The following is a 57,671-nucleotide window of genomic DNA, read 5'->3' as shown; positions in this document are numbered from 1 at the left end:
TCATCGATTCAGCTCCTGTTCAAGGGGGATGCTTCCGTTTAGGGAAGAAGTCTGCCGGCCGTCAGACGAGGCCACGCCTTCGCTTGTACGAACCCCTCGGCGAATCCTGCACCGCACTGCAGGCCTCGGAATTTGGAAACGGTCCGCACGAAATCCAGAAAATCGATGCCGTCATGCTCGTAGAGCCAGCGGATCTGACTTTCATGCGCGGCATTCATGGCGATCTTGGTTTCGATATGATCGGTAATGTCGACGTACTCCTCCGGCAGGAAGCCGACACCGGCCAAGGTGTCCATATAGAAGATAGGCGCGACCTTCGGATGAGCCGGAGCCGGCACCGAAGCCTCATAATAGGGAACGGTGGCGGAGAAGCTCGCATCGAAAACCGCTTTGGACACCTCCATGTGATCTTTCATGTAGTCCTCGGGAGGGTGGGTAATGATAAGGTCAGGCTCCGTTTGGCGGATCACGTTAACCAGCCGCCGGACCCATTCGTCGTTGTCGGATCGGACGGCAAGATCGGGGACATCGAGGCTGATGACCGTCGCTCCGATTAAGGCGCCTGCGTTCCGGGCTTCCTGCGCGCGGATCCGCTTCAATTCCTCGGATGGAATGACCTTGTGCCCCTTGTTGCCGTTCGCCACATGAACCATGGTGACGGCGTGGCCCTGCGCCGCATATTTCGATAACGTTCCCCCGCAGCCGATCTCCAGATCATCCGGATGGCAGCCGACGGCCAGTATGTTCATAGACTAGCTCCTCTCCATGGGATTACCCTAAGTTTACCATATATAAGCGGCCGATTACCTAAGAAATAAGCGGTCTGTTTCAGCGGGGACAGCGCTAAACAAGAACAACCTTGGTCCACAATCAAGGACCAAGGTTGGTTGGCTTGTTCTTATCTTAGCTCAGTTTTCCAGGATAACGGATGCCTGTTACTTCTCGCCGCCAGGAAGAACCGTAACCCCGAAGGCCGACGTCACGGTCAGGCCATCCTCGTCCCGCACCGTCAAGGTGATGGTGGTCTCTCCCGACTGCCCCTTCACAGGCTTCAGCTTGACGAATCGCTTCTCGCCGTTCCAGGACAGCTCGATTTGATCGTCCGGCACGAGAGCCGGGTTGCTGGAATGAGCCGTGACGACCAGCTTACCGGCCGGCGTACGGGTATCGGCTGCATTAAACACAAGCTGGCCTGTGCTGGCATTCGCATGGATCGTCCGATCCGGCAGGGTCGTGATCGTCGGGGCGACGGCCGGCTTTACCGTCACATTGAAGGAAGCGGTGGATTGGTAAGTCCCGTTCGTCACCGTCAGCTCGACCGACGTGCTGCCTGTTTGATCCGGCGCCGGCTTCAAACGGAGAACACGGCTGGAGCCCGTTCCGGTTATTTCGAGATTGGCCTGCGGAAGAAGAGCTTCGTCCTTCGTAACGGCCGTTACTTGTAACTGGCCCGCCTCCACATCGTTATCGCTTACCGTGAACGGAACCTCCACGGCAGCCGAGCTTTCCGGAACCGTCACGTCCCCGATTGGGCTGATAACCGGATAATAGCTGGCCTCATCGCGGGTAACGCGAAGGGTAAACGACTTCGATGAGGTGAGGACGCCATCGCTTACCGTTAAGGTAATCGTAGTTTCCCCTGTCTTACCGGCCGCGTGTACAATCGTTACCGTCCGGCTCGCTCCCGTTCCGTCCAAGCGGATGCCGGTATCGGGAACGAGCGTCGGGTTGCTGCTCGAAGCCGTCACGGCAAGCGCTCCGGCTTCGGTTTGCTGATCGCTCACGGTAAAAGGCAGGGCGTGCGGGGCGGCATGCCAATCCCACACTTGATCCTCCGGCCCGCCCAGGACAGGGGCCGTATTCTCGCCTACCGTCACGGTAAGGGCTTCCGACGCCGCCTGTTGGCCTTCAAAGCTTACCCGGGCCGTCAGGTTCGCCGTTCCCGGAGCTACGGCGGTAACCGTATTTCCGTTCACGCTCAGAATGTCCGGGTGATCGGATTCATACGTGATCACGGCTTTGCTGAAATCCCGGTCGGACTGATTGGCCATGCTGAGCTCGGTGGAAACGGTGGCAGATTCACCCGAGAGCAGACGAGGCTTTGCCAGAACAGGCTGGGAAGCCTTCAGCGCGATCGGCAGCTTGTACAGCTTCGTACCTTCCGTATAATACATATCCCCGTTGTCGGCCAGCGTCATGTTGTTAATCGTTTTGCCCGGCAGAACGGCTTTGGCTTCCAGGGTCTTCGGATCGATCGCATACACCTTGCGTCCGACTGTGGTGTACATAATACCATCCTTGGACCAGCGGATATAATAAGGCCGGAATTTGCTCGTGCTGTAAGGCGATTGGGTAATCTTCTTCGCTTTGACCACCTTGTAGGTAACCGGATCAATGGCAAAAACCGAGGCGTCATAGCCGGCGGTCGTGCTGACAAAAGCATCCTGAACCCCCCAGATCAGTCCGTCGGGACCGAGGGACAGGTCCCCAATAATCTTGACTTCTCCGGTAACGCCCGGAACCTTCGGAGTAAACGAATGCTCCACCGCCCCCGTCGAAGGGTTGAACACGAATACCTTTCCTTCCGTCGTGGGAGGGGTAGGGCTTACCGAGCCCAAATAGCCGTACACGGTCGTGCTGCCGAACAGCTTCCCGCTTGGCTCATAATACTGAAGGCCGATAATGGTTTGGTTCGGGATCAGGTTCGGATACGTCTTGTAGGTGACCCCGGTTACGGTGCCGCCGGCATCCTTCTGCTCCTCCAGAATCGTCAGCGCCCCTTCGAAGCCGCTTGCCGGGAACGTTCCGGTGAACAGCTTGCCGCCTCCGCTCTTGATGATATAAGGACGGTTCTGGTTATCCGCGATGTCGAGGGCAAGGCCCGGATTGCTCCAGCCGAATTCGTTATAGTTCAGCGGCTTGGACATATCGAGGCGGTACATTTTCGCACCCGGATAGGCTCCGAAATAGGCCGCATCCCCATAGAATCCGACTCCTTCGGATTGGTGGAACGCGGGTACGTTGTAAATCAGCTTATCCGTTGAGGTATCCATCACGCTCATGCCGCGTTGGAATCCGCTCATGTACAAGTGGCCCTTGTTGTACTCCAGGACATTGACGCTGGTCCCGATGGCCGCGAGCTCATCGAAGATCGTCTCGTATTCGCCGCTTTCCGGCTCATAGACGAAGGTTTCTCCGAACGCCGCCATGCTGTACAGCGCCCATTTGCCGGCAAACCGGCCGCTGTCCGCCTTCACCCATTGGGATACTTTAAACGCGGTATCCGGCAGGGGCTCCTGGATGCTTTCGACCTTGGCCACCGTGTTGGTGGACATGTTGTAAGAATATAGTTCATCGTTCAGCTTGTAATAGATCGTATCCGGATGGTCCGGATTCGGCGCAGAGATCTTAGCTTGGAAGGGAACCGATTGGATCAATTCAAGCGTATCTTCTTTCACGACATGGAATTTGTCACCGCCGTAAATAAACAGCAAGCCATTGTAGCTTTCCACCTCGCCGAGCTTCTTGTCTTTCTCGCCTGTTACGCCCGGAATGGTCAAATCTTCTTTAGCCAAGGTCTTTCGGTCATAACGAACCAAGCCGCTGTGACTGCCGGTGCCTACATACAGGTACTTCTCTGTCACCCCAAGGCCGATGGCATAAGCTTCGCCTTCCTTGGCGATTCCCAGATTCCGGAACTGCCCGGTGGCGATGTCGTATTCAAACACCCTTCCGTTATCGGTCGTATGGAAGGTGCCTCCGTAAATTTTGCCGTCCGGGCTGGCTTTCACATCGTACATCGTCGTGGTGCCCGTCGGGTTGGTTCCCAGGTTCTCAATCTTCTGCGTAGCGACCACATAACGGTACAGCTTGCCCGTCGAAGCAAAATAGATGTTCCCGTCCGATCCGCGGTCCATTCCCCAGATCGTGTCCGTGGCGCCCTCTACCCGCTGCGAGAATTTCTGCTTGCCCGTCAGCAGGTCCACCACGGTGAAGCCGGCCGGCGAACCGGTGGTCGTTATGTACTGCTCGTCTTTCCCATCGGCACCAACTCCGATCACCGCACGCTGGGAAATGCCGATCTGAACCGGCTCACCGAGATCAATACTTGTATCCGAATAAGGAAGGGTAAGCGAACTCGGTGCCGTCTTCTCCTCCAGCTTCACATCATCCAGGAAGGCGACCGTCCCCGTTCCCGAAGCCCCATAATAAAAGGAGACTTGGGCATATTCCGCTCCCGGAGGAGCTACTAACTCCTGCTCCACCTTAGTCCAGGAGCCCACCGTGTTGGCCAAATAATTGAACCCCTCGATCATGGTATTGCTGCCCTTGGTTTTAAAGTGCACATAAAGGCGCACGCTCTTCGCTTGAACATAAGCTTGGGTTTGAAACCGGTAGGTTTTGCCTTCCGTCACCGGAAGCATCGAGCTGAACACTTGAAGAGACGCTTTGGAGTCGTTATCGATCATTCGCAGGCTTTGGGCTCCGGAATAACTCCGTTCCTTCGAAACCTCCGCCTTCAAATTGTCGTTGAAGGTGCTTCCCGCCGGGGTAGTGGTCCAGCCCTGGATGCTGCCGTCTCCCGGAACGGCCGCTTCAAAATCCCCATTGGCGACAGGGACCGGCACATAGCCGGGATCCGAAGCCGCCTGGGCCTTTGGAGTAAAAGCAGGGAAAACCAGAGCGGCGCTGAGCGCAATCGCCAGCAGACGATTTCCGTTCAAATGAATTCCTCCTCTTGTTTTATCGCCTAGAACTTCGAAAAATGATAAATAAGCTTATCATCCATCAAGGACTTGGGCATATAATGGTATATTTATAGCCTACATCGCTTTGTATACGCTGTCAATGAGAAGGAATTGTCTCCTTTTCATGGCACCACAGATTTTTATCGCCTACGTCGTCTTTTTCTGCAACCCCATTTTTGTGATATAATGCTAGTAAATTTTATTAAGGAATCGAGGAATAACCATGCCGCGTCCCAACCGAAGCGAATATATGGCCCGGACCCAGCAGTTAATCGCCTACATAAGAGAAGAGATCCGGAGCGGCTCACGCAAAGAGGGGGATTATCTTCCTTCGGAGGTGGAACTGGGCGGGATTTTTTCCTTGAGCAAGGAATCGGTCCGCAAGGCGCTGGATGTACTGGTGGAGGAAGGGCTGATCGTCAAAATCCGGCGGGTGGGCAACAAAGTCCGGCTGTCGGCCCCATCGACCGGAAGTCCGGAGGCTGAATGTCTTCCTACCTCCACCGGTCCGGAGGAAGGCATGGTCCTGCGGCTCGCTTGCTACCCTCCCCTGATCAGGGAAGGAAGGCTGCAGCATGCCGTGTCCGAATACGAAAGGCAGCACCCGGGCACGACAATCGAGCTGCTCCCCGCCCCTTTCCCTCTCGATTACGCCGGTCTTGGACTGGCGGATGTCGTAACCGTAACGGGGTGGGATGCCCTTAAACAGAAAGAGAAGGATGCCTCGCTCTCGCTTTTGTCGGAAGCCCCGGAAACCGAATATGCCCATCCCCTTCTCGCCAAGCCCTACCTGGAGGAAGGCGGAGGTTTGAAAGCGGCCCCTTTTGTCTTTTCCCCCGTGGTGCTGTGCTACAACCGGAAGCATTTCGAGCAGTGCCGGATGGAAGCCCCGCATGCGGGCTGGACCTGGTATACGCTTCTCAAAACCGCCCGAACCCTTCACCGGAAGCTGGAAGTGCGCGGCTTCGCCGCTCATATTCAGTCCGTCAACCGCTGGCCGGTGTTTCTTCTGCAGAACAGCTTCCGCTTTCAGCACGGGGAAGGCCAGCGGGCAGCCGAAGATCCGGCCTTCTGGGACAGCCTGCGCATTTCCCGTGACTTGATTCACCAGCAGGGCGGGCCGGTTCTCTGGACGGAAAGCGATGAGGATGTGGAGCGCTGGTTTAAGGAAGGGAAAGCGGCCATGATCCTGACGACCTATTTCGGCTTGAACCGGTTTCTCGATACGGAGCTGGATTACGGCGTGGCTCCCCTTCCCGCTCTCCGTTCGGACGACACCCTTCTTCTGACGACAGGCTTGGCCGTCAACCGGCTGACGCCCCACCAGGAGGAAGCGCGGAAGCTGGTCCGCTACCTTTGCTCGGCGGAGGTCCAGGCCGATGTCCGTCGCCACACGCTTACCTTGCCTGCCCATCGGGAAGCGTTGAGCCTGAAGAACGGGTTAGCGGGAAACCGCCCTCAAGGGGAATCCGTCTATCGGGAGCTGTGGGACCGCTGCCGGCTGTATTCGGACTTGAATCTCAGCACCGGTGTTCTGGAGGCTGTCCGGGAGGAATTGAAGGCCTATTGGTCCCGGCTTGAGGATGAAGCCGAAGCCAGCGAACGGCTGGAAGCGCTGCTGAGCTAGTGCCTTACCCGGCAACTTTGTTGGCGTAACGGAACGGATAAGGCACGAGCAACTAAAACGGCCACAGGAGATCCTGACAGGATCTCCTGTGGCCGTTTTGGCATGCCGGGCGCCGCTTAAACGAAGGGACGACGCGGCCCTTTTCACCTATCGACATTTTCGATGAAATAAGCTAAAATCATGCTAGGTTTCATATTTGTGAAACTTTTTCCTCGAAAGGAGGACGATCATGACCCAGCACCCCCCCAAAGTCAAATCCGCGGATCGGGTATTGGATATCTTCGAGCTTTTCACCGGCGAGAAGGAATCCTACAGCCTGACCGAAATCGCCAAAAGCCTGAATATGCCTCCAAGCAGCACGTACCTGATTCTGCAAAACATGTTGAATCGGGGGTATTTGGAAACCGACCGGTCGGGCAAGCAGTTCCGCATCGGGTTCAAGCTGTTTACCATCCGCTCCGGCTACATGCGCAACACGAGCCTGACCGGTGAATTCAACCAGATCGCCGAGAGAATAATAGACGATTTGAACGAAACGGTATGCCTGGCTATCCGGACGGAGGATCAGCTGCTTTATATTGGAGAGAAAGTGAGCACGCATGCCCTTCGGTTCAATCCTAACCTTGGAGGAACCCTGCCCCTGCATGCGACAGCCTCCGGCAAAATCCTGCTCGCGGATCTGACTCCCGATGAGCTCCGCGCCATCTACCCGTCTGAACAGCTTGAGAAGGTGACGAACAATACCATCCCCACCTACTCGGATCTGCTTAAAGAATTGGAGAAGGTTAGGGAGCAGGAATTTGGTTACAACATGGGCGAGACCGTCGACGGCGTCCACTGTGTCGCCGGTGCCGTACGGGATGCGGACGGCCGGGCAGCGGCTTCCGTCAGCATCTCCATCCCCGTCGTACGCATAACCGATGAAGTGTGGGACAACGTCCATAACTGGATCCGCCGCTCCTGCGAGGAGCTGAGCTATAAGGTCTACCGTCAATACTAAGATTGCCGTTCGTAACATTCCCTTCGACCGTTTGTCGAAGGGACGCTAACGAAAAGAGATGGGCCTCTACCGGCTCCATCTCTTTTCGTTTATGGGAGGCCGTGCTACAGGTGGGATCAGGATCTTCCGCTCGAGGCGCAGAGCCAGTCTGCCGCATTACACTTCCGGAACTCCGGGTGACGGAAGGTCTGAGCATGATGGCCAGGCATGACTTAGACGAGCCGTCCCGGAGCCTTGCAAGCCGGCGCCGGATTAAAAGGGGGTTACCGCGTTACGTTTGTCCCTGCTCGAATGTAAACCGCTGGAGGCCAGCTTCGCATGTGCTCGGAATGAGCTCCATTCCGGATACAAAAGACCCGCAGCCGTTAAGGCTTGCGGGTACGTTCAGCACTCTGCCTATAAAGGCAGCTCCTCCACCTCATCCCTGCGGGACATCGAGAGCCCCCGCTTTAACGGGGACTAATCGACCCGGGGAAGCGTCTTGCCTCTTTATCCTGCTTCTCCTTGGAAGCCGGCGCCGTACACCTGATAAACAGGTTCCGTGGCATTCTCCTCCCATAGGATAAGCGAAAGCGTCTTGTAAGGCCCTTTCCCGTCCCCGTCATTCTGGAACATGAGGCGAATGACATACCGGGCTCCGTCCCTAGTTGCTTCCCCCTGCCAATACATGGAATTCCCGGAGACCAGGAACCAGTTGACGGTTTCGACGATGAACTCCTTCCCTTGCGGCTCCGCATGAAGCTTCGCCATCCCCGGCTCAAGGTTGAGATGGAGCTTCTTGGCTTTTTCCCCGAAGAAGCTGCCGCCCTCCAGCTCGATGAAGCCGGAAGCTTGAAGCGGGCTTATGGCAGGATCGAACACGGCCAGCTCAGAGACCGTTTGAACCGATTCGTAGTATGGATTGGGCAGAAGCTGGGCTTCCACCTGATAGAGTCCGCTAGGCAGTTTAACGGGAGCCTTAACTTTCCCTTCGCTGTCCGTCCGGTAGACCTGCTCCGTAACTGACGAATCGATCTCCGACAGGGTCCCGTCGGGACGGATGGCCGAAATCGTAAACTGAACCGGTAGTCCGGCTAGAGAACCTGCGCTTCCGTCCTGCTCTTGGACTACCTGCAACGAGAGGATCTGATCCCCGTCATTCCTTACCGAATCCGGTCCGGTATAGAGGAGGGAGGCTTTCTCCCGGGCAACGGTCAGGCTGCCGGATGCAACGCTGCCGCGATAATAATGGGTGTCGTTCTGATAAACCGAAGCGGTGACCGGATAAGTGGTGCTAGCCGTCTCGCCCGTTACCCCAAGGCCGATCGGATAAGCCAGCGCGGCATGACCGTCCGCATCCGTCATGGCCGTGCCTACGGGCGTTTCGCCCGCCATGAAATGGACCTCCGCCCCGGAGATCGCCGCCCCCCCTTCCTCTTTCAGCCAAGCCTCCAAAGAAACGATGTCGCTGTATTCTCCTTCCGCCCGGCCGGCAGTCAAGCTTGTGGTGCCATAAATGGTGAAGCGGCTCGTGTAAGCGGTGGTGTTCCCGGCGTTGTCCGCTGCCGTCACCAGCAAGACATGAGGTCCCTTGGCCGTGATCGGCAATCCGGCGGTCCAAGGGAGACCGTCTACTTGCACGACCGTTTCTTTAACCCCGCTCCCGGCATCTTCTACCGAAATGACCGGCGTGGTCTCCTTGTCATAGCTTTGTCCGTCTTCCGCTCCTGTCACGACGATCTCCGGCGGTGATGTATCGGCGGCTCCTCCCAGCGTGGCCATCCCCCAGTTCCCCCGGTTGCTGGCATTTCCGTCCAGTCCGTTCCACAGCCACTGCCGCAGCCGGCGGACCCCGTCCTCACTGTCGTCAAAGCCGAAGTCGAACCGCATAGTCTGCCCCACCGCCGGAGTTACGTTCAGATGATTCCAGGGAATGGCAGCTTCCAATGCATACCCATCCCCGGAAGCATGCCGCCGGACCATCATGTTGATAAGCGGCTGCTCTCCCGTGTTGAACCATCTCCAGTAAGGCTCACCGTTATCCTTTAAGCCGGCGCTCAAGATCAGCTGACGGTCGGATACGAGCAGCCCCTGCCGGACGTCCGTCTGCTCCGGGCCTACAAACAGCTCGACCCCGTCGCCCTTCCATAGGTTCCCGTCGCGGTAAGGATTCATCATCGGGGTAGGGTCCGTGATATCTGCGTAGAGGTACAGATGCTCCGAATCCCATGCCCAGTCATAGGCCGCCTTCATTCCGGAGCCGCCGGTTCCGACAATGCGGTCTCCCGACTTCAGGATCACCTGGCGGGCGGAATCATATCCGTCGTCCCGGATTCCGTCGATCTGCATAGGAGTGGAGGCGCGGCCAATCTCCAAGGTACGGTTGGCCGGACGGTCGATCTCGCCGAAATCATACCGGAACGGTTCCCGCTGTCCGAGCACAACGCTGTAGATATCGTCGTTGCTCTGTTTCACCCCTTGTAGGAAACCCTTGTAAGGACGGTCCGCCACGTTGACCAGACCGGTGTTGTATCTCTCCCCGGTGTAGCCTTCCCACCAGCGGCCGGTGGCGGGCTGGTCGAGATAATTAAACCAGTGTGTGCCGACGACGTAACCAAGTGATGCCGTCAGCTCGACGTAATTCCGGTAGCGGAGCTGCCTCTCTTCCTGCGTATCTACAGGGATCACGCCGGAATTCAAGCCCTGCTCCGCCGTGCCGAAGTTAAATTCCGTGATCATGATCGGCTTGCCGCCCGATTTGTCGTGAATCGCCTTCAGTTGGCTGATACTGGCATCCTTCGCGTAGTAATTGTAGCTGATCACGTCAAAAGAATTCCCGGAAGCCTCGGCGAGAATGTCGCGCAGTCTGGCATTCTGGGCCGTTTGATTCAGCCAGCGGTCGCCAAGCAGCAGGTGATTCGGGTCATACTTGCGGAAGACTTTGGCGATGGTCCCGTATAGCGTATCAGCGTACACCTTTATAAACTTATACATGTCTTCCTGCGCCGGCTCCGTCTTCACGGTTAACGCCGCCTCATCCAGCTCGTTAAAGCCGGTAAACGAAGTGTTCCAGGCGGTATTGAACGCCGCGATATCGCCGTTGTACCAGCTCTCGAGCAGGTCGACCAGCTTGCGCTTGGACGCCACCTGACTCGCTTTCGCCTGGGGAATGACCGAGGAAATTTTATGGAAGTGAATCTCATTTTCCATAAAATATCCGATAAGAGCCGGGTCCTCCCGGTAGGCGGGCAGGCTCTGGGCCAGAACCGAATCGATGTTCTGCTCAGCGTTATCGGCGAAAATATCCAAGTAATGCAGCCCGCTTACTTGTGCCCAGGCCATGTTCGCCGTCGGCAGCATTTTCACATGCGGAACGCCGGAAGCCGTGGCGTAATTTCCGGACCAGGCTCCTACGGTGTTGAAGCCCCATTTTTGAATGCGGTTCATGCCTTCCCGGACAAAGGACTCTTCTTCAAACGGAACCCCGAATTTACGGATCCGGTTCGCGATATAGTAGGAAAGATCCGAGCTGCCCCCGCGAAAGGCCGTAGCGAATTCTCCGGTTTTCCCGGGAATCCACTCGAAGCTTTTTTCCCTTCCGGCAGTCTGCGTGTACGTTTCATTGGACGAGATGACATTGACGCCGAGACTGAAGAACACATTCCCGTTAGGGGTTACCATCACCGTACGCCCGTCGGCTTGCTGAATGCTGAAATAACCGGTGGCCGAAAGCCCATACGGCTCCTCGCTGTCGGCCAATCCCCCGAACCGGTCACGTCCGGAAGGAACCGCCAGGCTGTCGTAATATTGCTGGTCCTCCGCCACATCTTGACGAAGCTGGGCATCCTCGGTCACCTTTTCCGGGAAGCTGGCCTTTACTGCTTGACCGTAGCGGTCCATAGCCCAATCGGACTTGGAGTAATACTGAAGCGTTTTCACCTCGCTGGGAGTCAAGCCGTCTTTCTGCGCATAAGTATCGAAGGAGGTTTGGGTCGATACGGGGATAGGCCCTTGGTAGAGCTGATACGCCGTCTCTCCCGATTTCTTGTAAAAGATTTGGGCACCGGGGGTTGCGCTTGTAAGGGTTATCTCCGCCGCCCCCTCCAACGCCGTACCGGACGGAATATTCGGCATAGGGGAACCGGTGTTTAGGTTCAGGATGACCCGGGACACTTGAGGGGTCCAGAACTTGTCATTGCCGCTGATGACAATCTTTAAATACCGAGTGCCGGCCGGCAGGCCAAAGGCTTCATAGGCATACATTTGCCAGCTGGAAGCGGCCGGCCCGGACATATACACATCCGGCACAACCGGCACATAGTCCGTGCCGTCGGCCGAGGTGAAGAACTTCAAATCGACCAGAGGCGTTCCCGTCCAGTAATAGGCGGGAACCGTGAACGATTCCATGTCATAGGACGTTTTATACACGAACGTGCCGTCCGCCGTACTGTTCCGGGTGACCCGCTTCGTATCCCCTCCCAAATATTGCGGGTTCGAGGTATCGAAGACAACGTTGGCGGAATGGCTGAACATTTTAGTATAATCATTCAATTCATCGATAAGCCCATCACTTGCAGCATTCGCTCTGCCGGCTATTGGCGAAAGCAGCGGCATGAAGATACACAGCACAATCAAGAGACGGATGATGCTTTTGGCAGATAACATGGGATCCTCCCTATTTTCCGGCTTAGGCCGAGCCTGCTTGCTCCTCTTCCTCCTTGGCCCATTCCCGTTCTCTGAATTCACTAGGCGTCAAGCCCGTTATTTTTTTGAAAATGCGCGTAAAGCTGTTTACATTGGTATAGCCTACCGCTTCGGCGATGTCCCGGATTTTCTCCTGGCTGCCCGCGAGCAGCTCCTTCGCTTTTTCTATTCGGATTTCCATCAGGTAGTCGATAAAATTGCTTCCCGTATACTCCTTGAACATTTTGCTCAGGTGCGACACGCTCACCCGAAAATGATCCGACAAATAATTCAGCGACAAGTCGCTGTGCCTATAATGGGACTGGATATACTTGATGATCTTGTCGACGGATTCGCTTTTCTCCCGGCTGTTCCGCTTGAGGCGGATGCCCTCGATGTAGCCCGACAGGATGCGTGCGGCAAACTCCCGGATCTGCTCGAGGCTTTCGTACTGCTCCAGCGTTTCGGACATGCTCTCGGCCGGGACGAGCTCCTCATGGGCCACGCCGATTTCCCCGGCTACCACCGCTGCTTTCATAAGCAGCTGCACGATCAGCTGCTTGATGGTATCGGGCGGGATTTTGGACGAGGCAAGCTTGTCGAACCAATCCTTAAGCTGCTGACTCATTCTCTCTTCGTCCAGCACCTTGACGGAATCGATCATACCCTCCGTCAGAGCAAACAACCGATGGAAGGCTCCGAAGCCGTAGTCCTGAATATCGTCCGCCGCGATGATGGTGTTATCCCCCATCACCAGCTTGTATTTGAGAGCCTCTATGGACTGCTTGTGGGACAAATGAATGTCCTGCATCCGATGAACCTCGCTGCCGATTCCGATGGAGATGGTTCTCCTGAACTGGTCCTGCAGGTAATTCTTCAGCATATCGGCAATGGCAACGGCGCGAAGAGCATGCTTCACGGGATCCTCATCATCGAAGCTGAGGATAATCGCGCACTGACCGTCTTCCCATTCGATGGCGGCCCCTTTGCTTTCGGCGTTGATGAGCTCTTCCGCCACGTTGCAAAGGGCATAGGCATACAAGTGAAGGTCACGTTTCGAGTTTACATCCGCTTTACGGTCGTACTCGGCGCTCATGACGATGAAGTGCTTCGAATGCAAATGCACGCCCACCACATCCATGTACTTCTCGATATTCCCATAGGGCCGGGGAAAGTTGGTGAGAAGGTCCATCAGGAGCCGCCACTTCATAATCGGCTTGCTTTCCTTGATTTGAGCCTGGAGCGATTCGCTGTCCGTCAGGATGTTCTGGACGGCATTCTCGAAGCGGGCAAATTCGTTCCCCTTTCCCCAGTCCGCCCCTTCATAAAGCGGATGAGCTTTCAGCTTCTTGCTCAGATTCATAAGGAAACGGTTAAGCGGATGGAACGTCCACAGCCCCAGGAGGACCGCGAGGACGCCCGCCGTAAGGAACAGAAGCAGGGCAATGATGATGAGGGCATTGCGGATTTTGATGAGCGGCTGGTTCAGTTGAATTTCCGGCACGATATTGACGATCTTCCAGCCCGTGTAGGGAGAGGTCACGTAAAAGACGGAGCTAGCCACATCTTGCGGTGATGCTTTGAAAAACCCTTCCTCCCCGCCTTTCATAACTTCAGAAAGGACAGGGACACGGCTCATGTCCTCCCCGAGCTTGCTTTTGTCCGCACCCGACATCAAGCTTCCGTTATGACCCAGAATGAAGATGTCGCCCATCATCCGGCTTTTGGCATCGCTCAGCAGCTGATACAAGGCCTCTTCCTTAATATTTACGGCAACGGCTCCCCGCCGGAAGCCCGGGGAGTGGATAAGCGGATAGGTTCGTACGAGCGTGACGACATTGCGGTAAATCGGAAAGTTCGAGGCGCTCAAGGGAACCCGGCGGGTCGGCAGCCAATTCGAATAGCCGTCGTACTTGGCAAATTGGCTGATCCAGCTCGAATCCTCCGGGGTCTGCTCTTCCTTGATCGCTCCACCGGAAAACAGCTGGCCTCTGTCGTAGGAATACAGATCCACGGAGTACACATACTCGCCGGCGTTGACGAAACGAGTGAAATAACCGCTTAGGCGGTAAGCGTTGTCCCTGCTCTCCGCTTCGGTCATGGTGTGATCGAAAAATTTATTGACCTCCTCGTTCGCCAGCATCTGGATCGTTTCTTTATCAATCGCCTGCAGCATCAGTTCGATCTTATGATCGATCTGGCTCAGCATGGCGATATGCGTATTCGTCGATTCATACTTCAACCGGCTTGTGGCCACCCAATAGGACAGGAAGGAAATGGCCGAAACGACAAGGAACAGAAGAATAAGCAGCACCGCAACCGTTCTCTTCGTTGACCGGTACTGAAAGATGCTCATCTCCTGTCCCCCCTTTCGCTCTGTCTTATTTAAAATTGGCCTTGTTCTTCTCGTACCATTCCTGCGCCTGCTGCTCCGCCTTATCTCCGCCCAAACGCTTCCACTCCTTGCGGATATCCTCGATCGCCTTCTCGGCCGAATAGTTCTTCCCTTGGGTAACCGACTTCGCCCGGATCTCATCGATTGTCTTCTGGAAGGAGGCTTTCAGCTCGTTGATTTCTATAATATTAGGCTGATAGGGAATGTCCCGCCTGAACTTGTTCTTGGTCGCGATCTTCAGCGAATCCGATTCCAGTTTGGCGAGCTTCTGGGACAGAGGATCCTGAGCCGCTTTAATCAGCAGATCCTCCGGCTTCTCCGTCATCGGCCGCAGCACCGCATATTCGTTCGCGTACTGAACTTCCTTCTTGAATTTATCGGCATCGGTTTTCTGCGGAATGCCATTCATAAGCTTATAATGAACCCCTTCGTTGCCGTTCGATAACGTAAACCAGCCTTTGTCCATCAGCCAATCCAAATATTGAACGGCGGCTTTCGGGTTTTTCATGTTCTTGTTAAACGTCACGTAAATATAAGCAGGGGTTTCCTGGTACAAACCGTACTTCCCGTATTTGGTTGCGACAGGCTCCAGCGGAACCGGCTCGGCATTCGGGTTGTTCGCGAGCAGATCCCGGTTCATCGTCGTAGTCGTCCCGCCCCATTGGCACAAACAGATGCCCGCCTTGCCTGTCGTCCACAGCTGCTTGGCTCTGGAATTGTCTTTGTCCGTGAAGTATTCTTTGTCCGCTAGTCCGAGATCATAGATGGTTTTCTCCGCCGCAAGGGCGTCGCCGTACCGGTCAAGCGTCGGGCCGTATTTCATCTTCCCGTCTTCCAGATACCAATCCACCCAGTCTACGCCGAACATGGCCGCATACCCATCGCCGGTCGTGTAGCCGATAATCGGCACGGTATCCGCTTTGCCGTTGCCGTCCGGATCCCGGTCCTTGAACGCCTGGGCGACCGCGATAAATTCCTCCATTGTCGTTGGTGCCTTCAGCCCCAGCTTATCCAGCCAATCCTTACGAATCCATATTCCATGGTTGGCTACCGTGCTGATGGTCCTCTTCGTCGTAACCGCATACATTTTTCCATCAAAGGTAATATACGGCTTCAACTCTGGGTTTTCCTGCAAATATTTTTTATAGGACGTGCTGTATTTGTCGATATATTCGTCGATGGGCTGAATAACCCCTTGGGTCACCAGGTTGCCGATATAGTTGCGGTCGTATTCCCAAATCAGATCGGGGGCCTGGTTGGAGGCAATCAGGACGTTCAGCTTGTCTTGCGCCTGATTCCTCGGAACCGGCACGACTTTCAATTGGATGCCGGACTGCTCCCGGATCCACTTGACCCAGCGATTCTCCTCGTAGGTTCCTTCGTCGCTCGACACCTGTCCCCGGTCAAACATCGAGATGCTGACGTCCTTCGGCAGCTTGTCGTATTTATCTTCCTGCCTGCCGTCTGCCGGGGATGGACCGCCGGCGGCGCCCGATGAATCGGTGCCTTTGGAGCATCCGGACACCACGACCGCGGCGGCAAGGCAGACGGGCAGGGCCGCCAGGGTCCATTTTTTGACTGACATGTTCATTTGACTCCTCCTCTATCATCCAACATACTTTTTTTACCATTAGGCTGCAAGCCGCTAGGATTTTATCCTTTTACGGAGCCCAACAGAACCCCCTTGACAAAGTGCTTCTGCAGGAATGGATATACACACAGAATCGGAAGAATGGATAAGACAATCGAAGCGGCCCGGACACCTTCCGGCGTGATGGTAGCCTGCGAGACCCCCTCGCCGTTCGAGGTGCTGAGCAGCTCGGGTCCGATGTTCTGCATCATTTGGTACAGCTTAACCATAAGGGATAGTTTATCCGTGCTTTTGATGTAAATGAGCACATTCATATACGAGTTCCACCAGCCAACCGCGTAAAACAACGTCAAGGCGGCCATAACCGGCAGGGAAAGGGGGAGGATTATCTTCCACAGAATCGATAAATCCTTGGCTCCGTCGATGGCGGCGGATTCCTCCAACTCTTCGGGCAGTCCTTCAAAAAAAGATTTCAGAACAAACATGTTATACGCGCTGATCAGGGCGGGAAGCCAAAGCCCCCAATAGGAATTGATCAAGCCCAGCGTGCTGACCAGCAGAAAATTCGGAATCAGCCCGCCGCCGAAAAGCATCGTAAACAGGATCGCCATCAGCAGAAAGTTACGCCCCTTCAGGCGCCTCTTCGAGAGGGGATATGCCGCTAGAACGGTGAAGAGCATATTAAGGGCTGTACCGACAACGGTAAGAAGGACCGTGTTCTTCATCGCCACAAGAAGCTGTCCGTCGGCAATCAGGTTGTGATAGGCGTCGAAGCTCAGCTCAATGGGCCATACCGATACCTCGCCGGCGTTGATCGCTCGGCTGCTGCTGAAGGATACGGCCACGATGTTAAGAAAAGGAAACAAGGTGGCGCAGGCGAAGCACGCCAGCAGGATCGCATTCAGCGCCCGGAACCATCCGGAGGATTGAACCATCTACCACAACCCCCTCTCCCCCATCGCCCGGATCAAGCGATTGACGGAAATGACTAGAAGTAACGATACGACCGATTGGAATAACCCCAGCGCCGTCGTATAGCTGTACTGCAGGCCGACGATTCCCCGCTTGTACACGTAAGTGCTGATGACCTCAGCCACGCTGGCCACCGTTGAATTTTGCAGGGAGTAGACCTGCTCGAAGCCGACATCCATCATCCGTCCTACCTGGAGGACAAGCAGAATGGCTATGGTGCTCCGGATTCCCGGAAGCGTCACATGCCATACCTGCCGCAGCTTGCCCGCTCCGTCTATGGCCGCCGCTTCATACAGCTGCGGATTGATCGCAGCCATGGCCGCCAGGAACAGGATGGTTCCGAAGCCGGCCTCCCGCCATATGCTGGAGCCGACGAACGTAATCGGCCACCAGAAGGTGCTCGCCATGAAGTAGACCGGTTCGAGCCCGAACGCCTTCAGGATCGAGTTGATGACTCCCGTACTCGGCGATAAGAGCGCAATCACGATCCCGCCGAGTACGATCCAAGACATGAAGTGAGGAATGTAAAGAAAATTTTGCAGAACCCGTTTGTACAGCTCCGACCGGACTTCGTTCAGCATGAGGGCGAGCAGGATCGGAACCGGAAAGGCAAAAACAAGACTGTACACATTCAACAGAAGCGTGTTCCTCAGGATTTGAACAAAGTCCCGGCTGGTGAAAAGCTTTCGGAACTGGTCCAGTCCTACCCAGGGACTTCCCCAAATTCCTTCCGATAACCGGTAATTTTTAAAAGCCATGACCTCGCCCAGCATCGGCAAATATTTAAAAATAATAAAGTACAAGACGACCGGGACGAGAAGCAGATATAAATATTTGTCCCGTTCCCAATGCCTGCGCCACCGCTGCGCTCTTGAATGCATGGGTACCTCCTTTCTTCATTTGATCCCTCCGTTTAAATGAGATGAACTTTCGGCCTTCAATGTAGCACGAGGGGCTGCCCAGGGAAATCTACAAGGCTTGCTTCGATATACATTAGCGGTTTTTGGCCGTCTTCTTTTTTTGTGAATGCCCACCATTTTTGATCGAAGACCGATTTATCCACAAAAAAAAGCCAACCAGAAGACTCTGGTTGACCTGATTTATCGGAAATTCGTCGGTATGATGATTTCTCAACTCTCCTCCGCCACCGGGTACATGGCGCGCAGGTTCATCGTCGAGTACGTCAAGTGCCGGGTCAGAAGGTCGCTGCGCTTGGCTGCTTCCGTCAGCGGGAGATGATCGTGCGTCTCGTTGTATACCCGGTAGAAGCCTTCGGCATAATTGACTCCGGCCGCCCGGCCGTATTCGCCGTTGAAGGATTCGATTAATTTTCTGGCAAAAAGACCGCTGTAGCCCTGGCTTTTGAACTCATCCATGGCCCTGACCTTCTCTCCTACGACCGGAGTGATGTCCACGAATACATCGTTGCGCAGGCCGTTTAAGCTTAACCCGTCCATCGGACTTACCGGGAGGGTCGTGAGAAAGATCTGTTTTACTTGGAATTCCTCATGGCCGTCCAAATTTCTCAAATAGAGCGAAACTTTGCTTAGAGCGGCAAACGCCATCTGGGTTGCCAAGGTATGGGGATTATGAATCGCCGGGTTCATCGGATAATCGCAGATCACCACATCCGGCCGTTCCTTGGAAAGTTCCTCGGCGATCCGATTGACGATGTCTTCCTGCACGGTAGAGTAATTGTCGTCGTAATCGAGAAGAATTAGCTTCGAGATGCCAATGTGCTCCGCTGCACGTTCGAGCTCCCGCCGTTTGTTGAGCGCGATGTCTTCCAAGCCGGCCTGAACGATCGCGGGATCGGGATTCTCTTTTCTCCACTCCTCCGCGTACTTGTTCGGATGCAGCCGCCCGCCGTGCGTCAGGATGAGGGCGACGACTTCATCCCCGCGCTTGGCGTGAAGCGCAAGGGTGCCTCCGCAGTTCGTAATCGTGTCCGCGGGATGCGCATAAATGGTCATCACTTTCATGGAACGTCCCTCCTACTCCGATGTTTGGCGAATCCGCTTGGAAAACGGCGGGCGGCCGAACGGCTCTACCGGAACCACACCCTGCGGATTATGCCGGAACTCGTCTACCCCCCGGACCAGATAGCTTAAGAAGGCCGGGTTGCGCTCCAGGTCGCAGCGGACTTCGGTTGCCGAGTAGCGCAGGATGTAGCCCACCCGCCAGCGATCCGAACCATTGCCGGTCGAGCCGTGCACAATCGCGTCGTCATGCAGGGAGCATCCGCCGGCCGGGATGCTCAGCGTTACGGCATCCTCGGTGCTGAAGCGGCCCTGCTCCAGCTCGAAGGAAAGAACGGAATCGTCACCGGCCAGCCGGTGCTTGATGATGCCCGCTTTATGGGATTTCGGAATGACCTGCATAGCGCCATTCTCTTCATCCACGTCCCATAAGGCTATCCAGACGGTTACCGTATGGTGAGGGGACAGCGGCCAATAGTACGCATCCTGGTGCCAAGGGACGATTTTCGGTGAGTGTGGAGCCTTCACGATAAACTCACTGCCCCACAAATAGAAATTAGGGCCCAGCAAGCTTTCGACGTAGTCGAGCAGCTGAGGCTCGACGGCCACATCGTAAAGCCATCGGCTCGTTCGGTGCCATTGCATAATATCCGACGGGTTCTCGTCTTCCTGCAGCAAGCCGGTTATCCGCTTATACCCTTGCTGCAGCTCGGTTAATTTGTCTCCCGTGAAGACGGGAGGCAGACCGGTTAAATAACCGTTTTCCAGGTAAAATCCGATTTGCTCCTCGGTTAATTTCATCTCTTTCCCTCCTAGGCCATAAGATTCGGAAGCCGGCACCCGTTACCAGGCCGTCCAGCCGCCGTCCACCACGAGATTCGCCCCGGTCATGAAGCTGGAGGCGGAAGACGCCAGCAAAAGCACAGGACCGATTAGCTCCTCCGGTCTTCCGGTTCGCCCGAGCATTGTTTTCTCGCTCAACTGGCGAAGGAACGCCGGATCCTGCTGGACCGCCGTATTCGGAAACGGACCGGGCGAAATGCAGTTGACCCGAATCTTCTTGGCGCTGAGATGCCCTGCACAGTATTTGGTCAGCTGGATGACCGCCGCTTTCCCTGCGCCGTAATTGACCGGATTGTTCGCTCCGCTGTCTCCGTAGATGCGGGGATCGGGGGAAACCATTCCATACATCGAGGCGAAGTTGACGATGCTTCCGCCGCCATTCTCCTCAAGATACGGAATCACCTCACGGATACAGCGAAAGGCGGTACCGACCGCTCCATCCATACCCTTGAACCAGTCTTCGTCCGACATGGCATCCACGGTCCCCTGCTTGCCGTAGCCGGCTCCGTAGGTGGCCGCGTTGATCAGCACGTCAATATGGCCGTATTGTTCTTTGACCGCCCGAAAGGTCCGGCGGATTGACTCGGTGTCCGAGACGTCGCATTCCCGAAACTGAATGCGTTCGGGATCCGCCGTTTGCCCCCGAAACTCGGCCCGATCGGCTACCACTACGGTTGCCCCGCAGGCCGCCATCGCTTCCGTCAAGGGAGTGCCGAGAAACCCGCTTCCCCCTGTGAGGATGACGACCTTGTCGTCCAATGAAAAGAATGGCTCCATCCGCTTGCCTCCTCTTTTACTTCGCCGTGTAGCCGCCGTCCACCGGAAGGTTCGTTCCGGTTATGTACAGGGAAGCATCGGAAGCCAGGAAGATAACGGCTCCCATCAGATCGGATTCTCCTGCCATCCGGTTCAGAAATGTGCGGGCGCTGTACCGTTTCACGAATTCCTCCGGAGTTCGCTCCGTCCAGAAGCCGCCGGGACTGATGCAGTTGCACCGCACCTGACGAGGACCGTAATAAGCCGCGGCAAACCGGGTAAAGTTGATCATACCGCCCTTATGAAAAAAGTAATCGGGCACAAAGCCATGGAAGTCCAGCCCTTCATACAGCTGGCCGTCCGGGCCGATCATTCCTTGGATGGAGCCTATGTTGATAATCGACCCGCTCCCCTGTTCCGCCATGACATCGCCGAAGGCCCGCGTAATCAGGAATAGGCCCGTTGCATTGGCCGTCATGCTTCTCGCGAAGGATTCCGCCGAATCGTCCCACCCGGACATCGTCCGGGCCACCGCATTGTTGACCAGAATATCAAAGCGTCCTTCGGTGGAGACGATTTCGTCGCGCATGGCGAGAATGGAGGCTTCGTCCTCCTGCTCCATATAGAGAGCGCGAATCGAGCAGCCCTCCGAACGGAACTCGTTCTCTATAGCGGAGAGTTGATCTCTTCGCCGGCTCGAGATATACGTTCGGGCCCCCGCTTCCACCAACGCCTTCGTGATCTGGCGGCCGTACTTGCCGGAGCCGCCTGTTACAAGCGCTACCTTGCCTTCCAAGGAGAAGCTGCTGCAGATACTCATCGTTTACCGCCCTTCATAAAGGCCACCCGGCCGCTTCTGCTTATTATGGGAAATATCGCCTACCAATTGGCTGAAATACTGGCCCAGCCCCACGACATCCGCTCCCACGCTGATGAAGCTGTAGCCGAGATCGACCAGTTCGTCCCAATTGCCCGTCCCGCCTACGGTTCCGGCGAATTTGCCGTGAACGGCGGCCCGCTCGGCAATGCGTCTGCGTGCTTCCAGAAGGGCGGGATGATCGAACCGGCCCGGGGCTCCGATTCCTTGGCTGAAATCACCGGGACCGAAGAAGATCATATCCAGCCCGGGAAGGGCCAGAATCTCCTCCAATTCGTCCATCGGTTCGGGGTCCTCGATCTGCAGAATATTGAACCGCTGCTCGTTGGCCTGCTGCAAATAATCCAGAAAATCGATCTTGCAAAAAGCACCGTCCGCGTTGCCCCCGTCGACCGGCCTTCGGCCGAGCGGATGAAATTTGGTTTGGCGCACGACCGACTGGGCGTCGGCCAAACTCATGATATGGGGGACCATGATGCCTGTCGCATCCATCTCAAGCGGCTTGACCAGATCGCTGTAGCTCCCCCGGGCCACCCGGACGACGATGTCGACGTTATACGCTTTGGCGGCCAGAATCTGCCTCTCGACAGCGGACCAATCGTTCGGAACATGCTCCATATCCGTCCAGATACAGTCGAAGCCCGACATGGCCGCCATTTCGGCCACCCGGGAATCGCCCAGATTCAGCTTGGTGCAGAGCGCCACCCCGCCTCCGCGCATTTTCTCCAGCACGCGGCTCGGTCTCATCGCCCATTTCGTTTCTTTCATCCCTGCTCTCCTCCTTGAATGCGAGCCTATTTCCGCCTAAAGCGCGCTGATTTCGTCCAGCCTCACTTCCCGGCCTCCCTCTTCCCGGCTGCGGATGCCCGCAATCACCATCTTCATCAGCTCTGTTGTTTCCGAGAATGGAAACGGGCGGTTCCCGGTCCGCAAATAATTCACGAATGCCTGGAGCTGAGCCTTGAACGAGTAGAAGGAATCCTTGATGGCTACCGTGGCATGATCCTGCGTTCCGCATAATTGCAGAACGCCGAACGACCCGAACATGTCGCTGACCGCCGCCACTACGACATCCGCGCCGCTGGCATGCTTGAAATGTACGATATTTCGGTCCTGGCTCCCAGTATTCCGCGCCGAAAGGAAACCCGGGCCAAGGATAGGGTAGATCCCTTCCAGTGCATGAATGCCGTATCGCTCCCAGCTTTTCGGGGTGGTAATCGTGGCGAAGCGGATAGAGCCAAGATTGTTCGTTGACAGCTGATACGGGAGGTACTCTTTGCAGTACCGCATCGAGCTCGAGGAGAGGATGGGCCGGCCTTCGGCCACCCAGCGGGAGAACGTCTGCAGATCCTCTTCCTTATCCACAAGCGGCTTATCGACGAATACCGGCAGGCCCGCCTCGACAAAAGGCCGGCAGCGGGCGACATGCTCGTGCCCCTTATCCGTCGCCACAATAACCGCGTCGACTTGACCGATGACTTCCTCCGGCCTTTCCACCACATGAGGAATAAGAGAAGCGCGCGAAACACGAACCGCATCCTCCGGGTCGTCCGTCCAAATATGGGTAACTCTCGCCCCGCTGATCTGCAGCGTTCCCTTAGGCTCCTTATTCAGATAGGCGGGAATGGCCGGATAAGGACAAGCTGCCATCTCCTCGGGATCATATCCGTTAAACATGGCGCTCCAGGAATAGGGATGGCCGTTTCCATCCACCATGCCCAGCATGGCGAGCCGGATAGGCTCCCGTTCGGCAATAGGAAAAGCTGTCATCACATCAAGATCCTTTCTGCCCGAGGGTATCATGCCAAGGAAGGCTGGGCGGCTACCCCTTCAAAGCCCCCATGGTAATGCCTTTCGTAAAATACTTCTGGAAATACAGAAACAGGGCCAGCACGGGAAGCGTAGCCAGAAGCGCTCCGGCCATCGCCACACCGTAATTGATCTCGAGCTCCGATACCTTCTGGGCCACCTTGACCCCGACAGGAAGCGTAAAGTTGGGCATATCCTTCAAGACGATCATCTGCCAGACAAAATCGTTCCACGAATTGACGAACGTGAAGATCGCCAGAACGCCGAGACCGGGCTTCGACAAGGGCAGGATGACTTTTACGAACGTCTGCCATTCGCTGCAGCCGTCGATCTTGGCTGCCTCAATCAGCTCTCCGGGGAGCGTCTGCATGAACTGCTTGAGGAGAAACACCCCGAACGGCCAGCCGACGAGCGGAAGCAGCACGCCCCAGAGCGTATTGATCAGATTCAGCGAGTTCATCATTTGAAACAGCGGAATCAGAAGCACGGTATGCGGAATCGTCATGGAGGCCACCATAGCGGCGAACAACCACTTCGATCCTTTGAAAGATATTTTGGAAAAAGCATAAGCCGCCATCGAGCTGGTCACCACGACCAGAAGGGTGGCGACCACGGAAATGAACAAGCTGTTGTAAAGCCAATGAACGACAGGGAATTTTTGGAACAGGGTGGTGTAATTTTCCCAGGTAGGCTTCAATGGAAACCATTCCGGCGGGATCTGCAGGGCGACCTTCAGGTTCTTGACGGAACCGATGAGCATCCAATAGAACGGCCACAGGAAGAAAAGGACGAATACGCCCAGGATCGCATTTCCCGCATATAAAGGCATCTTCCTTAGCAACATACGTTTCGTCTCCTTTCCTTAGTATTCCACGTCCGATTTCAACACTTTGAATTGGAGGAACGCGATCAAACAAATGATGACGCACAGCACGATTCCCATTGCATTGGCTATTCCAAAATTCATATTAATAAAGGCTTCCCGGTAGATAAGCATCAGGATGGTAGTCGTCTTATACGCCGGCCCTCCGCCGGTCATCAGAAGGATGATGGCGAAGATCTGAAAAGCCCCTATCGTGCTGGTCACGACCACGTAGAGCAGCGTCGGCTTCAGCATGGGCAGCGTAATGGATACAAAGGTCCGGACCGGCTTGGCCCCGTCCAGGGAAGCGGATTCGTACAGCTCTGCCGGAATGCCGTTCAAGGCTGCCGTGAAAATGACGATGGAGCTGCCGATCGAGGTGGTAAGCAGAATAAGAGTCAGGGAGAAATAAGCCCAGTCCGCCCCGAGAAAATTGACGGGGGCCATTCCCAGGGTTTTCAGCGCGTAATTGGCAAGTCCGAATTGATTGTTATAGATATACTCCCAAACCATCGCCAAACTGACGAGGGAAGTGACGCCGGGAATATAGAAGGTCGCTTTAAGAAAGGACTGCATTTTGTTCGAATGGGTATTGATCAGAACCGACAAAAAGAGGGAAAGCACCGTGACCGCCGGAACCAGCAGGACGACAAAGAGCAGAGTGTTGGAAACCGATTTTCGGAACAGTTCGTCCTGGAGGATGGTTCGGTAATTGTCCAGCCCCGCCCAGTAGTACTCCGTGTAATCAAATCCGTACAAGCTGGATTTAATGGAAGACAGGATCGGATAGACGACAAAAGCGATAAAGAAAACAAGCATGGGAAGCACAAAAAGCCATCCGTTTAGTTCCCTTTGAAGCTGCAAGCGCCCTAACTTTTTGGAACTCATCCTTGTTCTCCTTTCGGGAATGGACGGGTCATGGGCTGGCCCATAACCCGCCGCGTTCTCCTTATTTGTTGTATTTCTTAATGACATCGTTGAACTTTTTCGAGATGTTGTCGATCGTCTGCTTCGGAGTGGCGTACTTGATAAACATTTTTTGCATTTCCGGGAACATGGCGGCCCTCATCTCGGGATAGCCCTTAATCCCAAAGCCCGGATCGACGATCGGCCAATCTTTGGCCTTGGTGGACAGCTTAGCCAGGAATTGTAGCTCTGGATCTCCCTCGGTCCAGGCCGGTGCCTTTCCGAATGGGTTGAAGGTCTTTAGAGCATTGGAGTAGAGCGGATTCTCAACCTGCATCCAATAGAGGAAGCGCTTCGCCCATTTTTCCTTCTGCGCATCGTTCTTCTTGAACACGACCCCGAAGCCGGTCTCCATCTTCAGCGCGGACTGCCCTTTCTTGGGAGACGGATAGTTAACATACATATACTCATGCGGTCCCACTACGCTTCCATCCTTGAGTCCGCTCTTTACGATTTCCGCGTGGGCGGCCGCCCCTACCACCATGCCGTTCTTCTTCTGCTTGTAGTAATCGAGAGCATTTACCGACGAAATGGTTTCCGGGTGAGGAGTAATCAGGCCTTCATCCAACAGCGACTGGAAAAAGGCCAAGGCCTGCTCGGCTTCCGGTGAATCCGCCGCCGTGTATTTCGTATAATCGTCGTTATACAATTTGGCGCCGAAGGCCGTCATCGTGTTGTAATACAGCTGGTCTCCCTGCTCGTTGAGGGCAAACGCCGTCAGTCCGTAGACCCCTTTATCCTTGTTGGCCACCGCCTTGAGGGCAGCCTTGAACTCCTCCGGCGTCCATGTCCGGAATTCATCCTTCGGCAGCAGATTCTCCGCTCCCGCCTCTTTCCACAGGGATTTGTTCAGGATCAAGGCAACCAAAGTGGTGGAATAAGGCATGGTGACGATATTGCCTTTCACCGATACCATCTTCATCACGTCGGGATTCTTCTTGATTTTCTCCAAGTCGGCGGGAGGAATAACGTCATCCAGGGGGGCCAAGGCTCCCATTTGGCCGTAAGCCAGCGTCCGGCCCGGATAATCAAGCAGGATATCCGGCGTGGTTTTGGAAGCAATTGCCGTCGTTACCTTCTCGTTGATCCCCTCGAAAGGAACAATTTCCACATTAACCTTCACGTTCGGGTATTCCTTGTTCCATTCTTTGATCAAATCGCTCTTGATCCAATCCCCCGCCTGCTGCCCGGGCAGCGTACCGCTCGGCGTCGCCCACAAGGTCAATTCCGCTTTTTCATCCTTGTTGAGCTCCCCCGGCTTGGCGGAAGACGAGGTAGATGGAGAAGCGGATGGCGAACTGCTCGCGGACTTCGTCCCGCCGCTGCATCCCACGATGGAGACCATCATGGTCATGGCCAGCAGAAGGGGACCCCAGGTTCTTTTGAAAGGCTGCTTCCTGCTCGAATGGGTCATTTGGTTGTTATCCTCCCTTTTTTTGTGTACTCGGCTTCGATAATTCGGAAACTAGCGCCTGCAGCGCTACGGGTTTAAAGGTACCATGCCTCTTCGGGAATCGGTAAGGTTAAAATTGTACGAAAGCAGGCCACATCCCTACGCTCGGGCATAAAAAAGGTGGAATTTACCCGATTTCGTAGAATCTTTACTATATTTTAAAAGTAACCGTTTGCAAACAAATGATCTTTTTTGCCCGCCCTTCCATTTTCCCATAAAAAAACGCCAACCAGAAGACTCTGGCTGGCCTGATTATCGGGGGAACGACCTTCCCCAGTCGGCTCCTCCTGACCTTGAAACCATTCCAGTTCCAGGAAATAGTGCTACACTGAGGTGAAAAAAGTAAGGATCTCATAAGACAAGGGAGGAAAAAGAGAATGATAAAGAAGAATCAGGTCGTCTTGTTCCAGGGTGATTCCATAACGGACGGCAACCGCGGACGCAGCCAGGACCTTAACCATATTCTCGGGCACGGCTATGTCTTTCTTCTGGCCTCCAGGCTTGGCTGCGAGCTGGCGGAAGAGACCCCCTTGTTCGTGAACAGAGGAATTAGCGGCAACCGGGTTTCCGATTTGTATGCCCGCTGGAACGAAGACGCCATCAGCCTCAAACCCGACCTGCTCAGCATCCTGATCGGCGTCAATGATGCCGCGCGGATCCTAAGAGGCGAGCCGGGCGGCGCAACCGACCGGTTCGAACGAGCCTACCGGGTGCTTCTCGAGGAAACGAAAGAGGTTCTTCCTCACACGTCCCTTGTACTCTGTGAGCCGTTCCTCGTCAAGACGGATGCCACCGTTGACTGCTGGGAGGAATGGCGAAGCCTTATGGCTTCTTATCAGCAAACCGTTCGCGAGCTTGCGGACCGGTTTGGCGCCCTTTTCGTCCCCTTCCAAGAAACGTTCGATGAAGCCTGCGGAAGGGCCCCGGCTGAGTACTGGGTCTGGGACGGCGTTCATCCGACGGCGGCCGGCCACCATCTGATGGCGGAGCAATGGCTTTCTGTGGTCCGGGGACAGGGGTGGATATAAGGAGCACTAAGGCTCCGAGAAGCAAAGATAAGAATAGAACGGATTCGTATTGGTTCTCATAGTCATCTCTCCCTTATTGGTTTTTTTAGAATGCGGCCAACCCGTAGTACAGGGTGTACAGAAGAGCTCCTATCACGATGACAGCGGTGGACAGAACAGAAAGCCAACGAAACAAGGAATCATACGTTTTTTCCGAATCGTACCTCTTCTTCAATGCCATTTTCCCTCCTTCCCTTGATCCCTTTTAATGTAAAATCCCCCTATAAATAGACCGAGGCACCCCGTCTTTCAAGACGGAATGCCTGTTGGCCCCACCATATCACGATGGCCTGGAAATGTCAAAGTAAAGCAGCCCCCCACTTTTCCATTTTCTTGGTAGACAATTCCCGCCGTTGTGCTATGCTACACTCAAGACCCTGGTAAGGGTCTATTTTTCCATAGAGGAGGATTGCGGTATGGTTTTCCGATTTATCGAAGTGCGGCCAAACCGATTGTCAGGTAGAGTGGGTGAAATCTACTATGAGCCATAGTCTGCTGACCCCGGCCTTTAAAGAAGCTCTTATCCGGCAGCTGGTCTATTTTGATGAGAACCGGCATATCTTGATCGATCCCCTTGCCACCTATACTCACGGAGAGAAGAAGGATCTTAGGTCGCTGCTGCTGGAATATGAAAAGCGGATCGAGAAGCTGGTTGCCGGCTTCGAGGAGGATCTTCTGCAGTCGAGGATTCTGATCGGCTCCACGGTGGTGCTTCAGTTTGAGGGAGAGTCGACTTCGGAGATCTATAAGATCGTGCTGCCTGATGAGCTGGGCATGGAGGAGAATCGCATCTCCTGCCTGTCCCCCTTGGGAAGAGGGCTTCTGCTCGCCAAATGCGGCGACCCTGTAACGATTCGTACCCCGCAAGGCGATTATTCGGTAACCGTGCTTGCTAACGAGTATGAAGAGGGAATGATTGGTAAGCCAACGGTCCCCGAGCTTGGTGGGTTGTAAGTAAAGTTATTGCCTCCGCCCCAACACAAAAAAGGGTGTCCCAAAAGCCATGACAATGGCTAAGGGACACCCTCTTTTTCATTTTGTTATTTCACTTCGACGACGAACGGAACGGTGAAGACTTTGCCGTTTCGCTGAAATTGACCCCAGATTTTATAAATGCCTTTATCCGGGAAGCTGGTGACGAATTGGGCATCCGGCCCTTTGGCCTTCTCCTCGACGGGATGAACGTGCAGATACTGCTCCGTATCCTGGCTTAGGATCACGACATGCCCCACTGCGCCCAAGTAAGGCTCCAAGTCGGTGATGGGCTGTTTGGTTGCGGCATCCGTAAGCTTGAAATTCAAGGCGAATTCCTTGCCCGCTTCGGGGTGATTGTTTGTAAGCTCGACCTCCACCCCGTCCACGACCTTGGAATGGGACGGGTCAGGCTGTAAAGCAACCGGTGCCTTGCTTGTTCCTTCAACGGTGATCCATTCCATCTGGGTCGTTTTGGTTCCCCCGGTGGGGACATAATCGGCAATCACTTTGTACTCTCCGCCGGACGGGAAGGAATTCGTGATGACAAATTCGCCCTTCCCTTTGTACTCCGGATGGATGTGATTAAAGTAGGACATGTCCTTGCTGACGACAATCAGGTGCAGAAGCTTCTCATGCTCGATGTCGAACTTGTCGACCGGGTTCCCGTCCTTATCTTTAATTTGGATTCGAATGGTAGTGTCTTCACCGGCTTGCGCATGGTCCGTCTTCCACTCCGCTTTGGTGACCAGGCTGGCTTTCTCATTGGAGCTTTCTTGCGCATTCGCTCCGCCGTGTCCATGGGCGGAAGATTCCGGATTGCCGGCGGCCCCTTGTTCGGCAGCCGGTGCCGATTCCCGGTCTTGTCTACCGAAGCCATAACCGGCGAAGAAGGACATCGCGGCCAATAAGACCACCAAAATAAACTGCAGCTTTCCATTCATCGGCTTGGTTCTCTCCTCTGGCTTTCGATCCACATTCTGTAGTCGGAGGGCATTGAGCACAACGGAAACCGAGCTGAGGGCCATGGCGGCTCCCGCCAGCCACGGTTCCAGGTAGCCCAGTGCGGCTACCGGAATGCCGATCACATTATAAGCAAGAGCCCAGAACAAATTCTGTTTGATGTTCCGCATCGTCTTCTTGCTCATCGAGATGGCGTCCGGAATGCTGGTCAAGTCCCCCCGCATCAACGTAACATCGGCGGCTTCCATCGCCACATCCGTCCCCGTCCCGATGGCCATTCCGATATCGGCCGTGGCTAAGGCCGGGGCGTCGTTGATCCCGTCTCCAACCATCGCGACGGTTTTTCCCGACTCCTGCAGCTTCTTGACCTCGTTCGCTTTCCCGTCCGGCAGCACTTCCGCCAGCACATGATCGATACCGACTTGGCCGGCAATGGCCCGGGCCGTGCGTTCGTTGTCGCCGGTGATCATGACCACTTCTAGCCCTAGCGCTTTCATGCGTTCCACCGCAGCGGCAGAGGTTTCTTTAATCGTATCCGCTACGGCTACCATTCCCGCATACCGGCCGTCGACGGCGATCAGCATGGCCGTTTTCCCTTGGGCTTCCAGCTCGCCCATGGCTTCGAACGCCTTCTCGGCCTTGACGCTGTATTGCGCCATGAGCTTCTTGGTTCCGATCAAGATGCCTCTGCCTTCGACAACGGCCATGATGCCGTAACCGGGAATCGCCTGGAAGGAATCGGTTGGCGGCAGCTCTATTCCTTTGATGCGAGCACCCCCCACGATAGCCTCCGCAAGCGGATGCTCGGAGTTTTTCTCCGCCGCGGCGACCCAAGCCAACAGCTCGGCTTCGCTGTAGTCCGGCTCCGTCCTGACATCGGTCAGCTCGGGCTTGCCTTTGGTGACCGTCCCCGTTTTATCCAGTACGACGGTGTCGACCCGGTGGGTATTCTCCAGGTGCTCTCCACCCTTAAATAAAATGCCAAGCTCCGCCGCCCGTCCGGATCCCGCCATGATGGACGTTGGGGTAGCCAAGCCCAAAGCGCACGGGCAGGCAATGACGAGAACGGCGATCGCTTTCTCCAGGGCGGCTGCCACCTCACCCGGTTCAACGGCAAAATACCAGATCAGAAAGGTAAGGACTGCAATGCCCACTACGATCGGGACGAAGATCCCCGAGATCACATCCGCCACCCGCTGGATAGGAGCTTTGGAGCCTTGGGCTTCTTCCACAACTTTGATGATTTGGGACAGCGCGGTTTCTTTGCCGACCTTGGTCGCCTTGACCTGAAGGACGCCGTTCTTGTTCAGGGTGGCTCCGATCACCGGTTCACCGGCCCGTTTCTCGACGGGAATGCTTTCGCCTGTCAGCATCGATTCGTCGACCGCCGACACGCCTTCCATCACCACACCATCGACCGGGATCTTCTCCCCCGGCTTCACCAGGAAGAGATCGCCAACCACGACCTCTTCCACCGGAATATTCCTTTCCTGTCCCTCGCGAATAACGGTGGCCGTCTTCGCTTGCAGGCCCATCAAGGACTTAATGGCCTCGGAGGACCGCCCTTTGGCTAACGCTTCGAACAGCTTGCCTAGCAGAATCAGAGTGATTAAGACGGCTCCGGTCTCATAATACAGAGCCTCCGGGATTCCCCGGATGGTGACATAGAGGCTGTAAAAATACGCGGCCGATGTCCCCAGTGCGACCAGCACATCCATGTTGGCACTTCCGTTACGCAGTGCCTTGTAAGCCCCGATGTAGAACCGGGCCCCGATTAGAAATTGCACCGGTGTGGCCAAAGCGAACTGGAACCACGGCTTCATGAACAGCTCCGGGACCCAGATCCAGGAAGTAAAAGAGAAGTGCCCGACCATCGCCCACAGCAGGGGCAGAGATAGAAGAGCCGATAGGATCAGCATGATCTGCTGACGGCGTATTTCTTTCTTGCGGTGATCCCCGTCCGGCTTGGCTTCGGTTTTGGGGATGGCCTTATACCCCAGTTGCTCCACTTTTCGGATCATATCGGCTGCCGTAACAACCGACGGGTTATACTCCACGTGAGCGGTCTCCAGCGCCAAATTCACGCTGGCCTCGACTCCCTCCAGCTTGTTGAGCCCTTTCTCAATTCGGGTGGCGCAGGCGGCGCAGGTCATGCCCACAATATCAAAATCAGCCGCTTCCCTCACGGTGCCGTAGCCCAAGTCTTTGATCTTCTGCTCCACCTGGGACAGCTTCACTTGGGAAGGGTCGAATTGGACCGATGCCTGCTCCAGCGCAAAATTCACATTCGCGGAGGAAACGCCGTTAAGCTTGTTCAATCCCTTCTCGATCCGGTTAGCACAGGCCGCGCAGGTCATCCCCGTGATGGGAAGAACCGCCTGCCGGCCGGTTGCTGCGGAAGCCTCGCTCATTGCTCTCACCTTCTTTTGCAAGAATCCTTGTCTTACGATACCTTACGATACCACGTCGTAGCCTTGATCTTCGATCGCTTCTTTAATGGTTTCCAAGGTCACGGCATTCTCATCGAATTCAACGGCTACCGAGCCTGCTGCCAGGTCTACCTTGGCTGCAGCTCCAAGGTTCTTTACGGCACCTTCCACCGAATTTACGCAATGCCCGCAGCTCATGCCTTTGACGTTCAACACTACCTTTGTCATAAGAATTCCCTCCTGTTAAAAATGGTTTTGTACTTAAAATGGCTTATTTTTCTTTACAAATTCATAATACAATACCCCCCTACCCTATGTCAAGCAGCAAAAATGGACCCGACCGATTTCTCCGTCCGATCCTCCATTGGTCCTTGATTATCCGTTATTTTCGGTGTGACAGGATCCAAACCGTTGTGATTCCCAGGGAGAATAAAAGGATTCCTACCAGCAGAATTCCGCCAAGCAGAGGCAGATTTAAGGCAGAAGTCAGGATCAAAGCCCCTGCGGCCGCCCTAATCCAACTGCTCTGGTAGGAAGCGGCCCGGATTTGTTCCCCGAGCCAATGGCTGAGCACGGTAAAACCTAAGGCAAATGATACCAGAGGATAAATACCGAGAACCAGAATAAACGGAATTCCCACTACCGTCAGCAGAAGAAGCAAGGAGGCTGTTCCAAGAATTAGCCCGGTAAGCAAACCGGTGGAGAGCATTCGCCCCGGAGAGCTTCTCTTATGGGTTTCGACGAATGCTTGCAGCCGCTGCTTTCCAAGCAAGGTCAGGAGAATGGGAACAAGCATCAGGACCAGACTCCCCCCCAGCTGAAGGATCCATATTCCAAGGGCCAGTCCCCCGCCCACAAGAAGGCTGCTTCGCGTGGCATCGTCGAACGCCACTTGGATGACATCGTCGGCTACGCGGGCACCCGGGTCCTGGACCAGCTTTCCGCCTATCACCAGAACCATCCCCTCGATCTGAGCGGTAGAAGAAAGCCGGGCGCTGCCGTTCAAGACCACAACGGAGCCCTTTACCGTTCCCCGGATGCCGGCATCCCCTCCAACCACCAACACATCATCCACCGTCTCATTCTCCGGTACGGTGATGCTTTGATGCTCCAGGAGGGTTCTGGCCAAGGCCGGCTGGGGAACCAGCAGTACCATTAGAAAGAACAGCAGAACAAGAGGCATTCGTTTTCTCATGAGGTTCCTCCTCCTTGTAGGGCAGCCGTCCGGAGCAAACGCCGGAGGAAGTAAACGGACAGGAGCAGGATAATAAGGCACAGAACCGCCATGGAGGCCGTCAGGGCGGGAATGGCGGCGAGCGATCCAAGGATGCCGTAAGCAAGCACCCCCGCCGATTTTGCCATAATCAGAAGAATGGTCATCCAAGGAGATCCCGCGATAACCCAGGCCAAAAGCGCCAGAAGCCCCGCCAGAGACACCGTAAGCCCTTTCCAGCCGATCGACGAAGCTTCCCCCTGGCCGTCGATTGCCTGCATAACCTGCCATTCTATATTCCGCGGCGCTCCCACTCCCGAATACGAAGTGACAAGCTGCTGCTGCATGTCGAGAATCTCTTCCACCAAGGTGCGGCAGGCCGGGCATTCCTTCAAATGATTCTCGACCGCCCCGCGCTCTTCCTCACCGAGCTCCTTGTCAATATACGCGGTCAATTGGTCTTCCGGATGAGTCTTCATTCTTCTTCCCCCTCTCTCATTTCCTTTCTTAAGGAAACCCTTGCCGCATGCAGCCGCGATTTTACCGTTCCGACGGGAATCTCCAGAAGAACGGCTATTTCTTCGTACCGATAGCCCTGCAGGTCATGAAGAAGGATCACTTCCCGGTGCTCGACCGAAAGCCTCCCCAGAGCTTCGCGAATATATAAGGGAGTTTCCTGATCCCGATTTCCTTCCGAAGCCGCCTCTTCATAGGGGCCGCCTTCCACCCTGCGTAATTTGTCCCTCTTCAAGAGACGGTCCTTGCACAGATTGGTCGCAATCCTCATCAGCCAAGAGGAGAACGCATACTCGCTTTCCAGACCGGGAAGGGCGTAATACGCTTTAAGAAAGGCCTCCTGCGCCATATCCTCGGCTTCCATCCGGTCTCCGAGCATCCCGTAAGCATGGCGGTATACCCGGTCTTTATAGAGAGTGACCAGGCGGGCAAAGGCGTCCTTTCCTCCTCTTCTCGCCTCTCCGATTAAACGGTGAAGTTCTTCATCCACACAAGTTCATCTCCCTGCCGCCACCGCCTTATGCTTGCCGGCTTCTCTCCGACAGCAGCCGGAAAATCTCCAGCAGAACAACATTCAAGCTGAGCCAGACTCCGCCAAAAGCAAAGCCTGCCGCGACATCGCTCGGATATTGAATCCCGAAGTAGATCCGGCTGATTCCGACAAGCAGACTTATAAGAATGACCGACAGAACACCGGCCATGCGAAGCTTGACCCCTCCGTAATGCCGAACCCCTAAGTAGACAGCTATCCCCACCACAATAAGGGAAAGAAGGCTTTGCTCGCTCGGAAAGGTATAGGGATCCCGTAATCCGGACGGAAGAGGACCGGTCCGGTGGAACAAATAGCGCAGTCCCTCATCCAGGGCCTCCCCGCCCAGTACGACCAAGCCAAGAAAGGAGAGCTCGAGTCTCCGTTCCTTTCCTTTTAGCAGAATCCATAGAGCCGTAACCAGGATCACAGGTCCCCAAAAATAGTAAGTGCCGAGCATGGCAAACCGGTTCATCCACACGGACCAGCCGGAAGAGAACAACTCGCCGATCAGGAACGTCGTGATTTCATCAAACATGGAGAATTCCTGAGCCAGGAAATCCTGAATCATTCCGATGGCTAACGAAAGAAACCCCACCAGAACGGCGAAAGCGGAAATCAGTAGAAAGCGGACGTTTCCCGCTGTATGGAAGCGGGTAAGCCCTTTTTCCAGAAGAAGGGTCGCTCTGGCTCGCCACACCTCCCGGCGGTTCCGGTAATAATAGACCATAATAAGAATGAAGGCTGTGCCAATTCCGCCGATCAGCAGATAGCGGTTGATGGTATGATGATACAATTCCCACTTCGGACCAAGCAATTTTCCAAGTGTAAGGAATACCCCGACCCACAAAAAGGCTCCTGAATAAGCGAAAGCGGCATACTTGCGAAAGGAAAGCCGTGTCGTGCCCGAGAAGTATCCGGTGATATGACGAACGCCGGGAATGAAGTAGGCCACCATCAAACTTACATTTCCGTATTTTTGAAACCAGTGAGAGACCTTATCGAGCTTGTCCGGTCCCATATGGAACCTGGCCCCGTATTTCTCAAAGAAGGGCTTGCCCAGGCGAAAGCCAATCCAATAAGACAACGTCATCCCTGCCGATGCCCCTGCTCCAGCGAGGAGGATAGCAAGCGGCAAGCTCAATTTCCCTTGAAACACGAGCAGTCCGGCGTAGCTCAGAAGGACTTCTCCCGGAAGCGGTAAGGCCAGCATCTCCAGAAATAGGGCGATAAAGAGGATCCCATATCCGTATTGCTCCAGCCAAGCGGTTATAAACGTCAAGGTGCTCCTCCTTATTGAGGGCCTGAGCGTATCTCAGTACCTTATTCTGGATTGTTGCGGTCTGGGATAGAGACTAGAAGGGAATATCCTCCCGCACAGAGAAAAGCGGAGCCCCCCTCGGCCATGGCAATCGATTCGAACGCAGAAAAGGGATAGCTGCAGACAATAGTATAGACCAAAACGCCGATCAGCAGGAAGGTTAACGACAATAAGGCATTTGCCTGTCTCATGCTGCCTCTTTATTGCGTTTAGGGTAGATTCGCTGCTCGATGCTTTCGTAGACCAGAAGGCCGGCGCTCATCGCTCGGCTTGCGATGGGATGGCGGATAAACAACCGGTGAACGGCTGCTGCCGACAGTATCCCCAGAATGGCACCGGCGATGACGTCTGCCGGATAATGGACACCGTTCCATATCCGTGAGAACGAGATGAAGGCGGCAAGCAGCAGCCAAAGGGAACCGGCCTTTCTCCGGAATAACCAGATGGACGTGGCGATTACGAAAGCACCGATGGAATGGTCGCTCGGGAAGGAAGCGTTGGCCGCATGATCGATAAGAAGGTGTACGTGATGGGTCACGAAGGGCCGGTTCCGGTAAAACCAATGGCTTAAAATATTCCCGATCCCGAAAGCCAGGCAAGCGGAAAGGAGAGATTCTCCTACCATTTTTCTATTTTCTCTTTTACGCGTGAACCAATACACGATAATCCCCAAATAAAATAAATATTCGGCATCCTGCGATAAAAATCCCATGATTCCGTCCAGCCACGGCGTACTTCCCGCCAGGTCATTGATCCATTTAAAGATGGCATAATCCATTTGTGTCCCTGTCATGATGTCTCTTCCTCTCTTGTGTTTTTAAAAGAAAGGACTAAGGTTTTCTCCGTTTTGTTCATCACCACCCCAATTTTTTTCCGATAAACCCAAAAAAGCCGCGCAGTGCGCGACTCCTTCCGGACATCTTCTTTGGCATGCTGCCCTTCCCGGTCCATCCTGACCGACATTTCAATCGTCTAGGATTTAACCGGGGTAAGCTCGCTTTCCGTCACCCATTTATGATTCTTCACAGGGGTTCCCCCGGTAGTCGGCGTATAATCCACCATATACACCGTGGTCGATTCGGCGGAATCGATCGTCCCCTTCGCCCCTTTCATTCCCGGCATGTGGTCCGCCTCTAACGTAACCTGGGCACCGGGCTTGAGGGCGCCATCGCCTGCCTCCTTGAGCTCCTGCTGGATTACCCACTTATGATTCTTTACCGGCTGCCCGCCGTTGGTCGGCGTATAGGACACCGCATAAACAACCGTTTCGTAAGCTCCGGCGATCGTGGCCGTCGCCCCTTTCATCCCCGGCATGTGATCCGCCTGGATAACGGCCTGGCTCCCCACCTTGTATTTGGGGTTCTGGGCTGCTTTTAATCCTGCGGGTACTTCGGCCGGGCCGGAGTGGTTCATCCCGGAATGCTCCATGCCAGGCATATTTGCGCTCGGCGATGGTGTCGGGCTAGCTTGGTTACCGCATGCGGCTAACAAGCTGATCATAAGGGCAGCAACAATAGCCATCCATCTTCTGTTCATCTTCTGACCTCCTGCTGGTAAAGAATAGGTTGTCCGGAATCCGGCCGTTCTACCCGGCCCGGAATTCTGGCTACCATCAGTTTACCCGGCACTTGTGAAGATCTCATGTAGGTTGGCCGTTCCGGGTACCTTATCAACAAAGTTACCGGATAAGGCACTAGGACAAAGAGTCGTGATTTTTTTGCGGAAGCCGGATCGTGATCGTGGTTCCCCGGGAGCTTTCCGCCCAGATGGCCCCCCCGTGAGCCGTGACCAGCTTATGGACGATTGCCAAGCCGAGACCGCTGCCGCCGGTTCTCCGGTTGCGCGACTTGTCGCCGCGGTAGAAGCGTTCAAAGATAAAGGGCAAGTCCTCCCGCCGGATCCCGCTGCCGGAGTCCTGCACACGGATCAGCACACCTTCCGCTTCCTTAATGGCTTCCACCATAACCGTTCCTTTCTCCGGCGTGAATTTCAGGGCATTGCTAAGAAGATTCACCAGGATCTGGACCATTCGGCTGCGGTCGGCATGAATATGGATAGCCGGGTCGCAGCGAAACAATAGGGTCACCTTCTTCTCCAGATAAGCCGCGGAAACGAGCTCCACTCCCTGTTCCAGAATCAAATCAAGCCTTTCTTCCTTGCGCTCCAGCTGAAAGGCGGGGGAATCCAGGTGCGTCAAGTCTTCCAGCTCGGCTACCAGCTTGGTGAGCCGTTCGATTTCTTCGTAGCAGGCCCGGATGCGTTCCGGGGTGGGCTCCCATATTCGATCCTCAAAGGCCCTCATGTGGCTTTTTAGCGTGGCCAAGGGAGTTCTCAGCTCATGAGCGATATCTTCCGTCATGGTCACCCGCAGCTGTTCCTGTTTATGAAGCTGCGCGGCCAAATCGTTCAGAGAGGCTCCCAGCTCCGCGAGTTCATCGCTGCCCCCGACCCGGATCCGGGTATTCAGCTGCCCGCCGGACATCCGTTCGGCCGCCTGCTTCATGTCTACTAAGGGCTTCGAGATTCGTTTCGCCATATAGAACCCGATCAGAACCGCAAGAAGAATCGATCCCGCCAGCGTCCACACGATGGACTGAAGAAGGGCCTGCTCCAGGTGAACATTAAATTGGGACAGGTCATGGTCCATGCCTGCCGCCTGGTCCTGAAACATGGAAAGGTGATAATGAACCGCGAGGCTTACGCTTATCGTGGAAATCAGCAAAATACAGGTTGCCGTGGCGATAATAAGGATCGCTAGACGCCGGTGAAGCCGTTTGGTCATGTCTCTCCTCCGGCAAACCGGTAGCCTAAGCCATAGACGGTCACGATGTACCGGGGATTTTTGGGATCCGGCTCAATCTTGTGTCGGATATTCTTCACATGCTGATCGATGGTCCGACTGTCCCCGTCAAAGGTATAGCCCAACACCAAGTCGACCAGCTCTTCCCTTGTAAAATGCCGCTGCGGGTATTTGGCCAAGGCCAGCAGCAGCTTGTATTCATTCGGCGTTACATTCACCGGCTCCCCCTGGCAGAACACCTTATGCTTCAAGGAATCGATCACCAGATGGCCGTCCCGGAAGGACAACCGGTCGGCAAGCAGCTCACGATCATCGGTTCGGCGCAGAATAGCCCTTACCCGGGCCACCACCTCCCGCGGATCAAAGGGCTTAATCAAATAATCGTCCGCCCCAAGAGACAAGCCTCTAATCCGGTTGTTTTCCGAGGCTTTCGCGGTCAGCATAAGAATGGGAACCGAATCCCGCATTCGGATGGTTTGGCAGAGCTGCTCCCCGTCCCTATCGGGAAGCATCAGATCAAGGATGATGAGATCGACGGAGGTACGGTCCATTTCCCTCAGGGCATCCGTCCCCGTCGCGGCCTCCACCGTTCGGAAGCCTTCCTTCCTTAAGTAGGAAACCACCACATCGCGGATCTTTTCTTCATCGTCTACTACCAGTATTGTTTTCACTTTGGCTCGTCTCCTTGAATGATGGCCATCTTTTGTAGTTCTCTGAGGGATAGACGGTCCACAAATTTCGAAAATTTTTCTTTCTTTTTTCCGTTTTTCTGGAAGATCTCAATTAGACTACGCCACTTTTCCCACGCTCCTTCTTCCTTTAACCGGCACAGCCGGCAAGCTCAACCGATCCCGAGTTCATGTCTCTTATACCCCTGCAGGGTATATTTTCCGGGATAAAGAAGAGCCCTGTTGGCGGCCCCATGAGCTAACGTCTGGCAACAAATATATACAAATAATCTGTTGGAAAAACTCGCTTCTCGATTATAAAACCTGATGCTTGCAGAGCCTGTTCCATTTCCTCAGAGCCTATTCGAATTTCCACAGGTGGGCCTATCGGGCTTTCTTTGTGCTCCCATTCCAAGATAAGGATAGATCCTCCAGGTTTCAGTACGCGCTTGATTTCGGCTAAACTCAAAGATAACGGTCGAACGGCGTGTAACGCCAAGGAAGCAATAACTATGTCTATAGAATTATCTTTCAGCGGGATGTCGGTCATGGAGGCTTCCACTACCTCTAGATTAGCCATATTCTCTAATTGCATTTTTGACTTAAGAACAGCTAACAATTCAGGTTCTAAATCCAGTTCCCGCTCCAAGATCCAAGATTTGATGGTTTTTCTGAATAGGAAGCAAGCCTAATAATTTGTCAGGGGGCATTAATTTCTTTCTTGCTGCACTTTCCAGAGTAGCTTTATTATCGGGGTTGAACCGGTGTTGTTCCATCTCACACCTCCAAAAATATCGCCTCATTTTAATGATAATATAACATACCCCCCTACCCTACTCAATTCTTATTTAGTCTTTTCCTGATTCCGGATACCAGGCCTTTTCCACTCGTACCATCCCCCGGTCGCCATCCACTAACACCTTATCGCCAACCCGTAACTGCTTTGTCGCTATCCGGGTTCCCAACACCGCTGGAATGCCATATTCTCTGGCAACAATAGCAGCGTGGGATAACGAGCCCCCTGTATCGGAAACGACTGCCGAGACAATCTCAAATAATGGCGTCCAAGTAGGATCAGTAAAGCGACAAACCAAAACATCACCAGGCTTCAAGTTGGAAAAACCCTCCGGGCCGCTAATGACCTTTACCGTTCCCCTTGCTTGTCCGGGGCTCCCCGCCTGCCCCGACAAGATGTCGTCAGCAAAGGACTCGGAAATTAAGTTCTCTCCCCGCCAGATCACTTCCGCTCGGGGTCTTGCTTTTTTTCTCCGATCGACGCGTTTTCGAACCTCCTCCGGATCTAATCGTCCCTGCAACGCTGCATACATTTCCCGTAAAGTTAGGAAAAGAACTTGCCCTTGCTCCGTCATTAATCCTTCCGCGGCGAATCGCCGACCGGCCTCCAGGGCGGCATGCCGAGCTGCAGCGTAGGTACGCTCGGTCACATAGAGAGTATCTTCCCGCATGATGTGGGCGGAGCGATAGTTTTCTAAGGAGCGGAGGAACAGTCTGCACAAGGGACCGGGAAGGCGGTTGGCCACTTGGTCACGAAACCGTAAGAACGGACTATCCGAATGGTTATCCACTTGGGACAGGGAAGCGTATTCGGACTCAGAAGGTTGTACCATGGCAGCCAACAGGGATAAGACCATTCCCGGTTCATCCGACCAGGATACAGCCGAAAACGGAAGCTTGGCTTTCGGTGCGCGGTCACCATAACGTTCCAGAAAATGAAGGAACTCATTCCGAAACTCCCTTCCTTTATCCGTCCTCTTTATCGTGTTCCACACCTCTTTTGCAGGCCATCCGGCAAGGGCATCCCGTACCTCCCCATCCGACATGACGGTTCGCGCCAGACGTTTCAAAGCCTTGTTGATTTCCACCGTCTTGTATTCCAGGCCGCCAACCAGATCCCCTTCCAAGGCATTCTTCACGCCCGATTTTTTGGCCAGAAAGAGCAGGATTTTTCCATTTATAATCATAGGCAGCACCAAAGAAAACCGAAGCCCGTTGATGGCGTTCGCCAAATCCAAAGCCTCTTGAAGATGATTGGCCAGAGCAGGTCCCTCAAGCCTATCCAGCCTAACCCTATTTAGTCCATCTAATTGAGCGTTTACCTCTTGGGCATGGGCCGACTTCCACTCCCCGCCATCCTCCCTCATGTACTTGGGCAGTTTCCCAAGGAGAGATATAATTTTCCGCGTAGGACGAAGATTCGGCGGGTGAATGGAGGGTAAGCCATCCTCATCCATTCGAATGATTTCCGTCGCTGGTGGCATGGCAAGACCCATTTCCCGAATGGCTCGGTTTATGGTCTCCAGTCCATCCGTAACGGCTGAATAGTCCAAAGGGAATGGTGGTTCAGGATAATGCTCTAAAATATCGTTTAACAAGAATCGTTGGAATCCGGAGAGCTTGGAAAACGCTTGTACCGCCCCCCTTGCTTTAGCGTAGTGATCGGCCGAGCTTGAAGCAAGTAAAGCCGGTCATCCACCATAGCCCACTCTATGTCCTGGGGCGATCCATAATAGGACTCCACCTGCAATCCCAACCGCGCTATTTTATTCAGATCTTCTCTATTTAAACAAAAACGAATACGGTCCGCTTCCATCACCGGTTTCTCCACGGTTCCGCCGCCAGGAACGGATTGAATTAGGATTTGCTTGTCCCCTAAAAGCTGCTCAAGCAGTTGAGGACTTTTTTGTTTGGTCAGCCGATAAGTGTCCGGATTCACTTGCCCGGATACGATGCTCTCCCCGAGACCGTACGATGCATTGATTACCATTTCATTCCGGCCGCCGGTTAGGGGATTTGCCGTGAACAGGACACTGGCTGCATCCGGATCCACCATTTGTTGGACAACCACGGCCAGGTGAACTTTGTCATGGGCAAATCCGGAGCGTTCCCGGTAGGAAAGGGACCGGGGCGTCCATAAGGACGCCCAGCACCTTCTCACGTGTTCCAGCAATGCTATCTCGTCTGTGATGTTAAGAAAAGTTTCCTGCTGACCAGCAAAGCTCGCGTCCGGCAGATCCTCCGCCGTTGCTGAAGATCTTACCGCAACAGGAGGGTTTCCCATGGTTTGGTAAGCGGCCTGAATGGCTTCCTTTACTTCCCAGGGAATAGGCGCCGCCTCCATAAGGGTTTGAATCTGGTTGGCTTTGTTCTTAAGGTCGGCCAAATCTCCAACTTGAACAGAATTTAGGATATCCTGAACGGCCGGCCGGAGGCCGGCCCCATCCAGGAAGCGAATATAGGCTTCCGTCGTGATACAGAAACCGGGCGGCACAGGGAGTCCGGCTTTCACCATTTCCCCCAGGTTAGCCCCCTTTCCTCCTACCCGTTCCAATTGGCCTAGACCAACCTCATTAAATGCCAGGACAAGCATGCTTATTCCCCTTCCGTCTTTTGTCCATCCTGCTGAAAACCAATGACTTAGTGATGAAGACTAACCTTCTTCGAGCCGTCCGGTCGTTCCCCGCTCATGGAGAAGGCTAAGACAAGGGTAAAGGCCGCTGGAATCAGTGCCCAAAGGAACATATGGGAGATCGATTGGGAAAGCGCCGCGGTCAGTTGGTCGAGTACATCCGCCGGAAGGAGGGCTCTTGATTTCCCGGAAAACAAATCACCTTGAGTTTGAGGATTTTCCAGGAATCCCGTATTTACATTTCGCTCGAAGGCTTGTCTTTGATAGATTCCGAAAACACTGATCCCTATGCTCATCCCAAGCGAACGTATAAAGGAAATGGTAGAGCTGGCCACTCCGCGCTGGTTGTGCTCGAAGGGATGCAGCGCGGCGATCGTCAGCACCGAAAAGGAAGACCCCATTCCAAGGCCGGTCACGATCATATAAAGAATAAGGAAGGTCTTGGAGGAATCTGGAGATAACGTACTTAATAGTCCGATGCCCGCAACAAATAGGAGGCTGGAGAAAATCATTACCGTCCGATAGCTTAAATGAGCGATTAAATGACCCCCGATTAGACTGGCTGCGACGGCTCCAAGCATCAGAGGCAGCAAAATATATCCCGAATTGGTTGCCGTTCCTCCCATCACACCCTGTACAAAAATAGGCAGGTATAACGTACAGAGGATAAACGTCCCGCTGTAAAAGAAACTGGTCATCGTACTTGCGGCAAATAACCGGTTTTGGAACATAGGGAAGGGGATGATGGGCTGCTTTGCCTTGGTTTCGGCGATAAGGAAGCCGAGAATTAGGAGAAGGGAAGCGGTGAATAACCCTATTATCACGTTTGATCCCCAAGGGAACTCCTTTCCTCCCCATTCCAATCCAAGCATTAGACATACAATCGCAGGAATTAGCGTAAGGATCCCCAGCCAATCGATTGGCTGCTTCTCATATCCTTTCGCTTCCCGATAGAACCAGGTAATAAGAACAAGAGATACCAGACCAATCGGTAAATTAATATAGAACACCCAGGGCCATCCGATATATTCGGCAATATAAGCTCCTAATAAGGGACCGGAAACGGTGGATAGACCAAAGACGGCCCCGAACAACCCGACCATCTTCCCTCTTTTCTCCGGCGGAAACAAGTCAAAAACAATCGTATGGGCAATCGGAATCAGGGCACCGGCCCCGAACCCTTGAATCGCCCGGTATATGCTGAGCTGGGTTATAGACTCTGCCGTCCCGCTTAGACTGGATCCAATCAAAAAAACAATCAGCCCAAACAGAAAAAAACGTTTGCGTCCGTACATATCCGATAGCTTGCCAAAGAGGGGCATGCCCGCCATTTCGGCGACGATATAGGTGGAGGTGACCCACACAAACCGGCCGAATCCCCCCAAATCGGATACAATGGTTCCCATGGCTGTAGCGACAATCGTATTATCCATACCCGCCATCAATACCCCTAACATTAACCCGGCGATGACTAGGCCTAACCTGCTTTGTTTCTCCATGTGAATGAGCTCCTTAATCCTAATTAATTTAGAAACTAAACTAAATGGCATATTTTTTTGTTTATATACTAAACTAAAATGGTAAAAAAATTTATTCTTCTAAAAATTCTATAAGTTTTTTTACTCCTTTCTCAAAGGATTGGAGTTCTTCCCTGCTTAATTCGGTCGTGATCCAGTCGTCAAACCGCTTAACATACAACTCTTCATGAGCATGATATGCAGCAAGTCCCTTCTCTTTCAATCCAACGGTCACACTTCTGGAGTCCTGAGGGTTAGGAGTCCGAAGGACCAGATCCTTCGATTCCAGGCGTTCCACGATCTGACTTACCGCCCCTTTGGTTACACCAAGCCGGTCAGCCAGTTCGCTCATCAAAATGCCATGGCCGCTGCCTATGGCATCGATCGTATGCATTTCGCTTGGCGTTAAGGCTCCGCCTGTACCGAAGGTACGCGGCTGCCGTTCCCGGCGTCTGATCTGGTGAATCAGCTTGCCGATCAAGAAGCTTGTTTTGGTCATAGGCCACTTTCCTTTGCTTTAATGTCCTTACTCGGATTTTAGTTTAGTTCATAAACTATATTCCGTCAAGAAAAATCGAAGGAAGAAGAGAGCCCGCCTAACCGGCAGGCTTTCTTCTTAACCCGCTGCTCCCGCTTCGCTTGCTCGTTCGCTTGCTTGGCCATCAGGAGCGGAGAGCTTGAATAAACTCATCCGCCTCATACACAAAGCCGAACAGCAGGGCTACATTCCACAGCGCCATCTCCTTACCCAGTTCCTCCCGGATCGTCTCTTTGTTCTCGATAGCCGTAACGGCTTGGCGGATGGTCGAACAAAGCATTCCTCTTTTCTGCATATCCGCCATTCCGCCAGGAGAGAGAAGCAAGCAGCCGTTAATGGCAAAGCCCACGTAGATCAGATGATTGATACCATCAGCTTGGCACAGGGCAAACAATTGATGGGCATTCCGCGCAATCCCTTCCTCTCCCTGAGGCCTTGCTTCCGGAGTAAAATCGATGCGGCTGTGCCCCTGCCGGATATCCTCCTGGTTGTGGGTGCCCGGATGACCGAACCGCCTCCGGAACGCCCACAGCTGATCGGTTAAGGGACTGGTGGCTGCTTTCTCGTATTTCTCTTCCGAGTCGCCCGCCAGCCGGACCACTCTTTGGTAGCCGGGGTACGGCTCATAATAGTGGTGACCGGGAGCTACGACATGAAACAGCTTCAACGGGGAGCGGCGGACCGCCTCGAGCAGAGGAGGGAACACGGTTCTGCTGATCTCGTAGGACCGCAGGATATAATCCACGGCCCGGTGCCAGCCGGGATAGTCGTCCCAGCTTCCGCAGTCCCAGGCGTGCATTACGACAACGGCCGTTCTCTCGGGATCGATCTCCAGCTCCGCTTTTTTCCAGCCTCCGTATGCCTCCGCAGGGAACTCAAGCTCACGGTCGGCATCGAACTGCTGGTAATAATTCGTCGGGATGACGATCTTGCTCATTCTTCCGCCCTCCACTCGTAGGAAAGAGGAATTCGGAAGGGAGCCCCTTCTTGAAGGTCGTACCTATACCCGCGGGAAAAATCGTATTTGTCCGCCCAGGCTCGGATCGTCGTGACATCACCGATGTCGACCACCAGGCCGCCATCCATATCAGGCTTAAGGCTCGTGAACTCATAAGCCGCATTGCGTATTCCATCGTTCTGAATATAGATATAGCCTCGCTCCACCCCGATATCGTCTAAAGGCTGCTCTACACGCACTCTGATTTCATTCTCTAACGACAGGTTCTTGGTAAACCCGGTTACGCTGCCCGTCAACGCTCCATAGCTTTTATCAATTAGCGTCCTGTCCCCGGCACGGAGTAAGGTACCGTCACACACGTAACCGTAGGTCAGAGAACCGTTAACGATCGAGCACATACCGAAAAACCCTTTTACCTCCAGAAAATCATCGACGACGTAAAGCTTATCGGAATGCAGGGCTTGGAAGAGATAATCCGTCCGCCCGTTTGCGAAGGTTATCTTCACGGCAGCGGCGTCGCACCCCGTGGACGGCTCCCCTTCGGATTTAACCGCCAGCGCTTCCACCCGCATGATTCGGCGCTGCTTCCGGTAAGCCTCCAGCACCGATACAAACTGGCTTTCCAGAGCTTCGCCTTCCCGCCGGGCGAGCATATAGGTATAGCTTTTGGGGTTACCCGGCTTGTTCTGGGGAGGCTCGCCCTGGGCCAGGATCACTTCATCGACCGCCGACACCATCGTCAGGCGCAAATGGACGTCCTCGCTTACCGACTTCACGCCCCACGTATCCTTGGCCTTCCAATCCAAGGAATAACCGGAAGGCGGGCTGCTGTCCCGCTCCACGTCATAGAGATAGTTAAACCCGCTTTCCGAAGCCATATCATACTCCGGGTCGGCATAAGCAATCGTTTCACCGGCATAGGTCCCGGCAGCTTGCTTTTCTAATTGAAGACCTTCGGCAAGAGCTTCGCCTTCCGGTCCATGAAAGCTGTAAAGATGCTCCGATCCGCCCTTCACCCGGAAAAGATCGAGTAAGTACGAGGTTTCGTCATCCACCCGGACCATGGCGGTCGTCCTGCGGTAAAGCCGGTTATGCGGATACACCTGAGGGGCCTCCACATCAATCAGCTGAACCTGGGCCCCTCCTTCGAAATGGTGAGGAAAGGCGACGATTTGATTGACTTGAGGGGAGCGGTCCACTACCACCGTATTGTGCGAGATGGTATTGATCGTCCACCTCTTTCTCTCATAGTTGCCGTCCGCGAAGCACGGATAGCCGTGATCGGGAGAAAGATCCATGCCATAAGCATAGATTCCGATGTTCAATGTATCCTTATGCCCATGCCCCGTATTGCGCCCGTAATATAGGGTCAAGGCCCGCTCGAAAGCTCCCTTCCCATCGCGCAGGGCGGCAAAACCGTAACCGGTCGTATTGGAGCTTCCAGGCTCGAAGGGGCCGTGCTGGTCCACCGCCCTCTTCATCTCTACCAGGACCGCCTCGTTATCGGTGAAGATATCTCCCCGCAAGCCTTCCCATTGGTTCCCGTTCAGGAAATAGGCGAACCGGGCCAGCAGAGGGTCACCGGTTTTGGCGAAACCCGAGACATACAAATCCGCGCTCCCGATAATGCCGGGGTCTCCCGCACGCTTCGTATCCCCGCTGGAAGGCGTGTACTTGCCGAGCATCACATACGGGGTAAGCATATGAAACAGCTTTCGGAATTTGGGGTAATCGTACAGGTCAAGAGGAACCCGCTCTCCTTGTCCGCTTAAAGCATCGGCTACAAGCTTTAAATTCCCCAGCCAGCCGCTGTTATAAGCCGGCGAGGCTTCGTCGCCATGTCCGTCCCGGTCCACGTCGTTGACGAGAATGGTCAGAATGTTGCCTAACGGTCTTCCCTTTCGTTCATGGGTTTCAAATAGAAAATCGATCCATTCCTTCGTAAAGGTAGGATGGTCCAGCACGACGGCCGCCAAAGCGAGCGCGCTTTGGTGCATGCCGACATTGCCGAGAATCTGTCCGGCCTCGATGGCCGGCTTTACCTGCATAAGAATGCCCTGCTCGATATTGCGCCGGACCGCCTCGACGGAATCTTTCTTCCCGAGCATCGGGTACTGCTTGGATTTCTTACTCAGAAAAGCGGTAATTTCGGGGGAATCCATTCCCGGAAACAGAGCGTCGTATGCCAGAACAAAGCTGGCCGCAAGACCGGTTTCCCAAATGCTCCCCACTATTTTGCCAAGGCCCGTCAAGCCGTGCGAATTTCGGAAGCCGTCCTTCCACAGATAAACGGAAGAATCCATATCCGGATAGACATCGGCGATCCGATCGAGCAGGATGGTTCCGGCGGCCGCGTAACGAGAGTCATTCGTGAATAAATAAGCTTGGCTGAACGCTTCGAGGGCCTTCGCAATCCTGCCGCCATACCATAAATGATAATGGTTGTAATAAGCGATGAAGGTGTACCGGCGGGTTTCGGGATTATCATGACCGGGGTCCAGCCAGCCGTAGCCGTCATCGACGCACCAGTTCTCGTCCCGGTCCGGATACAAAGTATTGGTCAGCAGGCTTCGGTCCGCGCGTGCCGGATCGAAGCGGGAATGCTCGTCGATTCCGCTCCGGTAGTAAGCCCCGAAATCATTGGAGGGAAAAACCGTGCGGCAGCTAGGACAGGTGACCTTCCATGGAGCATTCGCCGAATCGGTGAGCCACGGATAATTGCCGAACCGGTCGATGTCCTTCTTGCACACCGGACAGCCCCTTACTTGGTTCACCCCGTAGCTGCGCGGAAGGTTTTGGGTGGTGACGAGCTCCCAAAGGCCGTCATGGCCGTCCTGTAAATACAACTCCGCCGCAGCAACCGCCTCTTGGCAGGCTTCCTTCGCCCAGGAATGCGTTTCGATATTTTTTCGGGCAGCGGCGATCTTCTCGTCCGTGTAGAAGGACCGGGCCTGCTTGATTACCGCTGATGCTGAAAGACTCATGGGATATCCCCTTTCGCTTAATCCTCGATATCGTAGCAATAGAGGCGTGCGGCAGGCGTACAGTAGATCTTCCGGTTTTCCTTATCCATATGAAAGCCGAGCACCCAGCCTTTGGTTTCGGCCACGACGGAGTAATCATCCGTTTGCCTGTCGTACCGGAACAGCTTGTTGTCTCCCGCGCCATAAATGATGTTACGGTCGGTAATATCCATTCCCGGCCAAATGGCGTGTTGAATCGGAAGGTCTTTTTGCCACACCATCTGCTCCTTTACATAGTCGTAGGCAAATAAGATTCCGTTACCGGTCAGCCCGTAAATCAATCCGTCCTTGTGTTTGATCGAAACGATTTTCTTGGCTCCCTCTACCGGATAGATCTCTTGGACTTTCTTCTCCTGGTCCAGGTCCCAAAGGAATAACCTCGCGTCTCTTGTCGGGGTGACGGCCCCTGTCCCCACTTCGTTCGTTGTTGCGGCGCACAGATATCTTGTTCCGGGAATGCTGTCCAGGACATAGACGGACTGTTCGTCGACGATGCCCCTCCAAACGGTGAACTGCTCCGTCTGGGGATTGAACCGGGTCAAGGCACCCGAAACCTCTCCGTAATCGGGTACGGAAGCGATATACAGGTTGCCGTCCTCTCCCGGGATCATGCTGATGGGCCGGTTCTGCTTCTCTCCAATGACCCCGATTTCCCGGGGATTGTTCCCCGCCTCTTTCCCTGGATCCCATGGTCGGCCGGGGTCGTATACCGAAATATAGCAGCCCGTATAGCTGGCCACATACAGCTTCCCGTTCCAATTCGCCATGGAGTAGATTTCACCGCCGGTAGAGGGGGTCGGATTCCCCAGCTTAGCGCTCTCGCCCGTGTCGGGATCATACCGGAACATGCGCAGGGGAAGAGCGGAGCTGCCGTAAATTTTGTCATCCGGCCCTTTGTGCACCATCCAGAGCATTAACCCGCCGGATTCATACGTGAGCTCGTGAACCTCCTGAAGGCCCCGCTCATCCTCGATGATGATCTGCGTGTTCGATACGGACACAACCGTACGCCCTTCGGACAAACGGGGCCGCCCTATCGGCCCGATCTGGTCCACACGGACCAGATCATAGCCCTCCACCAGATAGCAGGCTCCGCTATTGGGGGACGTTACATAAACATTTCCGTTATCATCCTGCGTCATAGCAGCGAAGCCCGTCGTCGTCTCCGGCACCGGGATAACCTGTTTCTCCCCGGAAATAGGGTCGTAGATCCCCACCTTGACCTGCTTGGTTCCCAGCGAGGCGATCACTTTGCCGTCATGGCGGACCTTTACTTGACGGCAGTAGACCAGCCCTTCCTCAAAGGCACCCAGGTCGCTGACTTTCTCCGTGCTCAAATCCACAGCAAACAGCTTTCCCCCCGGATAGGTCCCTCCGTAAAGCTTTCCGTTCCCGTGAGCGAGTGACCAGATGTACTCTTCCCCCGGCACCGCCTGACCCAAATCCACCATCTCATCCAGCTCCGCATCATAGCGAAGTAAATGTCCCTGATAGTAGGTGCCCAAATACACCCGCTTGTCGACAGAAGCGATCCCCCAGGCCCCCTGCTTAGCCTCGAGATGAGGGTCATTCTCCGCCCGATAGGCGGTTGTTTCTCTCGTATCCACGTTATATTTCAGCAGAAGCACGGAGTACTCATACTGGGTTAAGGAAATGTAGATACAATTTAATTGGCCGTTCTCGTCCCGTCCTACAGTGTAGCCCGGATTAAGCAGAGCTCCTTCTTTGACAGGGGCACCCAAATCCTTGAACATCCTATCCCCTCCTAACCTTTTGTAGAAAATAAACCATATCCCCCTGCAGGGGGATGGACGAAATCATAGGGAATAAGGGCTGCACGACATGCAGCCCATTAGGAATCCGCTACCAGGGCCCAGGCACCGACGGCTATTCTCATGTGGAATCCTTCCTCTTCCCAGCCCGGTCGAAATGGAAGTTCCCCCTTTCTTCTTAGGAGACATTCTCTGTTTTCGTGGTTTGCGACTCTTCCGTCTGGGGCAAATCGGCAGCTACCCTCTTCAAACACGGGACGCCAAATCGGGAAATCACCGTCTCGGTCTCATTCTCCGCTTGATCGGGGGCTAACGGAATCCAAATAACCGCATTGGACTGGATGGGACCCAATACGGTAAGCTGCCCATCCTGGCCGATCCTCGTAGACATCTCCCTGCGGCTGCGGTACCACCGGTTGATCTGTTCGGCCGTCCAGAATTCAAAGCCCCGATTTCGGGCTTCCGAGATCACCTGGCGGAACGCTTCGCGAACCGGCTCTTTCGTATGGATATGGAACTGGTGGAAGAGGAAATGGGCGACCCCCTCCACTTCCCGGACCCCTTCCAGGAAAGGAACAATGATACTGGAGTCCGCCCATAGGGGGTGGCAGTCCATATCCTGGGTCAAGAAGCCGATCTCCAGTACAGGGTAAATCCGGTTCTTCTCGTCCGCCCACGCTATCGGGAAGTACGGCTGGCACGTGCCGAACAGGAAGCCGACATTCCCTTTCTTACTCGGCCCTCGCGTTTGATCGACTTCGATCTGCCGTTCCTCACACCACCGGAAAAATTCTCCCCAGCCTTCGTAGCGGGTATAGTGGTTTTTGTTGGAGGTCACCTTCTCGAGCTTGGCTTCCGTCTTCAGCCAATCCAGCTGCCGGTTGAACTCGTCTTCTCCCCATCTTCCTCCGTCCAGGGCAAGCGCATTATAATGAAAGCCCAGCTCATGGCCTTCTTCCTTAACTTTCGAATAAACGTCAGGGCCGTAACCGGGCTCCAGCATGCACCAGGTGCTCTTGACCCCGCATTCCTTCAAAAGCTCCAAGGTGGACCAGGCGTGCTCATCCTCGTTAATATCGCTGTCGTGGGAGAGTAAGGCCACCTGCTCCACTGCGTCCGGCCAATAGCCGATGAACGGCAGCGTCAGCCCCAGGCTCACGACTTTCTTCAACAGATGGCCGATCACCATTTCGCGCCAATAATCCCCGTACGGCTTCGCGAAATACGGGTTGCCCGTCTCCGTGAGGGAGCGGTCCCACTCCCAGCTAAGCTCGATCTGATCGTCCGCCTTCAGAATGCCTTCATTGACCAAGGCCGACCCGTCCGGCGCCGGAAAGCCGTCCTCCCATACCGGTCTCGAGCCCTGCTGGAAGACCACGATCGTCTCCCCGACGTCTACCGCCCAACGATCCAGGGAACCCGAACCAACCGGGAAGCTTTGCAGGGCATCGCCGGCTTCTACCCCGTTCGGCTTTCCATGAAGCAGGACTCCTTCTCTAATCACGACGCTGTCCGGATCCGATTCCACCTTCCAAGGCCGGGCATTGTGGAACCGGACCCCTTCCGCTTTCGGATATGCAACACCCGGGCGGAAGTAACCGGGTCCGGTATTCCCGACCGGTAAAGCAGACAGCTTGGGGGCCATGACCTGAAGGTTCCCATAAGCTATCACCGTGCCGCCCTGTTCCATATAGCTCCACAGGATCGAGGCGGTCTCCGCGTCTTCTCCGGCCACCGCCGCCACAATGACATCGTAGGAGGGGTCAATGGTCTGCACGCCGGTCATCACCTCATAAGGAATCCCCCCGTGAGCCAGCACTTCCTCCAGATAAAACTCAAAAACGTTGAACCCGTGCCGCCACCTGCGCTCTGCCGCCTCTTGGTCCAGCAGCAAACCCACCTTGGCCATTCTCGGTAGGGATGGACTCATCTCTTCCCCTTCTTCCTAACCTTAATAGTTTAGGCTACCCTTTGACCGCGCCGACAAATTGACCATGAATAAAATACTTTTGCACAAATGGATAAATGACCACAATCGGAAGGATGGTGATCATGAGGGCCGCCATCTTGACATTCTCGGGATGGACCGCCAAATCCCGGAAAGGGTTCGCCGGATCCGCCTGCAAAGCGGACGTCGATAAGATCTCCCTCAGCTGGTACTGCAGCGTCCACATGGATTTATCCTTGATATAGAGCAGCACATCGAACCAGGTGTTCCAGTGGCCGACCGCGCTGAAAATAACGAACGCCATCGTCATCGGAAGCACAAGGGGAAGCACGATTCGAAACAGGAGAGAAAATTCGCCTGCTCCGTCCATTTCGGCGGATTCCATAAGCTCCTTGGGCAATTGATCAATGATGTTTTTGTAGAGAATGATTTGAAAGGGGGAGACCAACCCGGGCAGGATAAGCGCCCAATACGTATTTCCCAAGCCCAACCCCCTGACCAGCAGGTAAGTCGGAATCATTCCTCCGCTGAAAAACATCGTGATCAAGATGTAAGTGAAGGCCACTCTCCTGCCGACGAATAACTTGTGAGCCAGCGCATAGGCGGCACATAACGAAATGCCCACACTCAGAACGGTATTGATGGCGGTCAATCCGACCGTATTAAGAAAGGAGCGGATAAAGGTGCTGTTTCCAATGATTTGTTTGTATGCATTGAGCTGGAAACCGACGGGCCACAGGCCCACTTTGCCGGAGGTGATGGCACCGGGGCTGCTGAGGGAAACGGAGATGGAGTTGATGAACGGCACCAGAATCGACAGGCTAAACACAAGGAAGAACGTATAATTGAAAATCTGGAATAAGGTGCGGGAAAAGGAACGGTATTGAACCATAGGTGCTCCGCCTTTCTAATAAAGTCCCATGCCGGATAGCTTCTTGGAAATCCGATTGGCGGTGATCAGCAGAACGAACCCGAGTATGCTTTGGGTCAGCCCGATCGCCGTAGACAGACTGTATTGGGATTGCTCAAGCCCGATTCGGTAAATGTAAGTGCTAATGACGTCCGAAACCTTATAGACCAGCGGATTCTGCAGCAGGAATACCCGGTCGAAGCCGACCGAGAAAATACTGGACAATCTCAGTAGAAACAAGAGCGTGATCATCGGAGCCATGTGGGGAATGGTAATGTGGATCGCCTGTCTCCAGCGGCTTGCCCCGTCGATCCAGGCCGCTTCGTACAAGGAGCTGTCGATTCCGGCAATCACCGCGAAATAGAGGATCGCCGACCACCCTACCCCTTTCCAAATATCCGCAAAAACGAGAATCCCCCGGAATAGGCTCGTCTCCGTCATAAAATAAACCGGCTGATAGCCGAGCCATTCGATGAGCTGATTGAACAGGCCCGTTTCCGGGGACAGAAAGCTGTAAAACACACCCGAAACCACGATCCACGATAAAAAATGCGGCAGGTAAGACACCGTCTGCATGACGCGCTTGAAAACACGGCTGTACAATTCATTGGCCAGCAGGGCGAATACAATAGGAGCGGTGAAGCCGAACAGGATATCGTAGACATTCAGAATCAGCGTGTTGCGAAACACATTCCAGAACTTTTCGTCCGTCAGGAAATACTTGAATTCGGCCAGGCCGACCCATTCGCTGCCCATGATGCCTTTGTACACCGAATATTTCTTGAAGGCGATAATGATGCCGTAGATGGGAATGTAATGAAAAATAAACAGCAGTATGGCGGTCGGTGCAAATAAGGTATACAAGGAAAGCATGGTTTTAAGCTTGAATTTGCGGTGTCTTCCTTTCTTCACGGCAGCCTGCTTTTCGACGCCGGCCACGACTCCATTCAATCCGGTCACCTCCTGTACGGGTCCTGTTACAAAGGGGCCATTCCGGGGCGGCCGGAATCCGCTCACCCCGAGACGATACCCTGGTGTTCCCTTACCAAGTCACCTTTTTAACATTCAGCCCTTTCAGCTTCTCTTTGTTGGCATCGATGTATTTTTGCATCGGGTCATATTTCAGGCTTCTGTATTTGGCTTCCCACTTCTTGACTTCCCCATCGAACTGGTCCATGGTGATCTTGCCCATAATGGCTTCGGACGTGAACCGGTTGATGTCCTGCATGATTTCCGAATTCTTCTTGACCACTTCATCGGGTGTCGAGTAGCCGACAATGGAGCCCAGGCCGTTCGCCTTCGCTTCCTCTCCAAGCGCTTTGACACTATCATAGGCTTTCTTGTACTTGTCAGGGCCCATTTGCTGCTCGTACGTCGCCAGCTGCGCATCCTGTCCATCCGTATAGCCAAACAGGAAGGCCATGGATTTCACCCATCTGCGGCTATCGGCACCAAGCTTCTCGGCAATCGGCATGCGCTTGCCGTCCTTCATCGTGTAGGTTTCGCCTTCCTTGCCCCAGAAGATCGCTTCCCGCAGCTTGTCGGACGCAAAGGCTTCAATGACCTTAAAGGCCGCATCCGGGTTTTTGCTCTTCGACGAGATGTAGAGCCCGTGATCGACAATCGGGTCGTTAAGGGTATTTTGCGCATATTTCGGATCCTTCAGAACGGACGGATATTTCTTCAGAGCGGGAGCGAATTCAACCCGTGCATTCTTATCGGCAATATCGGTACCCGGCAAGGCCACCAGTCTAGCGGCCCCCGGCATAAGCTGATCGGCCGAATTCCATTGGAACAGAACGTTCTTTTCCTTCCACTTGGTTGCCCATTTGGCACCGTCCGTCGTGGCGAACTCTTTGTCAAAAATGCCTTCGGCATAAAGCTGGCGGTATAGCTCTACGGCGGCCTTATATTCGGGAAGCACGACGTTCGGGATGATCTTGCCGTCCTGGATGCGGTATCCATAGGGGTCGGCCCCATACAGCATGAAGAACACCGCCCCGCCGTACCGGAACATGTAATCCCCGACAACCCGGTTGGACATCGGAATCGAATCCGGCTCCGCCTTCTTGATTTTGCGAAGCACGTCTACCCATTCCTCAACGGATTCGGGCCACTTTCCTCCGTTGTACTTATCGAGCAGGTCCGCCCGGGCCATGACCCCGGAGCCCTGCGGTCCTTTGTCGTACACCATCGGGATCCGCCAGTTTTTGCCGCTGACCGGATCCTTCGCCAGCTCCATCATCTGGGGGGTAACCAGCTTTTGCAGGATCGGAGACTTGTCGTAATACGGCTTCAGATCGATGAAGGCTCCATCGCGGGCGGCTTTGTAGGCAGGCTCGGGATAGTTGGTATGAAGGATGTCGGGAAGATCGCCGGAGGACAGCATCAGATTGAATTTGGTTTGGTACTCGGCGTAGGGGACGGTCTCCATCTTGAGATCCACCCCGGCCGTTTCCTTAACGATGTTAATGAATTCATTGTTACTGAGATCCACATCCGCCGGGGATTGGAGACCCGCGTTATTGAAGAACATTGTGAGCTTAGGCTTCTCTTTGGATGTGGCCGATGCGGCGTTGTCGGAAGCGGACGGAGACGAGCCATTGCCGGTGCAAGCCGTTAGCATGGCCCCTATGACCATAGTGGTGATCAGGACTGACGGAACCCTCTTCATCTTCATTCCTGGAACCTCCCGTTTCGATCGATTAATGAACCCTCATACCTGCTCTTGGTTACGCCTACCCCAAAACTCACCCGCCAGAAAGCAACTCTTCCAGTTCAAACCGGTAAATCGTGGCTTCTACAGCAAAATACAACTGCTCCTTTCCGGCGATAACGGCCGTCCTCACCCGGCCCGGGAGCGGAATGGTCTTCACGACGGACAGGTCGTCCCGGCTCATCAGAAGCAAGCGGCTTCCGCTGAATACGCCGAGCAGACCATCGTTCAGCCGGATCATCCAGCTGCAGGGCTCATCAATCGCCATCTCGGAAACAAAGCTCATCGACGCGGGATCGAAGAGGCGGACGCTCGGGCCCGCCCCGACGAAGACCCGGTCCCCGTCAGCCAGAACGGCGTTGCCCGTCACAACATCGGGCTCGAAGGTGTGCAGATGCACCAAGCCCTTATCCGGAGACCAGACGCCGAAATGGCAGGGCTCGTTCTTATAGCCGAGCCCGCTTGCTCCTCCGTTGGTGGTGAAGTAGAGATACCGGTCGTCCGCGGTCAAGCCGCAAACCTGCTGCTCCGGAACGGGGTCGGCCCAATGCTCCACTTCCAGCGTATCCGTATTCACCCGGGAGAGGGCTCCTCCGTAGGTGCCGTATTTGGCGGACCAGCCGGTCCAGAAAGCACCGTCGGGTCCGATCACGCTGCGCCCTTCGGGCCGTATGAAATCCGGACGGACCGGGCGAAGGGTTTTCGGATTGTTATTGTACAATTGATCCCAAGGCAGCTTCGGATCGTAGACGATATGGTCCCCGCCCACATAAGCGGATAGAAACAGACGGCCTCCGACGAACCGCATGCCGTACACCTCTCCCCCCACATCGGTTACCGCGGAGGAGTTCCAGTACTCCCCGCTTGCCGGATCGTAGGAGAAGATGGTTTGCCCTAACCCGCAGCAGCCCCAGATGATTCCTTCCTCATCCACAATTAATTCGTGAATGGCGGTAGGCGGCGCGTCCGTCGGAATCTTCTTTAGCTCAACTTCTTGGCCCGGATGATCCAGAATAAAATAATCCTGGCCTCGCACCCCTGCGATCCGTCCTCCGGACAGCTTCTTGATGCCGATGGGCTTTCCGTTCGGAAGCGTAATTTCCCGGGGAATGAGCCGCTGCTTAAGCCCGTCCGCGTCCACCAGGCGTTCGAAGGACTGCGGATTGTAGAAGACCAGCTCCCCCTCCTTCTCCAGGGCCATAAGCTCCTCATGCGCTTCCCGGATCCGATAGCCCGGCATTCCGAATTCCCGGAAGGTTCCGCTTTCGATGTGAAAGGCTTTGACATCCTCCGAATCGTAGCCGTAGGTGATCAAGATATACCCGGGAAGCTCCCCGTGCAGATACCGGCTATACAGATTCTTGGAGTTATCCGATACCCGCCCCAGGTTCTCCAGCACATGATTGTGCGGATCGTATCTCATAAGGGAGCAGTTCGGATAAGTTCCTCCATAGATCATTCCGTCCGAGCCTTCCACGATGTCCCAGAAGTAAGTCTCGCCTTCCGCCTTCAGCGGCTCCGCCCACGTACGCGTTCGCAAATCAAAGCTGTGCAGGTAAGCATATTGCGGGCAGGTGCCGACAATCAGCTTCTCATTGCGCCAATTGACGAGTCCCCATGCCCCCGAATCTCCCGGAAGCTCGAACGATTCGCCGGCTCCGGTCAGCGTGTCGATAAAGACCAAGAGCCCAATTCCGCCGGGCGTGAAATTGGATAAGACCAGCTTCTCTCTTCCGTCCCAGGGATCCACCATTGAGCAATAGTTGAAAATCGTAAAATTACGGCACGGCTGGCCAACAAGCGAGTAAGACGTTTGCGAAATCATCGGTAATCCTCCTCTTGCT

45 protein-coding genes and 1 pseudogene (1 of these 46 only partly in view) are annotated in these 57,671 nt (G+C 54.5%); 4 read left to right on the top strand and 42 right to left on the bottom strand.

The genetic code is table 11. The features are described from left to right. The 3 genes from MJA45_RS09450 to MJA45_RS09440 all read right to left on the bottom strand — a co-directional run. Positions 1 to 4: the beginning of a Gfo/Idh/MocA family protein gene (locus MJA45_RS09450; RefSeq protein WP_315607010.1), read on the bottom strand. 971 nt of this gene lie to the left of the window's left edge; the window shows 4 of its 975 coding nt (coding positions 1–4); the start codon lies at positions 2 to 4; the stop codon falls past the left edge of the window. A 34-nt stretch (positions 5 to 38) separates the two neighbouring features. Beyond that, entirely contained in the window at positions 39 to 749 is a 711-nt protein-coding gene (locus MJA45_RS09445; RefSeq protein WP_315607009.1) for a PIG-L deacetylase family protein, read from the bottom strand. A 186-nt stretch (positions 750 to 935) separates the two neighbouring features. Further along, positions 936 to 4,724, bottom strand: a complete 3,789-nt coding sequence (locus MJA45_RS09440) for a carbohydrate binding domain-containing protein (protein ID WP_315607008.1) — start codon at positions 4,722 to 4,724, stop codon at positions 936 to 938. Positions 4,725 to 4,971: 247 nt separating this feature from the next. Here MJA45_RS09440 and MJA45_RS09435 point away from each other — a divergent pair, with 247 nt between their 5' ends. Next, positions 4,972 to 6,375 carry an extracellular solute-binding protein gene (locus MJA45_RS09435; RefSeq protein WP_315607007.1) on the top strand — a complete coding sequence of 468 codons (1,404 nt, stop codon included), beginning with the start codon at positions 4,972 to 4,974 and terminating at the stop codon, positions 6,373 to 6,375. A 229-nt stretch (positions 6,376 to 6,604) separates the two neighbouring features. Continuing rightward, on the top strand, positions 6,605 to 7,375 hold the full coding sequence (locus MJA45_RS09430; protein ID WP_315607006.1) for an IclR family transcriptional regulator: 771 nt from the start codon (positions 6,605 to 6,607) through the stop codon (positions 7,373 to 7,375). Between the two features lie 489 nt (positions 7,376 to 7,864). On the opposite strand, the gene MJA45_RS09425 is transcribed toward MJA45_RS09430, so the two are convergent. From MJA45_RS09425 to MJA45_RS09360, 14 genes are all read right to left on the bottom strand, one after another. Further along, a complete protein-coding gene (locus tag MJA45_RS09425) occupies positions 7,865 to 12,019 on the bottom strand; it encodes a sugar-binding protein (RefSeq protein WP_315607005.1) in 4,155 nt (1,384 codons plus the stop codon). Positions 12,020 to 12,041: 22 nt separating this feature from the next. Further along, positions 12,042 to 14,393, bottom strand: coding sequence for a helix-turn-helix domain-containing protein (locus MJA45_RS09420; protein ID WP_315607004.1), 2,352 nt, complete (start codon positions 14,391 to 14,393; stop codon positions 12,042 to 12,044). A 25-nt stretch (positions 14,394 to 14,418) separates the two neighbouring features. Continuing rightward, positions 14,419 to 16,023: an extracellular solute-binding protein gene (locus tag MJA45_RS09415; RefSeq protein WP_315607003.1), complete on the bottom strand. Its 1,605-nt coding sequence runs from the start codon at positions 16,021 to 16,023 to the stop codon at positions 14,419 to 14,421. A 62-nt stretch (positions 16,024 to 16,085) separates the two neighbouring features. Further along, complete coding sequence (locus tag MJA45_RS09410; protein ID WP_315607002.1) at positions 16,086 to 16,958, bottom strand: carbohydrate ABC transporter permease; 873 nt, start codon at positions 16,956 to 16,958, stop codon at positions 16,086 to 16,088. Further along, entirely contained in the window at positions 16,959 to 17,876 is a 918-nt protein-coding gene (locus tag MJA45_RS09405) for an ABC transporter permease (protein ID WP_315607001.1), read from the bottom strand. 249 nt (positions 17,877 to 18,125) lie between these two features. Next, positions 18,126 to 18,977 (bottom strand): PIG-L deacetylase family protein, encoded by an 852-nt coding sequence (locus MJA45_RS09400; protein ID WP_315607000.1) that lies wholly within the window; start codon positions 18,975 to 18,977, stop codon positions 18,126 to 18,128. 12 nt (positions 18,978 to 18,989) lie between these two features. Next, positions 18,990 to 19,775, bottom strand: a complete 786-nt coding sequence (locus MJA45_RS09395; RefSeq protein ID WP_315606999.1) for a phytanoyl-CoA dioxygenase family protein — start codon at positions 19,773 to 19,775, stop codon at positions 18,990 to 18,992. A gap of 42 nt (positions 19,776 to 19,817) precedes the next feature. Then, positions 19,818 to 20,594, bottom strand: coding sequence for an SDR family oxidoreductase (locus tag MJA45_RS09390; protein ID WP_315606998.1), 777 nt, complete (start codon positions 20,592 to 20,594; stop codon positions 19,818 to 19,820). 16 nt (positions 20,595 to 20,610) lie between these two features. Next, positions 20,611 to 21,393, bottom strand: coding sequence for an SDR family NAD(P)-dependent oxidoreductase (locus tag MJA45_RS09385; RefSeq protein WP_315606997.1), 783 nt, complete (start codon positions 21,391 to 21,393; stop codon positions 20,611 to 20,613). A gap of 3 nt (positions 21,394 to 21,396) precedes the next feature. After that, a complete protein-coding gene (locus MJA45_RS09380) occupies positions 21,397 to 22,218 on the bottom strand; it encodes an HpcH/HpaI aldolase family protein (RefSeq protein WP_315606996.1) in 822 nt (273 codons plus the stop codon). Between the two features lie 36 nt (positions 22,219 to 22,254). After that, positions 22,255 to 23,220: a Gfo/Idh/MocA family oxidoreductase gene (locus MJA45_RS09375; protein ID WP_315606995.1), complete on the bottom strand. Its 966-nt coding sequence runs from the start codon at positions 23,218 to 23,220 to the stop codon at positions 22,255 to 22,257. A gap of 52 nt (positions 23,221 to 23,272) precedes the next feature. Next, positions 23,273 to 24,103 carry a carbohydrate ABC transporter permease gene (locus tag MJA45_RS09370; protein ID WP_315606994.1) on the bottom strand — a complete coding sequence of 277 codons (831 nt, stop codon included), beginning with the start codon at positions 24,101 to 24,103 and terminating at the stop codon, positions 23,273 to 23,275. Positions 24,104 to 24,121: 18 nt separating this feature from the next. Then, positions 24,122 to 25,009, bottom strand: coding sequence for a carbohydrate ABC transporter permease (locus MJA45_RS09365; protein ID WP_315606993.1), 888 nt, complete (start codon positions 25,007 to 25,009; stop codon positions 24,122 to 24,124). 61 nt (positions 25,010 to 25,070) lie between these two features. Then, positions 25,071 to 26,501: an extracellular solute-binding protein gene (locus MJA45_RS09360; protein WP_315606992.1), complete on the bottom strand. Its 1,431-nt coding sequence runs from the start codon at positions 26,499 to 26,501 to the stop codon at positions 25,071 to 25,073. Positions 26,502 to 26,917: 416 nt separating this feature from the next. Between MJA45_RS09360 and MJA45_RS09355 the strand changes: the two genes are divergently transcribed. After that, entirely contained in the window at positions 26,918 to 27,568 is a 651-nt protein-coding gene (locus MJA45_RS09355; RefSeq protein WP_315606991.1) for an SGNH/GDSL hydrolase family protein, read from the top strand. 85 nt (positions 27,569 to 27,653) lie between these two features. Here MJA45_RS09355 and MJA45_RS09350 read toward each other — a convergent pair whose 3' ends face one another. Further along, positions 27,654 to 27,782 (bottom strand): hypothetical protein, encoded by a 129-nt coding sequence (locus MJA45_RS09350; RefSeq protein ID WP_315606990.1) that lies wholly within the window; start codon positions 27,780 to 27,782, stop codon positions 27,654 to 27,656. Positions 27,783 to 28,087: 305 nt separating this feature from the next. Between MJA45_RS09350 and MJA45_RS09345 the strand changes: the two genes are divergently transcribed. Then, positions 28,088 to 28,561 carry a GreA/GreB family elongation factor gene (locus MJA45_RS09345; protein ID WP_315606989.1) on the top strand — a complete coding sequence of 158 codons (474 nt, stop codon included), beginning with the start codon at positions 28,088 to 28,090 and terminating at the stop codon, positions 28,559 to 28,561. Positions 28,562 to 29,553: 992 nt separating this feature from the next. Here the strand turns inward: MJA45_RS09345 and MJA45_RS09340 are convergent. From MJA45_RS09340 to MJA45_RS09225, 24 genes and pseudogenes are all read right to left on the bottom strand, one after another. After that, a pseudogene (locus MJA45_RS09340) lies at positions 29,554 to 31,953 on the bottom strand (heavy metal translocating P-type ATPase); the annotation flags it as partial. A gap of 42 nt (positions 31,954 to 31,995) precedes the next feature. Further along, complete coding sequence (gene copZ / locus MJA45_RS09335; RefSeq protein ID WP_315606988.1) at positions 31,996 to 32,199, bottom strand: copper chaperone CopZ; 204 nt, start codon at positions 32,197 to 32,199, stop codon at positions 31,996 to 31,998. Positions 32,200 to 32,353: 154 nt separating this feature from the next. Continuing rightward, positions 32,354 to 33,166 (bottom strand): bactofilin family protein, encoded by an 813-nt coding sequence (locus tag MJA45_RS09330; RefSeq protein ID WP_315606987.1) that lies wholly within the window; start codon positions 33,164 to 33,166, stop codon positions 32,354 to 32,356. After that, entirely contained in the window at positions 33,163 to 33,663 is a 501-nt protein-coding gene (locus MJA45_RS09325; protein WP_315606986.1) for an anti-sigma factor family protein, read from the bottom strand. Before MJA45_RS09325 ends, MJA45_RS09330 begins: the two co-directional genes overlap by 4 nt. Next, the gene (locus tag MJA45_RS09320) at positions 33,660 to 34,190 is read right to left on the bottom strand and encodes a sigma-70 family RNA polymerase sigma factor (protein WP_315606985.1); all 531 of its coding nucleotides are present in this window, start codon (positions 34,188 to 34,190) and stop codon (positions 33,660 to 33,662) included. The genes MJA45_RS09325 and MJA45_RS09320 overlap by 4 nt, the downstream gene beginning before the upstream one ends. A 28-nt stretch (positions 34,191 to 34,218) precedes the next feature. Further along, positions 34,219 to 35,511: a VTT domain-containing protein gene (locus tag MJA45_RS09315; RefSeq protein ID WP_315606984.1), complete on the bottom strand. Its 1,293-nt coding sequence runs from the start codon at positions 35,509 to 35,511 to the stop codon at positions 34,219 to 34,221. A gap of 226 nt (positions 35,512 to 35,737) precedes the next feature. After that, complete coding sequence (locus tag MJA45_RS09310) at positions 35,738 to 36,343, bottom strand: undecaprenyl-diphosphatase (RefSeq protein WP_315606983.1); 606 nt, start codon at positions 36,341 to 36,343, stop codon at positions 35,738 to 35,740. Further along, positions 36,340 to 36,513, bottom strand: a complete 174-nt coding sequence (locus MJA45_RS09305; RefSeq protein ID WP_315606982.1) for a hypothetical protein — start codon at positions 36,511 to 36,513, stop codon at positions 36,340 to 36,342. The genes MJA45_RS09310 and MJA45_RS09305 overlap by 4 nt, the downstream gene beginning before the upstream one ends. A 9-nt stretch (positions 36,514 to 36,522) precedes the next feature. Then, a complete protein-coding gene (locus MJA45_RS09300; protein WP_315606981.1) occupies positions 36,523 to 37,086 on the bottom strand; it encodes a DUF1541 domain-containing protein in 564 nt (187 codons plus the stop codon). Between the two features lie 157 nt (positions 37,087 to 37,243). Next, positions 37,244 to 38,332 (bottom strand): sensor histidine kinase, encoded by a 1,089-nt coding sequence (locus MJA45_RS09295; RefSeq protein WP_315606980.1) that lies wholly within the window; start codon positions 38,330 to 38,332, stop codon positions 37,244 to 37,246. Beyond that, positions 38,329 to 39,021, bottom strand: coding sequence for a response regulator (locus MJA45_RS09290; protein WP_315606979.1), 693 nt, complete (start codon positions 39,019 to 39,021; stop codon positions 38,329 to 38,331). Before MJA45_RS09290 ends, MJA45_RS09295 begins: the two co-directional genes overlap by 4 nt. A gap of 256 nt (positions 39,022 to 39,277) precedes the next feature. Next, the gene (locus MJA45_RS09285; RefSeq protein ID WP_315606978.1) at positions 39,278 to 39,667 is read right to left on the bottom strand and encodes a class I SAM-dependent methyltransferase; all 390 of its coding nucleotides are present in this window, start codon (positions 39,665 to 39,667) and stop codon (positions 39,278 to 39,280) included. Positions 39,668 to 39,866: 199 nt separating this feature from the next. Beyond that, positions 39,867 to 41,411 carry a PEP-utilizing enzyme gene (locus MJA45_RS09280; RefSeq protein ID WP_315606977.1) on the bottom strand — a complete coding sequence of 515 codons (1,545 nt, stop codon included), beginning with the start codon at positions 41,409 to 41,411 and terminating at the stop codon, positions 39,867 to 39,869. After that, positions 41,405 to 42,406: a PEP/pyruvate-binding domain-containing protein gene (locus MJA45_RS09275; protein ID WP_315606976.1), complete on the bottom strand. Its 1,002-nt coding sequence runs from the start codon at positions 42,404 to 42,406 to the stop codon at positions 41,405 to 41,407. Before MJA45_RS09275 ends, MJA45_RS09280 begins: the two co-directional genes overlap by 7 nt. A gap of 47 nt (positions 42,407 to 42,453) precedes the next feature. Further along, the gene (locus MJA45_RS09270) at positions 42,454 to 43,944 is read right to left on the bottom strand and encodes an MDR family MFS transporter (protein ID WP_315606975.1); all 1,491 of its coding nucleotides are present in this window, start codon (positions 43,942 to 43,944) and stop codon (positions 42,454 to 42,456) included. Positions 43,945 to 44,035: 91 nt separating this feature from the next. Beyond that, a complete protein-coding gene (locus MJA45_RS09265) occupies positions 44,036 to 44,461 on the bottom strand; it encodes a MarR family winged helix-turn-helix transcriptional regulator (protein WP_315606974.1) in 426 nt (141 codons plus the stop codon). A gap of 163 nt (positions 44,462 to 44,624) precedes the next feature. Further along, positions 44,625 to 45,437, bottom strand: coding sequence for a hypothetical protein (locus MJA45_RS09260; protein ID WP_315606973.1), 813 nt, complete (start codon positions 45,435 to 45,437; stop codon positions 44,625 to 44,627). After that, on the bottom strand, positions 45,434 to 48,442 hold the full coding sequence (locus tag MJA45_RS09255) for a heparinase II/III domain-containing protein (RefSeq protein WP_315606972.1): 3,009 nt from the start codon (positions 48,440 to 48,442) through the stop codon (positions 45,434 to 45,436). Before MJA45_RS09255 ends, MJA45_RS09260 begins: the two co-directional genes overlap by 4 nt. A 17-nt stretch (positions 48,443 to 48,459) precedes the next feature. Beyond that, positions 48,460 to 50,235 carry a ligand-binding sensor domain-containing protein gene (locus MJA45_RS09250; RefSeq protein WP_315606971.1) on the bottom strand — a complete coding sequence of 592 codons (1,776 nt, stop codon included), beginning with the start codon at positions 50,233 to 50,235 and terminating at the stop codon, positions 48,460 to 48,462. Between the two features lie 196 nt (positions 50,236 to 50,431). Next, on the bottom strand, positions 50,432 to 52,183 hold the full coding sequence (locus MJA45_RS09245) for a hypothetical protein (RefSeq protein ID WP_315606970.1): 1,752 nt from the start codon (positions 52,181 to 52,183) through the stop codon (positions 50,432 to 50,434). Positions 52,184 to 52,217: 34 nt separating this feature from the next. Then, positions 52,218 to 53,093 carry a carbohydrate ABC transporter permease gene (locus MJA45_RS09240; protein WP_315606969.1) on the bottom strand — a complete coding sequence of 292 codons (876 nt, stop codon included), beginning with the start codon at positions 53,091 to 53,093 and terminating at the stop codon, positions 52,218 to 52,220. A gap of 15 nt (positions 53,094 to 53,108) precedes the next feature. Then, on the bottom strand, positions 53,109 to 54,062 hold the full coding sequence (locus tag MJA45_RS09235; RefSeq protein ID WP_315606968.1) for an ABC transporter permease: 954 nt from the start codon (positions 54,060 to 54,062) through the stop codon (positions 53,109 to 53,111). Between the two features lie 91 nt (positions 54,063 to 54,153). Beyond that, positions 54,154 to 55,791: an extracellular solute-binding protein gene (locus MJA45_RS09230; protein ID WP_315606967.1), complete on the bottom strand. Its 1,638-nt coding sequence runs from the start codon at positions 55,789 to 55,791 to the stop codon at positions 54,154 to 54,156. Between the two features lie 70 nt (positions 55,792 to 55,861). Beyond that, positions 55,862 to 57,652, bottom strand: coding sequence for a hypothetical protein (locus tag MJA45_RS09225; protein WP_315606966.1), 1,791 nt, complete (start codon positions 57,650 to 57,652; stop codon positions 55,862 to 55,864). Between the last annotated feature and the right edge of the window lie 19 nt (positions 57,653 to 57,671).

Origin of the sequence: Paenibacillus aurantius (assembly GCF_032268605.1) — a bacterium.
In the GTDB taxonomy this organism is placed as follows: Bacteria; Bacillota; Bacilli; order Paenibacillales; family NBRC-103111; genus Paenibacillus_AO; species Paenibacillus_AO aurantius.
The sequence above is the reverse complement of the archived record's forward strand: the minus strand, read 5'-3'. Positions and strand labels throughout refer to the sequence as shown.

What these genes read in the sequence shown, in the direction of transcription:
- MJA45_RS09445 (WP_315607009.1), bottom strand. Translation starts at nt 749, where the DNA reads ATGAACATACTGGCCGTCGGCTGCCATCCGGATGATCTGGAGATCGGC.
- MJA45_RS09435 (WP_315607007.1), top strand. Translation starts at nt 4,972, where the DNA reads ATGCCGCGTCCCAACCGAAGCGAATATATGGCCCGGACCCAGCAGTTA.
- MJA45_RS09430 (WP_315607006.1), top strand. Translation starts at nt 6,605, where the DNA reads ATGACCCAGCACCCCCCCAAAGTCAAATCCGCGGATCGGGTATTGGAT.
- MJA45_RS09425 (WP_315607005.1), bottom strand. Translation starts at nt 12,019, where the DNA reads ATGTTATCTGCCAAAAGCATCATCCGTCTCTTGATTGTGCTGTGTATC.
- MJA45_RS09420 (WP_315607004.1), bottom strand. Translation starts at nt 14,393, where the DNA reads ATGAGCATCTTTCAGTACCGGTCAACGAAGAGAACGGTTGCGGTGCTG.
- MJA45_RS09415 (WP_315607003.1), bottom strand. Translation starts at nt 16,023, where the DNA reads ATGAACATGTCAGTCAAAAAATGGACCCTGGCGGCCCTGCCCGTCTGC.
- MJA45_RS09410 (WP_315607002.1), bottom strand. Translation starts at nt 16,958, where the DNA reads ATGGTTCAATCCTCCGGATGGTTCCGGGCGCTGAATGCGATCCTGCTG.
- MJA45_RS09405 (WP_315607001.1), bottom strand. Translation starts at nt 17,876, where the DNA reads ATGCATTCAAGAGCGCAGCGGTGGCGCAGGCATTGGGAACGGGACAAA.
- MJA45_RS09400 (WP_315607000.1), bottom strand. Translation starts at nt 18,977, where the DNA reads ATGAAAGTGATGACCATTTATGCGCATCCCGCGGACACGATTACGAAC.
- MJA45_RS09395 (WP_315606999.1), bottom strand. Translation starts at nt 19,775, where the DNA reads ATGAAATTAACCGAGGAGCAAATCGGATTTTACCTGGAAAACGGTTAT.
- MJA45_RS09390 (WP_315606998.1), bottom strand. Translation starts at nt 20,594, where the DNA reads ATGGAGCCATTCTTTTCATTGGACGACAAGGTCGTCATCCTCACAGGG.
- MJA45_RS09385 (WP_315606997.1), bottom strand. Translation starts at nt 21,393, where the DNA reads ATGAGTATCTGCAGCAGCTTCTCCTTGGAAGGCAAGGTAGCGCTTGTA.
- MJA45_RS09380 (WP_315606996.1), bottom strand. Translation starts at nt 22,218, where the DNA reads ATGAAAGAAACGAAATGGGCGATGAGACCGAGCCGCGTGCTGGAGAAA.
- MJA45_RS09375 (WP_315606995.1), bottom strand. Translation starts at nt 23,220, where the DNA reads ATGACAGCTTTTCCTATTGCCGAACGGGAGCCTATCCGGCTCGCCATG.
- MJA45_RS09370 (WP_315606994.1), bottom strand. Translation starts at nt 24,103, where the DNA reads ATGTTGCTAAGGAAGATGCCTTTATATGCGGGAAATGCGATCCTGGGC.
- MJA45_RS09365 (WP_315606993.1), bottom strand. Translation starts at nt 25,009, where the DNA reads ATGAGTTCCAAAAAGTTAGGGCGCTTGCAGCTTCAAAGGGAACTAAAC.
- MJA45_RS09360 (WP_315606992.1), bottom strand. Translation starts at nt 26,501, where the DNA reads ATGACCCATTCGAGCAGGAAGCAGCCTTTCAAAAGAACCTGGGGTCCC.
- MJA45_RS09355 (WP_315606991.1), top strand. Translation starts at nt 26,918, where the DNA reads ATGATAAAGAAGAATCAGGTCGTCTTGTTCCAGGGTGATTCCATAACG.
- MJA45_RS09345 (WP_315606989.1), top strand. Translation starts at nt 28,088, where the DNA reads ATGAGCCATAGTCTGCTGACCCCGGCCTTTAAAGAAGCTCTTATCCGG.
- copZ (WP_315606988.1), bottom strand. Translation starts at nt 32,199, where the DNA reads ATGACAAAGGTAGTGTTGAACGTCAAAGGCATGAGCTGCGGGCATTGC.
- MJA45_RS09330 (WP_315606987.1), bottom strand. Translation starts at nt 33,166, where the DNA reads ATGAGAAAACGAATGCCTCTTGTTCTGCTGTTCTTTCTAATGGTACTG.
- MJA45_RS09325 (WP_315606986.1), bottom strand. Translation starts at nt 33,663, where the DNA reads ATGAAGACTCATCCGGAAGACCAATTGACCGCGTATATTGACAAGGAG.
- MJA45_RS09310 (WP_315606983.1), bottom strand. Translation starts at nt 36,343, where the DNA reads ATGACAGGGACACAAATGGATTATGCCATCTTTAAATGGATCAATGAC.
- MJA45_RS09305 (WP_315606982.1), bottom strand. Translation starts at nt 36,513, where the DNA reads ATGTCGGTCAGGATGGACCGGGAAGGGCAGCATGCCAAAGAAGATGTC.
- MJA45_RS09300 (WP_315606981.1), bottom strand. Translation starts at nt 37,086, where the DNA reads ATGAACAGAAGATGGATGGCTATTGTTGCTGCCCTTATGATCAGCTTG.
- MJA45_RS09295 (WP_315606980.1), bottom strand. Translation starts at nt 38,332, where the DNA reads ATGACCAAACGGCTTCACCGGCGTCTAGCGATCCTTATTATCGCCACG.
- MJA45_RS09275 (WP_315606976.1), bottom strand. Translation starts at nt 42,406, where the DNA reads ATGCTTGTCCTGGCATTTAATGAGGTTGGTCTAGGCCAATTGGAACGG.
- MJA45_RS09270 (WP_315606975.1), bottom strand. Translation starts at nt 43,944, where the DNA reads ATGGAGAAACAAAGCAGGTTAGGCCTAGTCATCGCCGGGTTAATGTTA.
- MJA45_RS09265 (WP_315606974.1), bottom strand. Translation starts at nt 44,461, where the DNA reads ATGACCAAAACAAGCTTCTTGATCGGCAAGCTGATTCACCAGATCAGA.
- MJA45_RS09260 (WP_315606973.1), bottom strand. Translation starts at nt 45,437, where the DNA reads ATGAGCAAGATCGTCATCCCGACGAATTATTACCAGCAGTTCGATGCC.
- MJA45_RS09255 (WP_315606972.1), bottom strand. Translation starts at nt 48,442, where the DNA reads ATGAGTCTTTCAGCATCAGCGGTAATCAAGCAGGCCCGGTCCTTCTAC.
- MJA45_RS09250 (WP_315606971.1), bottom strand. Translation starts at nt 50,235, where the DNA reads ATGTTCAAGGATTTGGGTGCCCCTGTCAAAGAAGGAGCTCTGCTTAAT.
- MJA45_RS09245 (WP_315606970.1), bottom strand. Translation starts at nt 52,183, where the DNA reads ATGAGTCCATCCCTACCGAGAATGGCCAAGGTGGGTTTGCTGCTGGAC.
- MJA45_RS09240 (WP_315606969.1), bottom strand. Translation starts at nt 53,093, where the DNA reads ATGGTTCAATACCGTTCCTTTTCCCGCACCTTATTCCAGATTTTCAAT.
- MJA45_RS09230 (WP_315606967.1), bottom strand. Translation starts at nt 55,791, where the DNA reads ATGAAGATGAAGAGGGTTCCGTCAGTCCTGATCACCACTATGGTCATA.
- MJA45_RS09225 (WP_315606966.1), bottom strand. Translation starts at nt 57,652, where the DNA reads ATGATTTCGCAAACGTCTTACTCGCTTGTTGGCCAGCCGTGCCGTAAT.